The organism is Streptomyces zaehneri, from assembly GCF_032248645.1.
GTDB classification, from domain to species: Bacteria; Actinomycetota; Actinomycetes; order Streptomycetales; family Streptomycetaceae; genus Streptomyces; species Streptomyces coriariae.
In genome coordinates this window covers 112,500-167,373 of record NZ_JASTTJ010000009.1, presented here as the reverse complement: position 1 = coordinate 167,373, position 54,874 = coordinate 112,500, and the positions used below count along the sequence as shown (strand labels likewise).

Below are 54,874 nucleotides of genomic sequence, written 5' to 3'. Positions count from 1 at the left end.
GCTGTAGGTCAGCGGGAGTTCGGACGGTACGACCGCCCGGTCCGCGAGCAGTCGCCGGAACTGCCCGGCCAGCACATAGCCGAGTGCCACGCCGGGCACCAGGGCCACGCCCGCGACGACGGTGGACTGGGCGGCGGCCAGGCGGCGGATCTGCCTCGGGGTCGCGCCGACGGCCCGCATCAGCGCCAGGTCGCGGCGCTGTCCGGCGATCGACACGGCCAGCGCGCTCGCCATCACGAAGCCGGTGATCAGCAGGACGATCCCGGAGAGCGAACCGGCGAGGAGGACCAGCAGCGAGCGGGACGCGCCGGCGCCGGGTGCGGCCGTGTCGCCCCGGTCGGCTCCGGTGACGGTCAGCAGGCCGGTTCCCTTCAGCCTCGTCCGGACCTCGGCGGCGACGCGCTGTCCGGCGCCGGGCTCGGTGCGCAGGCCCACCAGGTCGACGCGGTCCGGGTGACCGGCCAGGCGGGCGGCCGTCGGGTCGGCGAAGAAGAGGCCCGCATCCGGCGCGTCGACGACCGCCGAGACGCGGTAGCCGGCGGCGGGCCGGCCGTCGACGACGACCCGCACGCTGTCGCCCGCCCCGATCCCCGCCGCGGCGGCGGTGGCGCTGTCGACGGCGACCTCGCCGGAACCGGTCGGCGGACGGCCGTCGAGGTGCGCGCCGGCCGTCGGCTGCGCCAGCTTGGTCGAGGACCATCCGTGCCCCGCCACCTGGGGGTCCCGGGCCGGTACGACCTGTCCGCTGGCGTCGAGGAGGGCCGCGGGGAAGCCGAGGTCGCCGACCGCCGCGGTGACACCGGGCAGCCCGGCCAGCTCGCCGACCAGGCGGGACGGGACCCTGCGCCGCTCCGGGAGCGCGAGCGGCAGCTCACCGGGCGGACGCAACTCCTGGTCGGCCGCGACCACGACGTCGGCGCCGGCGAGCCGGCCGGCGGGCAGATGGGAGCGGAGGCCGGACTCGGCCAGCACACCGGTGGCGGTGATCAGTGCCGCACCGCCGAGCACCGCGCAGGCCACGGCGATCAGCGCGGTGATCCGGTGTCCGACCATCCGTATCGCGAGACGGAACATGACTCAGACCTCTCCCAACGCGACGAGCCGGCTTGCCAGTTCGGGTGCGGTCGGCGCATCGAGGGCGTCGACCACCCGGCCGTCGGCCATCACCAGGACGTGGTGCGCGCGGGCCGCGGCGGCGGGATCGTGGGTGACCATCACCACCGTCTGGCCAAGGTCGGCGACCAGGTCGCGCAGCAGGTCGAGGACCTCGTGAGCGCTGCGCAGATCGAGCGCGCCGGTCGGCTCGTCGGCGAACACGACCGCCGGTCTGGCCACCAACGCCCGTACCACGGCCGCGCGTTGCTGCTGGCCGCCGGAGAGTTCGGCGGGGCGGTGGGTCAGCCGGTCGGCCAGTCCGACCCGTTCCACCAGCGTCCGCAGCCAGTCGTGGTCCGGACTGCGTCCGGCCAGCCGCAGCGGCAGCGTGATGTTGTCCTCGATGCTGAGCGAGGGGATCAGGTTGTACGCCTGGAACACGAAGCCGACGTGTTCCCGGCGCAGTTCGGTGCGCCGGGTCTCGTTCAGCCCGGCGATCTCGTGGCCGTCGATGCGGACGCTGCCCGAGGTCGGGGAGTCCAGCCCGGCGGCGCAGTGCATCAGCGTGCTCTTGCCGGAACCCGACGGCCCCATCACGGCGAGGAAGGTGCCGCGTTCCACGGTCAACGACACGTCGTCGAGGGCCCGTACGCCGCCCGGGTAGGCCTTGCTGACGCCGGTCAGGGCGATGGCGGGGGCGCCGACGGCGGTGCGGGTGGCGCTCATCGCCGGCCCCGCAGGTTCCGTACGACGAGGGTGCCCGCGCACAGCACGGTGACCGCGCCGCACGCCAGGTGCACCCAGGTGCCGGCACCGCCGAAGGAGGCCGCCATGTTGGTGACCGCGCTGATCACCACCACGGCCCAGAGCAGCGTGCGGGCGATGTCCCCGGAGCTGAGCCGGTCGGCGGGATCGGGGGTCGTCGTGTTCGGCACGGGGGCTGCTCCCTGGTCTCGTGGGGTGGTCCAGCGGTGGCCGTGTGCCGTTCCCGCTGTCGTCACCGACGCTATGGACCGGCACCGCTCGGGCCGATCCCGCAGTCCGCCCGGTTCGGGGTACAGCAGGCTGTACCCCCGCGTCCCGCGGCCACGGAGAACTGGCCTACGGCATAGAGTCGTTCGCATGACGGGAAGCACGAGCGAGACGGCGGCGCCAGGTGCGGTGGCGGTCCGACGCGAAGGCCTCGAGGACATCGCCCTGCGGACCCTGAGCGCCGCCGGTCGGGCGATCGCCCAGCTCGCCTCCGGTCTCGGCACGGCCCTGCTCGCCCTGGTCGTCCTGCTGTGGCTGGCCGTCACCGCCGTGACGAGCGTCGTGGGAGTCGGGCTGCTCATGGCGCCCGTGCTCCTGCGCGCCCTGCACGCCCTGGCCGGCCGGGAACGCGGCCGACTGGCCCGCCGGGGTCCCGAGGTCGCCGCCCCAAAGCCCCCGCCCACACGGCTGCGGGCCGCCCTCGTCGACCCCACGACCCGGCGCGAACTGGGCTGGCTGGTCCGGCATTCCACCGTGGGGGCGTTGCTCGGGCTGCTCGGTGTCCTGCTGCCTGTCCTCGCCGTGCGGGACACCGCTTTCCCGCTGTACTGGACGTTCATGCCCGAGGGCGCGACCGCCACCTCCGTGGGCATGGGCCACGCGCGGACCTGGCCGGACGCCCTCGCCGTGACGCTGCTGGGCGTGGGCTGGATCGCCATCGTCCTGGGACTGGGTCCCGGCATGGCCCGGCTCCAGTCGGGTCCCGGGCGACGGCTCCTGTCGGCCGGTCCCGATGCCGATCTCTCCCTGCGCGTCGCGGAGTTGACCGCCACCCGCGCCGCCGCCCTCGACGCCCACGCCACCGAACTGCGCCGCATCGAGCGCTCCCTGCACGACGGCGCCCAGAACCGGCTGGTCTCCGTCACCGTGCTGGTCGGGGCGGCGCGGCGCATGGTGTCCCGTGACCCGGCCGGCGCCGACGAGCTCCTGGAGCGCGCCCAGTCCGCGGCCGAGCAGGCGCTGGCCGAACTGCGTACCGTCGCGCGCGGCATCCTGCCGCCGGTGCTGGCCGACCGGGGGCTCGCGGGCGCCCTCTCCGGTCTCGCCGCGGACTGCGCGGTGCCCTGCCGGATCGACGTGGACGTGCCCGAACGCTGTGCCGCCTCCGTCGAGGCGAGCGCCTACTTCGTCGTCGCCGAGGCCCTGACCAACATCGCCAAGCACAGCGGCGCAGGACACGCCGTCGTCACGGCCCGCGGCCGGGGCGGCCGCCTCCTGCTCCGCGTCGAGGACGACGGCCGGGGCGGCGCCGAAGCGGACGGCGGGACCGGACTCACCGGCATCCGCCGCCGGGTCGCGGCGCACGACGGCAGCCTCTCGCTGGCCAGCCCGCCCGGCGGGCCGACCGTCCTGGAAGTGGACCTGCCCTGTGGATCGTGAGTTGTGGATCGTGAGCTGTGGAGCGTGAGATGCGGAGCGTCGAGTTGTGGAGCGTCGAGTTGTGGAGCGTGAGATGCGGATCGTGATCGCCGAGGACGACCCGTTGCTGCGCGAGGGGCTCGCCCTGCTGCTGCGCGCCGAGTCCCTCGACGTGGTGGCCACCGCCGGCACAGCCGACGAGGCGCTGGACGCCATCGACGTGCACGAGCCGGACGTCGCCATCCTCGACGTCCGGATGCCGCCGACCCACACCGACGAGGGGATCGTCGCGGCGGTCGAGGCCCGGCGCCGGCGGCCCGGCCTGGCCGTGCTCGTGCTGTCCGCGTACGTCGAGCAGAGCTTCGCCACCGAACTGCTCGGCGGCGGTGTGCAGGGGCTCGGCTATCTGCTCAAGGAGCGGGTCGGCCGGGTGGAGGAGTTCCTGGACGCGCTGCGGCGGGTCGCGGCGGGCGGCACCGCCATCGACCCCGAGGTCGTCGCCCAGCTGTTCACCCGCTCGCGCCAGGACACCCGGCTGGAGCGGCTCAGCCCCCGTGAGCGGGACGTGCTCGCCCTGATGGCCGAGGGGCTGGGCAACTCGGCCGTCGCCGAACGGCTCGTGGTCACGGACGGCGCCGTCCACAAGCACATCCGCAGCATCTTCGCCAAGCTCGACCTGGCCCCGACGGACCAGGTGGACCGGCGGGTCGCGGCCGTCCTGCGGTATCTGGAGGCGGTCGGCGCGAGAGGTCAGTCGGCCGGTGCGCCACGGGGACGGATCAACCCGCTCTCGTAGGCCAGGATGGTCGCCTGCACCCGGTCCCGTAGCCCCAGCTTGGTGAGCAGGGCGTTGACGTGGGTCTTGACCGTTCCGGTGGTGACGCCCAGGACGGCCGCGATCTCCGCGTTGGCCAGGCCCGAGGCGATGTGCAGCAGCACTTCCCGTTCGCGTGGGGTGAGCCCGCCGAGGGCGCCGGTGACGACGGGCGGCGGGGGCGCGCCCTGGGCGAAGGTGTCGATCAGGCGGCGGGTGACGGCCGGGGCGAGGATCCCGTCGCCGGACGCGACGACCCGCAGCGCGGTCAGGAGTTCCTCGGGCTGGGCGTCCTTGAGCAGGAAGCCCGAGGCGCCGGCGCGCAGCGCCTCGTACACGTAGGCGTCGAGGTCGAAGGTGGTGAGCACCAGGACGCGGGGGGCCGACTCCTGCGCGGTGATGAGACGGGTGGCGGTCAGGCCGTCCATGCCGGGCATCCGGATGTCCATCAGGACCACGTCGGGTGCCTCGCGGCCGGCGAGTTCCACGGCGCTCGCGCCGTCCCCGGCCTCGCCGACCACGGTCAGGTCGGGCTCGGCGTCGACGATGGCGGCGAAGCCGGCGCGGACCACTGCCTGGTCGTCGACGACCATCACGCGTGTGGCGACGGGGACACCTCCTGGACCGGGGCCGGACCGGGTCCGGCCGGCAGCGGCAGCAACGCCCTCACCGTACCGGCCTGTTCGAACGTGGCAGAACCTTCCCCGGCCGGGGCGCCGGGCCGGTCTCCACCCTGCGGTAGAGGCTCCGTTCCTCCGTTGCGCCGACGATCCGCCGGCCGGCCGGCGGAATGCTGAAGGCCATGGACATCACCTCGCTCACCGTCGTGCTCAGCGTGGTCGTGATCGTCGCGGCCTCGGTCCTCACCGCCTCCAACGAACCCCCGCTGTGGGTCTACCTGCTCACCGGCGCGGGCTCCCTGCCCCTGAGCCACGCCCTGCTCGGCACGCAGTACCTCAGCTCCACCGTCGGGGACGGCGGCGTCGCCCCGTGGGTCGTGCGGCTCGCCGTCGTCGCCACCCTCACGGCCGCGTTGAGCTTCCTCGTCGGCGGGGACGGCCGCGGGCGCGCCCAGGACGACGACCGCACCACCGGCGGCCACCCGTCCTCCCGCGCGGCGGCCTGAGCGGGATCGCGGGCCCGCGGAGGACCGGACCGGCGCGAGGGTCCTTGAGGTAGTCCTACAGGTAGTCCTCGAGGCGGGCGACCGTGAAGCCCTGTTCCTGGATGTGCCGCAGCAGGTTGGCGGTCATCTCGGTCATGGTCGTGCCCTTGAGCTCGGAGGGTCCGCGGAAGTGGGCCAGCACTATGTCGCCCGGGTGGAGCTTCTTGTCGCCGCGCTGGTACTGCATGTTCTTGATCTGCATGGACTCGCGCCACAGGACGATCGCCTCGACACCGCAGGACGCGGCGGCGGCCCGGGTGTCCTCGTTCCAGTTGCCGTAGGGCGGCCGGAACAGCCGCGGCAGGGTGCCGTATCGATCCTTCAGCTTGGTCTGCTGGCCGCAGATCTCCTGCTTCTGGGCGGCCGCGCCCAGGGTGCGGAGGTTCGGGTGGTTCAGCGTGTGGTTCTGGACGCCGTCGCCGAGGGCCTGGAGCTTGCCGAAATAGCCGTAGTCGGCGCGGATGGCGGAGTCCGTCAGGAACATCGTGAAGGGGATCTTCAGCTCCCGCATCATCGTCACGAACTCCGGGTCCTTCTCCGCCCCGTCGTCGAAGGTGAGGAAGACGATCTTCTCCTGGGTGGGTATCTCACTGATCACCGGCACCCGGCCGCCGTCGGCCGACAGCCCGACCGGCTTGGCGTCGGGCGGGGCGGGCGGTGCGGCCAGCGGCTCGATGCCCCACTTGGCGTACGCGGCCCCGACGCCGGCCCGCGCGCCCGCCTCGCCGCCGGGCGCCCGCGCGGGCGGTGCGGAGCGGGACGGCTCGGCGGAACGGCGGGACTCCGCCGGGGTCTCGGCCGCGCAGCCCGTCGCGACGCTCGTCGCGAGAAGGACGCAGGCCAGCGCCGCCCCTCTGATCCGCCTGTCCATCGTGTGCACCCCATGTCGTCCGTACGCCTCGCCCCGTCCACTGCTTGATGTCGAACGGACGTCCGAGGTTCCGCCCCCGAGCGGACCGGGTGCCGCGTCTCCCCGGCGCGGACGGGCACGGACGGGCGCGGGATGATGGCCGGCATGCGCATCCGCATCGACGCCGTCGACCTGCCCGGCCTCACCCGACCGGCCTCCGCCGACGGCAGGGTCCCCGCGTACGGAAACCTGCACGTCGCCGTGCAGCGTCGCGACCGTCCGGCCGAACTGTTCGAGCCGCAGCGCGGCGACGCGCCGTCCGCGACCTGGACCCTGGAGTGCACCACCAGCGCCTCGCCGACCGGCACCGAGGTCGCAGGGCCCTATGTCCAGGACCGGCTGGGCCGGCGGTTCGTCTACCTGTCGTGGGGCACGGTCGACGAGGCGGGCGTCTTCACGATGTTCCGCCGCGCCAAGCTCATGCTCGACGCCGTCCCCGCCGACGTGCTCGCCGCCGCCGCACAGGACGGACTGCTGGTCGGACGCCTCGGACTGACCGACGCGCAGGGCGGACCCCTCTGCGCGCGCGTCGAGCCCCCGCGCATCACCTGGACCGCCGAACGCGCCGAGTAGAGCGGCATCGCTACGCTTGGCGTTAAGCGCCTATTGCGGGGCAATGGCGGACAAATGTCCTAAGGAACCGAAGATGGGTCTCGGTGCCGGCCTCCGGGCCGTGAAGCGCAGGTCCCTCACCCGCGCGTCCGTGGCGGTCGCGGTCGCCGCCGGTCTGGCCCTGGTCGGGGCCTGCGGCGGAAGCGACGGAGACGGCGACGGCGGTCTCACCGTCGGGGTGCTGCTCCCAGGAGGGGGCGCCTCGCGCTTCGGACAGTTCGACAAGCCCCTGCTCGTGCAGCAGCTGAAGCGGCTCTGCCCGGACTGCCCGGCGCCGACCGTCGCCGCCACGTCCGACCCGGCCGTCCAGCGGCAGCAGATCGAGTCCATGATCACCCGCCAGGTCGACGTCCTGATCCTCGCCGCGGTCGACCCCGAGCTGCTGCGCCCCTCGGTCGAGGCCGCGCACCGGGCCGACATTCCGGTCGTCGCCTACGACCGGCTCGCCCAGGGCCCGATCTCCGGTTACGTCACCTTCGACGGCGCGACGGTCGGCAGGCTCCAGGGCGAGGCACTCCTGAAGGCCATGGACGCCCAAGCCCGCGGCGAACAGATCGTCATGATGAACGGCGCCACGACCGACCCCAACGCCGGCTGGTTCAAGCGGGGCGCGCTCTCCGTCCTCGAGGGCAAGGTCGAGATCGGCAAGTCGTACGACACCGTCGGCTGGCGCCCGGAGAACGCCTTCGTGAACATGACCAACGCCATCGCCGCCCTCGGCGCGGGCGAGATCGACGGCGTCCTGGCCGCCAACGACAGCCTCGCCGGCGCCGCGGTCGCCGCTCTCAACGCCGCCGAGGTCAGACCACTGCCCCCGATCACCGGCCAGGACGCCGACCTCGCGGGCGTGCGGCGGATCGTCCGGGGCGACCAGTACATGACGGTCTACAAACCGTTCCAGCCCGCGGCCGACGCCGCCGCGAGGATGGCCGTCGCCCTGGGGCGCGGCGAGCCGGTGGACGCCCTCGCCCCGGGCACCGTCGACAACGCCACCACCGAGGACATCCCGGCGGTCCTGCTTCCCTCGGTCCCGGTGACCGTCGGCAACATCAAGGACACTGTGGTCAAGGACGGTATGTACACCATCGACCAGATATGCACCCCGGAGCTCAGGTCCGCCTGCGACAAGGCCGGACTCACTTGACGCGTCGTCCCCGAAGCGGAAGGAGGTGACCCCGTGGCGGCTCAGCCCCTGCTGGCGTTGCGCGGTGTCTCCAAGCGGTTCGCCGCCGTCCAGGCGCTGGAGGACGTCGAGCTGGAGATCAGGGCCGGGGAGGTGGTCGCCCTGATGGGCGACAACGCCGCCGGCAAGTCCACCCTGGTCAAGGTGATCTCGGGAGTCGGCCCCGCGGACCGGGGCGTCATCGAGTGGCAGGGCAGTGCCGTCCAGATCAGGCGTCCCCAGGACGCCCAGGGGCTGGGGATCGCGACCGTCTACCAGGACCTCGCGATGTGCGGCAACCTCGATGTCGTCGCCAACCTCTTCCTCGGCCGGGAGATCCACCGGTTCGGCATCCTCGACGAGGTGGAGATGGAGCGCCGCACCCGTGAGCTGCTCAAGACCCTGTCCATCCGCATCCCCGACGTGCGCGTGCCGCTCGCCACGCTGTCCGGCGGCCAGCGGCAGGTCGTCGCGATCACCCGCTCGTTCCTCGGCGAGCCCCGGCTCGTCCTGCTCGACGAGCCCACCGCCTCTTTGGGCATCGAGCAGACCAGCCAGCTCCTCGACCTCATCGAGGAGCTGCGCGACCAGGGCCTCGGGGTGCTCCTCATCAGCCACAACATGGGGGACATCAAGGCCGTCGCCGACCGGGTCGCCGTCCTGCGCCTCGGCCGCAACAACGGCTTCTTCGACGTGACCACCACGTCCCAGGAACAGATCATCTCCTCCATCACCGGCGCGTCGGACAACGCCGTGGCGCACCGCACGACCCGCCCGGAGGAAGCATGGCCCTGAGGGGGAGGAGGAACCGGACCCGCACCACCGATGCCCCGCCCGCCGCCGATGCCACGCCCACCACCGACCGGGAGGACGACGGCCACCGGGAGGACGACAGCCACCGGGGGGACGACGGCCACCGGGGCCACGCCGGACGTCTCGGGGCGTACGCCGGACGTCTCGGAGCGTCTGCCGGACGTCTCGGTACCCCCACCGAAGCGGTGCGCCGCAGGCTGCGGGAAGGCGGGCCCGGGCCCGGCCCGGTCCTGCTCGCTCTCGCCGTGACCTGGATCGTCTTCCAGGCCCTCGACGAAAACTTCCTGTCGCCGCGCAACCTCTCCGTGCTCAGCGTGGACATCGTCGGGACCGGCATGATCGCCGTCGGCATCGTCTTCGTCCTGCTGATCGGCGAGATCGACCTGGCGGTGGGCTCGCTCGCCGGCCTGGCAGGCGCCGTGTTCGCGTCACTGAACGTGCACCTGGGGATGCCGGAGTGGCTCGCCGTGCTCGTCGCGGTGCTGTGCGGCACGGCCGCCGGGGCCGTCCACGGGTTCTCCTTCGCCAGGATCGGCGTACCCGCGTTCGTCGTGACCCTCGCCGGTCTGCTGGTCTGGAACGGCGTGATGCTCTACCTGCTGGGTCCCGACAGCTCCGTCAACTTCAGCGAGGACGGGCTGGTCGCCACCCTGACCAGCCGCTACTTCGACTCCGCCGTCGCCGGCTACGGTCTGGCGGCGCTCTGCACGGCCGCGTACCTCCTCGTCTCCCTCCACGACCACGGGCGCCGCGCCGCCGCCGGGATGCCGGGCCGGTCAACAGGCGAGATCTGGGCGCGTACGGCCCTGCTCGCGCTGGTCTCGTTCTCCGTCGTCCACGTACTGGGCCGGTTCGAGGGGCTGCCGCTGGCGCTGCTGATCTTCCTGGCGGTCATCGTCGCCTCGGACCTCCTGCTGCGCCGCACGCCCTACGGCCGGCAGGTCCTCGCGCTGGGCGGCGGGGTGGAGCCGGCCCGGCGGTCCGGTGTCGACGTGGCGCGCGTGCGGATCTCGGTGTTCATGGTGTCGGGGACCCTGGCCGCGGTCGGCGGCCTGTTCATCGCGTCGCGGCTCACCTCGGCGAGCCAGATCTCCGGCTCGGGCGTGCTGCTGATCAACGCCATCGCCGCGGCCGTCATCGGCGGCACCAGCCTGTTCGGCGGACGCGGCTCGACCTGGTCGGCGCTGCTGGGGGTGCTCATCATCCAGTCGATCGGCTCGGGCATGGCGCTGCTGGGGGTCCAGCCCCCGGTGCAGTTCATGATCACGGGTGGGGTGCTGTTCACCGCAGTGGTCCTCGACTCGCTGACACGGCGCTCCGCGGAGTCGCGCGGACGGGTCTGAGAGCCGTCCCGGGCGGTCCCGGTGAGCGCCACGCACCGGCGGTCAGGGGACCGTGGGCGACCGGCGGTCAGGGGGCCGTGGGCGACCGGCGGTCAGGGGGCCGTGGGGGACGTGGGCGTCGCGGTGGAGCGACGGCGGGGCCGGAGGTGTCCCCGTCGGCCTGCCGCGCGCAGGAACACCACCGTGGGGACGGCGCAGACGAGGATGGCGGCGATGCCGGCCTCCGGACCGAAGCTGCCCCCGGTGAGCGCGTCGGGGCCCGACAGCACGCCGTGGAGCAGGCCCGCCGGGCCGTCCTCGTTGCCGGAGACCGTGGTGCCGTAGATCCCGCTCTCGGCGAAGTTCCAGCCGAGGTGCAGACCGATCGGGAGCCAGAGGGAACGGGTGGCGGCGTAGGCCGCGCCGAGCATCAGGCCGCCCTCGACGGCGATGGCCAGCGCGCCCCACACGGTGGCGTCGGGGTTGACGAGGTGCAGGGCGCCGAACAGCACGGCCGAGATCGTCAACGCGCCCCGGGTGCCGGTGAGTTCCTCGAGCAGCCGGAAGACGACACCGCGGAAGAGGAGTTCCTCCGTGACGGCGACGCCCGCCATCGCCCCGAGGACGGTCACCGCCCCGCCGACGGACACCCCGCCCTCGGTGCCGTATCCGCCGAACAGGGCGACGATCGCGAGCGTCGCGGTGAAGAGGCCGAGGCCGACGAGGGTGCCGGTGCGCAGCCCGGAGGCAGCCTTCGTCGGGTCCAGTTCGGACACGGGACGCTGTTCCAGGGCCCGTACGGCCGCCGCGTAGCCCGCCAGCGCCAGCGCCACGACGGCCGCGCCGAACAGCAGGGACAGAAGCGGGTTGTCCCCCGCCGCGGACCTGGTCCCCGCCGCGAGCGCCGTCACCGCCACGAACAGCACGGCCATCGCCACCAGCCGCACCCCCGCCGGACGCACCCGGCGCGCGACGGCGAACGGCTCCTGTGCGAACAGCTCCCTGAGCGTGCTCTTCAGCGGGCGCGCGCTTATGAGCGGCATGACGTTCCTCCCCTGCCGGGCGGCGGTCCGGTCGCCGCCGCGTCGCCGGGAACGCTATGAGCGCGGGGCCCCCTTGATCGTCGCCCTGTGGTGGACAGTCGCTTGTAGCTCTCCCGGGGGACAACGGCCCGTTCATTCGTGGACGGTGACCAGTCCGACCCGGTGGGCGAGCACCACCGCCTGCACGCGGTCGCGCAGGTCGAGCTTGGTGAGGATGCGGGACACGTACGTCTTGACCGTCTCGCGGCTGAGGACCAGCCGGTCGGCGATCTCCGCGTTCGACAACCCCTCCGCGATGAGTTTCAGCACCTCGGTCTCGCGGGGTGCCAGCACCGACAGCGCCTGCGGGACACCGGCCCCGCGGGCGTGCGGACGGATCCGGTCGGCGAACCTGCCGACGAGCTGCCGGGTGACGGCCGGCGCCAGCAGGGACTCGCCCGCGGCGATCGTCCGGATCCCCTGCACGAGGTCGCGGGGCGGCGAGTCCTTGAGCAGGAATCCGCTCGCGCCGGCCCGCAGCGCCTCGTACACGTACTCGTCGAGGTTGAAGGTGGTGACCACCAGGATCCTGACCGGGTCGGCGACGCCGGGTCCGGCCAGCAGCCTGGTCGCCTCGATCCCGTCCAGAAGGGGCATCCGGATGTCCATCACCACCACGTCCGGGCGCAGCCGTCGCGCGGCCTCCACCGCCGCGCGGCCGTCGGCGGCCTCTCCCACGACCTCGAGGTCGGGCTGCGCGGCGAAGATGGTGACGTAGCCGGTGCGCACGAGTTCCTGGTCCTCGCAGACCAGGACGCGGATCGGCGTTCCGGCCCCGGCGCCGGTACGGCCGCCGGTCATCCGTGCCTCCCGGTGGGCGCGGGGGCGGGCGTGGGAGCGGCGACGGGGATGCGGGCGCGGACGCCGAAACCGCCGTCCGGCAGGGCGCCCGCGTGCAGTTCGCCGCCGAAGACGCTCACTCGCTCGCGCAGCCCGGCCAGTCCGTGACCGCCTCCGCCGCCGAGCGGCCGGGGCGCGGGAACGGCCGGCCCCGCGGACCCCGCGGGCGCTCCTTCGGTCGTCACGTCGACTTCGATCACGTCAAGACCGTGGTGGACCCGGACGGACGTCCCGTGGCCCGGGGCGTGCCCGAGCGCGTTGGTGAGCGCCTCCTGCACCACGCGGTACACGGCCAGTTCGAGGGCCGAGGGCAGCGGCCGTCGCTCTCCCCGCTCCGTCAGCTCGACCGGCTGGCCCGCCGCCCGGACCTGCTCCACCAGGTCGGTCAGGCCGCCCGGCCCCGGCCCCCGGTCCGCCTCGTACGACGCCTCGCCGGGCGCGGGGCCGCCTGATGCTGGGCCGTCGGATGCGGGGCCGCCGGGCCTGTCGCCGGAGGCCTTCAGCAGGCCCAGCAGGTGCTGGAGGTCGGTCAGGGCGTGCCGGCCGGAGTCGCTGATCGCACCGAGTCCGACGGCCACCCGGTCCGGCGCGTCGGCGAGCAGGAACCGCGCCGCGTCCGCCTGCACCACCATCGCGGTGACGTGGTGGGTCACCACGTCGTGCAGCTCGCGTGCGATACGGGCCCGTTCCCGCGCCGTCGCCATCTCCGCACCGATGCGCCGGCGTTCCTCCTCCCCGGCCCGCCGGGACCGCACCGATCTGCCCACGGCCCAGCACGCCACGAGCACGAGATGGATGAGGACGAAGTCGGACACCCGCTGCGGTGAGCCCCTGCCGTGCAGTCCGATCGCGAACAGCGCGAAAAGCCCGGTGGCGACGGCCGCCGGCACGGCGAGGCGCATGCCTCCCGCGCGGTCCGCGTGCGCGCCCGCGCTGTACAGGGCGACATACAGGCCCACGCTCGCGAACGTCTGCGGATAGCCAGCCAGTTCATGGACCGCGGACGCTCCCGCCACCAGCGCGAGGCACACCCCGGGCCACCGTCGTCGCAGCACCAGCGGCAGCCACAGGGCCGCCGTCACCAGCACACCCGGGACGTCGTACGGACGCTGTGTCAGATCGCCGAACTCCGCGCCGACGGGGGCGGTCACCGGCGCGAACACCACCGGCGCGAGGGCGACGGTGAGAACCCCGTCCCGCAGCACGACGCCCCGCGCGCTCCACCGCGTCACGACGGCCCGCGCACCGTCCACCAGTGATGACAGTGATGCCGTCGTCGCCTCGAACACAGGGGCGAGCCTAGCCTCCACCCGGCCTCCGACCGCTCCTCTTCCGGACATCGAGAGGGCCCGGAAAGATCGGCGCGACTTCGAAACATTCGGAGAATTCACCCGACGTCTCTTGATCTTGACTTTACCGATCTTGCCCCGGTGAATTGATGAATTCGAGCCAATACAGCGACTGAGCAGCGAATACGTCCCCCCGTCCACCGCTCCCCCGTTTCGAATGTTTCGAAGTGAAAACCGAAAGTATTGACAGTTGTCGTGCCCCGGCCAACACTGGCGCCGTCATCGGCCGCATGAGGACGAGGAGGAAGCACGCACATGAATACCGCACCCGCACAGCGACTCAGGCTGCTCATCAGCGGTGTCTGCACCATGCTGCTGGTCGCCGTGGCCGCGCTCACCCTGCCCGGCACCGCGCACGCCGACACGGTCGTCACCACGAACCAGACCGGCACCAACAACGGCTACTACTACTCGTTCTGGACCGACTCGCAGGGCACGGTCTCCATGAACCTGGGATCCGGCGGCAACTACAGCACGTCCTGGAGCAACACCGGCAACTTCGTCGCCGGCAAGGGCTGGAGCAACGGCGGACGCCGGAGCGTCACCTACTCGGGCACCTTCAACCCGTCCGGCAACGCCTACCTGGCCCTCTACGGATGGACGTCCAACCCGCTCGTGGAGTACTACATCGTCGACAACTGGGGCACCTTCCGGCCCACGGGCACGCACATGGGCACCGTGACCAGTGACGGCGGCACCTACGACATCTACAAGACGACGCGGTACAACGCCCCGTCCGTCGAGGGCACCAAGACCTTCGACCAGTACTGGAGCGTCCGGCAGTCGAAGCGGACGGGCGGCACCATCACCACCGGCAACCACTTCGACGCCTGGGCCCGCGCCGGAATGACCCTGGGCAGCTTCAACTACTACATGATCCTCGCCACCGAGGGATACCAGAGCAGCGGCAACTCCAACATCACGGTGGACGGCACCGGTTCGGGCGGCGGCACCGGCGGCGGCGGGAGCGGCGGCTGCAGCGCGACCCTGTCCGCGGGCCAGCAGTGGAGCGACCGGTACAACCTCAACGTCGCGGTCACCGGCTCCAGCAACTGGACCGTCACGATGAACGTGCCCTCCCCGGCGAAGGTCCTCTCCACCTGGAACACCAGCGCCAGTTACCCCAGCGCCCAGGTGCTGACCGCCAAACCCAACGGCAGCGGCAACAACTTCGGCGTCACCATCCAGCCCAACGGCAACTGGAACTGGCCGACGGTCTCCTGCACCGCGAGCTGACCCCCACACCCCGCACCCGCTGGAGGACCACTCCGTATGAGCACCCGACCACATCTCTCCTTACGCGCCCTGGTCACGAGGCTGGTCGTCGTCGCGACGGCCGCCGCGTGCACCCTCACCGTCCAGGCCGCCGCGGCCCCGGCGCAGGCCGCCACCTGCAACGGGTACGTCGGGCTCACCTTCGACGACGGCCCGGGCGGCACCACGACGGCCCTGCTCAACGCCCTCACCCAGAACGGGCTGCGGGCCACGATGTTCAACCAGGGCCAGTACGCCGCCGCCAACCCGTCCCTGGTCCGGGCCCAGGTGAACGCCGGCATGTGGGTCGGCAACCACAGCTACACCCACCCGCATCTGACCCAGCTCGGCCAGTCGCAGATCGACTCGGAGATCTCCCGGACCCAAGCGGCCGTATCCGCAGCGGGCGGCGGCACCCCGGTCCTGTTCCGCCCGCCCTACGGCGAGACCAACGCGACCGTGAAAGCGGTCGAGGCCAAGTACGGGCTGACCGAGATCATCTGGGACGTCGACTCGCAGGACTGGAACAACGCGAGCACCGACGCGATCGTGCAGGCCGCCGGCCGGCTCACCAACGGCCAGGTCATCCTCATGCACGACTGGCCCGCCAACACCCTCGCGGCGATCCCGCGCATCGCGCAGGGTCTGGCCGCGCGCGGCCTGTGCGCCGGCAGGATCTCCGCGCAGACCGGGCGGGCCGTGGCCCCCGACGACAGCGGCGGCGGTGGCGGTGGCGGCACCGGCGGCTGCACCGCGACCCTGTCCGCCGGACAGCAATGGAGCGACCGGTACAACCTCGACGTCGCGGTCACCGGCTCCGCCAACTGGACCGTCACGATGAACGTCCCCTCCCCCGAGAAGATCATCGCCACCTGGAACGTCAGCGCCACCTACCCCAGCACCCAGGTGCTCACCGCCAAGCCCAACGGCAGTGGCAACAACTGGGGCGTCACCATCCAGACCAACGGCTCCTGGACCTGGCCGACGGTCACCTGCACCGCGACCTGACCCCGACCGTCCCGTAACACCGCACCCGTGGCGCGGCGACCCCCGGCCGCCGCGCCACACAACGGCCCGGCGATGCCGGTGAGGCATTATCTGTCGTCGCAAAGTGAGAAATGGCCGGGACGCGCGATGAGTATTTCTCGGCCGACAGACGGAGCGTAATTATCGGTCACGCAACGTCGATCGCGGCATGCTACTGTCTTTATCAGTTGCAGTTGTGGTCTCCAGAAGGCTTGTTCCGACGGGGTGATCATCACGGCGACCGGGATCCGCACAGGGTGGATTCCGACACCGTTCCCGAAGGAGATTCAAAATGGCTGCTGGCACCGTGAAGTGGTTCAACGCTGAAAAGGGCTTCGGCTTCATCGAGCAGGACGGCGGCGGTCCCGACGTCTTCGCCCACTACTCGAACATCGCCGCCCAGGGCTTCCGCGAGCTCCAGGAGGGCCAGAAGGTGACGTTCGACATCGCCCAGGGCCAGAAAGGCCCGACGGCCGAGAACATCGTCCCCGCCTGACCCAGGCTGACGCGGACACAATAATTTCGCAGCTGGGGCCCGCACCTTGGGGTGCGGGCCCCAGCTCGCTGCTTTCACGCGGATAAATCCCGCGGCGCATTTTTAGCCGTCGACCCGATTCGACGCCATCGCCTTTGGCCCGTTCTCGCGATTCTCAGCGCCGCACCAGTGCCGCGGGAATTCCTTGATACGCGCCGACGCATCAAGGAAGGTCCCATGAACTACGCACGCACGCACACCCGCAGGAACGACCGCTTCTCCGATCACCGCTCCCGGCCCGACCGCTCCGGCGCTCCCCGCCGTGGCAACGACGGCGGACGCCGACGGATCTCGCCCCAGGGCGAGTTCGCGCCGCCGAAGACGATCACTCCGGCGCTGCCCGCCGTCGAGTCGTTCGCCGAGCTGGCCATGCCGGAGACTCTGCTGGCCGCGCTGGGTCACGAGGGCGTGGCCATACCGTTCCCGATCCAGGCCGCGACCCTGCCGAACTCGCTCGCGGGCCGCGACGTACTCGGCCGCGGCCGCACCGGCTCGGGCAAGACCCTCGCCTTCGGTCTCGCGGTGCTCGCCCGCACGGCGGGCCGACGCGCCGAACCGCGACAGCCGCTCGCGCTGGTCCTCGTACCGACCCGCGAACTCGCCCAGCAGGTCACCGACGCGCTCTCGCCGTACGCCCGGTCCGTGGGGCTGCGACTGGCCACCGTGGTCGGCGGGATGTCGATCGGCCGGCAGGCCGGCGCGCTGCGCAACGGCGCGGAGGTCGTCGTGGCCACGCCGGGCCGGCTCAAGGACCTGATCGACCGGGGCGCCTGCCGACTGGACGCCGTCGACATCACGGTCCTCGACGAGGCCGACCAGATGGCCGACATGGGCTTCATGCCCCAGGTCACCGCACTGCTCGACCAGGTGCGGGCCGACGGCCAGCGGATGCTCTTCTCGGCCACCCTGGACCGCAACGTGGACCTGCTGGTCCGCCGCTACCTGGTCGACCCGGTGGTCCACTCCGTCGACCCGGTCGCGGGCGCCGTCACCACGATGGAACACCACGTCCTCCACGTGCACGGCACGGACAAGCAGCAGGCCACCACCGAGATCGCGGCACGGGACGGCCGGGTGATCATGTTCCTGGACACCAAGCACGCGGTCGACCAGCTGACCAAGCACCTGCTGCACAACGGCGTCCGCGCCGCGGCCCTGCACGGCGGCCGGTCCCAGCCGCAGCGCACCCGGACCCTGGCCCAGTTCAAGGACGGCCACGTCACGGTGCTGGTGGCGACCAACGTCGCGGCCCGGGGCATCCACGTCGACAACCTCGACCTGGTCGTCAACGTGGATCCGCCGAGCGACCCCAAGGACTACCTGCACCGCGGCGGCCGTACGGCACGGGCCGGCGAGTCCGGCAGCGTCGTCACCCTGGTCACCCCCGACCAGCGCCGCGGCATGAGCCGGCTGATGGTCTCGGCCGGCATCACCCCGCAGATCACCCAGGTGCGCTCGGGCGAGGCGGAGCTCAACCGCGTCACCGGTGCCCGGACGCCCTCCGGTGTCCCGGTCGTCATCACCGCGCCGGCCGCTGCCACGCCTCGCCGCCGCACGCCGTCGTCCTCGTCGCCCTCGTCCTCGTCCTCGTCCTCCTCGTCCCGGTCCTCCTCGTCCCGGGGCCGCCGCGGGCGGCCGAGCCGGAACCGGCCCGCCGTCAACCCGGCGGCCTGATGCCGGACCCGGTTCACCCGGCCGGAAGGCTCCCCCATCTCCGCAGGAGGCACCAGTGACATCGGTCCAGACGCACCCGGTACGGACACGGCGGCATCACGACGATTCCGGACCGCGGGTCCGTGACGACATGACCGTCGAGGTGGCCCTGTCCGTCATGGCCGGTGCCCAGGTCGATCATCTGATCCTCTGCGACGGCGACGACCAGTGCACGGGCTCGGTCACCCGCGCCCAGCTGGCCGTTCTGCGCGCCGGGGCGACGTACACGGACCGGCTCCGCCTGCGGGACGTGCTCGACCTCGACACTCCGGTCCGGCTCTCCTCGAGGCCCTGCTCCTTCTCTCTGTGAGGCAACATGCGCTGTGTCATCGCCCGGTACCCGTTCGACCTCACCAAGGACGGCGTCATGGACTCGATGAAGGGCATCCCGGCCGAACCCGTCACGGGTGAGTCCGTGACCATCGGCCGCCGCCGCTACCCCGTCAAGCAGGTGGGGGAGATCATCACCCGCCAGGACCGCCGTGACTTCACCAGCGGCGAGGTCGTCCGGGCCATGGTCCGCCTCGGCTTCACCTGCCACGACCACCCCGCCGAACCCGTACAGGTCCTGACGCCGCTCCAGAGCGCCTCGGCCCTGCTCGGCGCGCCCGGGACATGGCAGGACTGACGGTCCGAAAACCCGAAGGCACCACGGAAGCACGCGGAAGCACCCCGGAAGCACAGTGAGGGCCCTGCCGACACACGTCGGCAGGGCCCTCGCGGCGTTGCGGGAGCGCCAGCGGTATCTGCACCCCCGGAGATCTGAAATCTATTCTCGCCAGAGTAGACATTGACATGCCGCTTGGGTAGCGTTTCTTGCGTACGCACGACCAGGAACTGGTCGGTTCAGAGGAAGGACGGAAACGCATACGCCATCAGGATCGCCCGGCCCGAGGAAGCTTCCGGGTCCGGGTACCGCAAGACCATGGATTGGAAGGTGGTCCCCGGTCACGCAGCCGCGATCCACGCGCCCCCGCCCGTACGACGGGCCCGGGTAGCGAAAACAGAAGGTCGGCACAGCAGTACAGCCGGCCGATGGTGTTGAATTTCCCTCGGGGCCCTGGTGCCGTACGGCACCAGGGCCCCTCGACGCGTTGCTCAACGAGGTGAAATGACAGCAGATACCCCGCTCGGTGGTCGTCTGGAAGACGACGACTATCCCGCGTACACGATGGGTCGGGCCGCAGAGATGCTCGGCACCACTCCGGGCTTCCTCCGCGCCATCGGCGAGGCCCGGCTGATCACCCCCCTCCGCTCGGAGGGCGGACACCGCCGCTACTCCCGCTACCAGCTCCGGGTCGCCGCCCGCGCCCGCGAGCTCGTCGACAAGGGCACCCCTATCGAGGCCGCGTGCCGCATCGTCATCCTCGAGGACCAGCTCGAGGAGGCTCAGCGCATCAACGCCGAGTACCGCCGCGCCGCGAACGACACGTCCGGCAGCTCCGGCTCCAGCTGAGCGCAGGGCGTCGGGTCCGGGCGCTCGCCGCGGCGCAGAGCGCGGGCGCGCCAGCCGATGACCGTGGCGTTGACCAGCGCGCCGAACACCACGGCGACGACGGACATCGCGATGCCGTCCGGCAGCACGACGAACACGAAGCAGGCCGGAGCGGTGGCGAGCAGGGGGATGACACCTGCCATGGACTCGCCCGAGCTGTCGACGGCGCTCACCACGATCGCCCACACCAGCAGGCCCGCGCAGAGCGCCAGGTAGACCGGGGCGAAGACGTCGCCGAGGGCCTGGCCCACCCGGTGGAACAGCCGGTGAGGCGGACGTCGCGGGAAGGTTCGGCCGGATCCGGTACCGGTCACGGGATGGACTCCTGGGTTGCGGTGATCGTCGCGGTGGTCGGGGGGGGCGTAGAACGGACGGGACAGCGTTCGGACGAGGGCGTCAAGGCCCGGTGGACTGCCGTCAGAGATGGGTGCCGGACGGGTGCGGCGCAGGGCGAGCGCGGCCGTCACCGGACCTGCCACCAGAGCCGCCACGAGCAGGGCGGACGCGGGCGGCACGGCCCCGCGCACCAGCTCCGCGCCCGGCCGCACGGCGGCCTGGGCGCAGATCAGCAGGACCGGGAGCAGCCGGTCGTCGGTTCGGTCCATGGCCGGTCCAGGCCAGGCCGCGGGCGAGCGGGCCCCCTCCGGCTGAAGGCGGATTTCGTTCTCTTACCCGGGCTGCGGTTCCGCTGCCCGGGTTGCGGTTCCGCTGCCCGCGCTCGGCGCCTGCGACCGCCGAGGACGGGGGCACGGCGTTCTCGTGTCCCGCGCCGCCGTCCTCGATGTCACCGGCTGCTCGCGTGGGCGGCTCAGCCGGCCTGGGACGGCGTCTGCTTGATGCCGTCGACGATGGCCCGGTGCAGGATGGCACTGGTGTAGGTGACCGTGCCGGGCGTGATCAGGGCGTCCGTCCCGCTGAGCCGCTTCACCTGGACGGCGCGCTCACCGAGGAAGACATGGGTCTTCGTGTCGAAGATCCACTCCTCGCGCCGGCCGCTGGTCTCGTCCAGCCGCGCCACCGCCACCCCGTGCCGGCCGACCGCGTCCACCGCGTCGTTCACGACCACGACACCGGGGATCTTCGCGGCGGCCTTGAACAGTGCCGAGTACAGCTCCGCCGGCGGGTAGCTCTGGGTGAGCAGGTCGCCGATGGTGGTGAAGGCCTGCTGGTCCGGGGTGTTCCCCTGGCCCCCGGTCTCCTTGTAGATCTTGGCGAGCAGCTCGTCGGGGTCGGTGGTCAGCTTGGTCAGGTAGTCGTACGACGGGGCGCCCAGGTGCGCCTTCGGGGTGTTGCCCTGCTCGTCGGGGAGGCTCAGGGTCTCGCCCTCGGGGCTGTCGTTGACGGCGGGGTCGATCAGCCAGCCCTTGGTGCCGTCCGGGGATTCCCACAGCTGACGGGTGTGCAGCTGGTGACTGGCCAGGGTGGTCTTGTCGTCGACGGTCTTCAGGAAGGTGTCGGCCGACTTGGACTCGATGTAGATGTACTGACCGGGCTTGACCACCGGGTGGTCGTCCTCGGCGGCGGCCAGCGAGATCTGGTCGAGCAGTTGGGGCAGGCCCTTGGTGGTGGCGACGCCGACGGTCGTGGTGAGGGCCGGTCCGGTGGCGACACCGCCGTCCCTGACCCCCTCACCCTCGGTCCTCGCCAACCCGACGACGACCACCCCGGCGAGCGCGGCGGCCAGCAAGGGCAACGTGATCGCCGGGCGCGGCAGCCGCAGCCGCCGGACGCCGCCCGGGGCTGCCGCCGCCGGACGCTCTTCCCGTCGCTCTTCCTGTCGCGCTTCGTGGATCTGGGCCATCAGACGCTCCTTGTGGAACTGGTGACGGCCCGGCGGCAGGTCACGCGCCGTCCGGGTGAAGAGCTGTGCGCTCTCCTCCCCCTCGGCCGGACTCTGCCGGGACGTGTTCGCGTTCATCGGTTTCCTCCCTGCGCGGGCCGGACCACGTTGGTGTGATCGCCTCTTGTCTGTCGACCGGTGCGACCGCCTTCCCGATTTCCGCGGACTTTCTCGGAAGTCCGGTCGGAAGTCCGGTCGGAAGTCCGGTCGGGCGCCGGGTGACGGGCCGGGCGGCGGGCCGGTTCGTCCGCGGTGAGCGCCCGCAGTTTCTTGCGGGCCCGGGAGAGACGGGAGGCGACGGTGCCGACCGGGATTCCCAGGGCTTCGGCCGCGGCCTCGTAGTCCAGCCCCTCCCCCAGACAGAGCGCCACGACCTCGCGCTCCGGTCTGCGCAGACCGGCCAGGGCGGTGAGGGCCGTCGCTAGCCGCCGCCGGTCGTCGATCCGGTCGGCGACCTCGTCGGCGTGGTCGGGCACGGACAGTTCGGCGGCCGCGGCGGCGCCGGCCGCCGCCCGGTACCGCCGGTTGCTGCGGTACTGGTTGCGGGCGGTGTTGGTGGCGATGCCCAGCAGCCAGGGCCGCAGGGAGCCGCCCTCGGGATCGACCCGGTCGCGCAGCCGCCACGCCTCCATGAAGGTCGCGGCCATCACGTCCTCGGCGGTCGACCAGTCGGCGGTCAGCCGGAAGGCATGGTTGTAGACGGCGCGGGAGTAGTCGTCGAACAACTCCGCGAACGCGCTCGACTCCCCGGCCCGTACCCGGGTACGCATTTGAGTGCTCACGTCACTGAGCTGTCCGGCACACGACACCGACTTCCCGTGACCTGCGCCACACTCGCCCCACCGGCCCGCACCGGACCCGGCGTCGAGGGTCGCACGCGGGCGCCGTCACTTCCGGCGGTGCTCGGCGGTGGTCCTCAGGTCGTGGAGCCAGGCTTCGAGACCCGCGCCGAGTGCCGCGGTCGCGGTGGGGACGTCGGCCTCGACCTGGGCGCCGGTCCAGGTCTCCTCGGTGTGGACGCGGACGCCGCCCTCGACCTCGGTGAAGGTCCACAGGTGAACGCCCTCGTCGATACGCAGGCCCTGGCCGATCGCGGGTCCGCTCCACAGGACGCAGGCCCCGCGCTGGAGTTGCCTTGCTCTGAAGGCCTGGTGGGCCGGATGGCGGGTCGGCCGGATGGCGGGTGAGCCGGATGGCAGGTGGGCCGGATGGCGGGTCGGCCGGTGGGTCGGTTGACCGGTGGATCGGTTGGCATGGGGCGCTTGGGGCGTGGGGCGCTTGGGGCGTGGGGCTTGTGCTGAGAAGCACGGGGTGCGGGTGCGGGTGCGGGTGCGGGTGCGAGCGCCCCGTTCACGGGTGGAGGACGACCTTGCCCGCGACCGTTCCGGACTCGGCCAGACGGAGCGCGTCGGCGACGTCGGCGAGCGGGAGCCGGGCCGCGATCCGGGGTGTCACGTCACCGCGCTGGAGGGCAGCGAACACCTCGGTGAGGTCGGTCCGCAGCCGGGCCCGGAAGCGGTTCCTGGCCAGGGCGCGGCCGGCCCAGACGTTGAAGAAGTAGGCGCGGCGGCGGTTGGGCAGCGCGTTCCACAGCCACAGCCGGCCGAACAGCTTCAGCACGGGCCACTGCTTGGACCCCTCGTCGTCCCGGGTGGAGGCGGTGCCGTACGAGACGAGCGTGCCGCCGGGGGCGAGGAGGCGCCAGGAGTCGACGATGCCCCGGCCGCCGACGTGGTCGAAGACGGCGTCCACGCCACCGGGGGCGAGTTCACGGATCCGCGCGGCCAGGTGGGCGGTGCGGTAGTCGACGGGCGTGATTCCCTGCTGCCGCAGGGCGTCGTGGTGGCGGGTGGACGCCGTGCCGATCACCCGCACGCCGGCGGCCCGGGCCAGCTGGACCAGGACCGAGCCGACGCCACCGTTGGCGCCGTGCACGACGATGGTGCCGCCCGCGCGGACCCGCGCCTTGCGGTGCAGCATCTGCCAGGCGGTGATGCCGTTGACCACCAGGGTCTCCGCCTCCGCCGCGTCGATCCCGGCGGGCACCGGCACCACGTCGGCGGCGTCGACGAGGACATGACTGGCCCAGCCGCCGACCTTGAGCAGGGCGGCCACCCGGGTGCCGGCCAGGTCGGGCTCGACGCCGTCGCCGGTCGTCAGCACCGTGCCGACCAGGTCGTAGCCGGGGACGAAGGGGAACGGCGGCTGGTCGTAGTAGCGGCCGCGGCGCATCTGCTGCTCGGCGAAGGAGACCCCGGTCGCCTCCATCCGGATCAGTACCTGTCCGGCGCCCGGAGTGGGGACGGCTCCGTGCCGGATCCGCAGCCCTTCCGGCTCGACCTTGCCCGGCAGGACGACCTCGACGAGTCCCTCGGCGCTCATGACAACCTCCAGTGAGTGTTACCTCTGCTTGCGTTCGTTAGAAGTTGTAACGCAGGTTGAAGGGGGGTGTCAATAACGTTCGTGATAGCCTCTAACTGAATCTTGAAGCTGTAGTAGCGAGTGCGTGCGATCCGGAGACCGCAAGGCCTCAAGCCCGCGAGCCCTCGAGACCCGGAGACCGCAGGACCCAGAGACCTTGAGAGCGGAGAGGTGGCCGCAGGCCATGGCGGAGACGGGTACGACGACCCCGCGCGAGCGCTATCGCGCCCAGGTACGGGCGGAGATCAAGGAGCGCGCGTGGGAACAGATCGCCACGGCGGGAGCGTCCGCGCTCTCCCTCAACGCGATCGCCAGGCAGATGGGGATGAGCGGACCCGCGCTGTACCGGTACTTCGCCGGCCGCGACGAGCTGATCACCGAGCTCGTCCGCGACGCGTACCGAAGCCTCGCCGACGCCTTCCGCGCCGCCTCGGCCGCGGGCAGCGGCCTGACCGGACTGGCACACACGCTGCGCGACTGGGCCCTGGACGACCCCCAGCGGTACTTCCTCGTCTACGGCACGCCCGTCCCGGGCTACCACGCGCCGGACGACGTCACCACGATCGCGTCCGAGATCATGACGGCCCTGCTCGACGCCTGCGCCGACCTGCCCGCCGACGGCCCGCCGACCCGGCTCGCCGCCCACCTCGAAGGCCTCGGCGACCAGTGGACGAACGGCCACGCCGCCCCGCCCGCCGCCCTCCACCGGGCCCTGACCTGCTGGACCCGCCTGCACGGCGTGCTGTCCCTCGAACTGGCGGGCCACTTCAACGGAATGGGCTTCGACCCCACCCTGCTCTTCGCAGCCGAACTCGACTCCCTGACCGGCCCGTCGGCGAACTGAGGGGCGCCCGCGAGGCCGAACGCCTCGAAGCCCCGCCTCGACGACCCGTGGCCGGGGATCGTCTACATATGGCGGGGATCGGTGGCGAGGAGGGCGGGATCCTCCGAGCGCAGCCGGAACTTGGCGTGCACGCCCAGGCTGTCGCGGGCGGCTACGTAGAACTCGTCGCGCTTCTCCTGGAACTCACGGAACGCCTTCATCCAGTCGTCCGGTGTGCCGGGGCGCATGTCGCGGACGAACTGTTCCAGGACCCAGGCGTGGCGCTGAAGCGCTCTGGCCGCCGAGATGGTCTCCGCGTCGCCCATGAGGAGGACGGCCTCGAAGGCGTAGCCACGCTCCAGTTCGGCTTCCGCCATCAGCTCCAGACCGGCTTCCTCGGCGAGCGGCTGAGGAAGATGGAAAAGGCCCTTCCCCGCCGCCAGCCGACCCGCCAGCGAAGTGAACCGCTTCACCGCGTCGGCATAGCGGAGATAGCACTCCAGACGGTGTTCGTCCCACCTCGTGGTGAGCTGGCGCCGCCATCGGGCCCGCTCCATCAGGGCCCCACCGACGTACGAGGCCGCCGCCCCGACCAGCACACCGATCAAGGTGAAAAACTGTCCCGACATACCCGCCCCCGCAGATCACTTGACCTCACCCGGGACCCTACTTGCGGTGCCTCACCCACGTACGCGGAAGGTGCGCCCGCCCCGTCGGCATCGAATGGGGTGCCAGTTCTTCACGGCGACCACTGTGTGCGCGGTCCAGACTCAATCCCCTACACCTCGGCGCGGACGACCAATGTGCCGATGTGCCCGGGCTTCGGCGCGTCGATGATGCGGGCCTCCGCGGTCGCGAACCCGGAACGGGTGAGCAGTCGCTCCCAGACGGCGGGGCGGTAGGAGTACCGGTAGGTGAACATGGCCTTCCCCGCGAAGCCGCCCTTGTACATGCCCTGCGGGCCGTATGCGCCGGGGATCGCGGGCGGCTGCGAGAACACGAACACCCCCCCGGGGCTGAGCCGGTCCCTCACCAGGGGGAAGAGGCGCCCGGGGTCGGCGAACCAGGCCGCGCCGAAGATCGAGTAGACGGCATCGAAGGTGTCGTCGCGGGCGGCCAGCCACTCCAGAACCTCGCCGCACTCGAACGTGGCGCCGGTGTCGGCCCAGCGTTCGCTGGTCTTCTTCACCATGACCGCGGAAAGGTCGACACCGTGGGCCTCGATCCCCTGCTGCGCCAGATGTGCAAGGGCGCGGCCGGTTCCGCAGCCGATCTCCAGGACCCTGGTCGGCCTGCCCAGCAGCTCCGGCCCCGGGCCGTGTCCGGCGTACTGGGTCCAGCAGAACGCGGGCTCGGCGTCGTCCTTGAAGGCGGATTCGGCGTAGACGTCCCACAATTCGGTCTCGGCTGCGATGTCATGCGGTACGGGCACAGCTGTTCCTCCGGTCGTGGGAATGCGGGAGCCCCCGCCCTCGGGGAGCCGTAAGGGCGGGGGCACTGTAGCGAGCTCAGTGACTGTCGGGGACTTTGTCGTCACACGGCGAGCAATCAGTGCCGTCGATGGCCCACAGCTCCTCGTCGACCGGCCAGCCCCGGCTCTTGAGGAAGTCCCCGGTACGCAGACAGAGGCCGTCGCGGCGGCGCTCGACGAACGGCGCGTGGTGCTTGAACCGCCCGCCGTTGTAGGCGCGGCAGATGCCCCACCATACGGGTGTGTCGAGGATGAGCTGGTGAACGCCGATGTCGACCATCTTGCCGACGCCGAGGTGCTGATCAGGGTTCTCGATGCTCCCCATGACATACATGATGGCGTTCCCGAGGATCCGCTCGGCCATGTCGCGCACCATGGTGTGGTCCCGGAGCAGGAGCGCGACCTCGCGCTCCCACAGGCTGAGGCCGGAGTCGAAGACGTTGACGGTCAGCTCCGTGATGTGGGGAGCGACGGCGTTGAGGAGTTCCTTCGGCTCCCGCGTGCGCGTGCTCGCGGGCTGGTCGAGGGTAACGGTCATTGGCCTTCCCTTCTGGGATGTTGTGCCGTGCTGAGGAGGCCGTCCCGGGCTCAACCTGTCGATGGCCGCGGCCGGGGCGGATGTATTGCGGGTCCTTCCCGCCGTGTCTGATGGAGCACGGCAGAGAGAGGTGATCCAGGTGCGACCCCGATCCGGGGGTCGCCATGGGGGTGCGTCGGTACGGTGTTCCGCGCGAGCGCCAAGGAGGAGAACCGGGGCGGTCACGGCCGCCACTTACACGAAAGGGCGCTGGTGGCCCTCACGTCGGGTTTCCAGGCGGCTGCCGGTGGCACGAGCAGCGGCATCGGCGCGCGAGTAGGAGGTCTGTGGAGTGTGGGAGGGGGATGTCCCTGAGCTGGCGGCACCGGGTGTGCAGGTCCGCGTAGCCGGGCTGTCGCGCCAACGTGCACTCGGCGGACAGATCCTCGGTGTTGATGACCGCCGCCGTCACGAGCGACCACCGATTTTCTCGTAGTGGTCGCACAAGGCGTTGAGGACCCGGGCCAGACGCTGGGCGTATCCGAGCGTTCCACCAGTCCCATGGCCGGGCTCGGCCCGGAGCTTCCCGCGCGCTTCCCCGACACAGGCAAGGGCGCAGTAGCGGGGGACGCTGTGCTCGGCCGGCTTTCCGGCCGCCTGCTCGACCTCCGGGATGAGGATCTCCATGTGGCCGCGCGCCGCCTGGGTCAGGGTGTCCAGTTCACCGGCCGCCGGGGGCAGCGCCAGGAGGTCCGGGTCCAGCAGGATCTGCGCCGTCTCCCGCATCGCAGGGATGTCGGGCGGATCGGCCGGGGCACGCTCTGCCACAGCTGGCGCTGTGGCTGTACGGTGCGTCAAGTCGACTCCTAACCAGTCGGCCACACCCCGGGGCCCTGCCAGGCCGCCGGGGTCTTCGCGTAGTAGCTCACCCACCTTTGCGAGTTGTGCGGTGCGTTCCTACTTCGTACCGCGGTCGTTAGGCACGGAGTTGCCTTACGCTTCCAAAGCGTCCCAAACGTCCTTGGGGGTACTCGTGAACGAAGCGCTGCGCCGCGCAATGGCTCAGGCACGTTTGACCGACCGCGAACTGGCCGAACGGTGCGGTGTCGACATCAAGACGATCGGCCGGTGGATCACTCAGACAGGGCGCGTGCCCCACGCACGTCACCGGTGGATCATCTGCGAGGTGCTTGGGGAGGACGAGGCGGTGTTGTGGCCAGCAGCAGCGAAGAAGGCGATCAAAGTCGGCCCGGACCGGGAGATAGTTTCCGTGTATCCGTACCGGTCCGGCTGTCCGGCCTCCCTGTGGCGGTCGCTGATCACGAAGGCCGAGCGGGAACTGACCTTTGCCGGTTACACGAACTACTTCCTGTGGCTCGAACAGGCGCGCTTCGGCACGGCCTTGCGCCGCAAGGGAGTCCAAGGGTGCCGTGTGCGCTTCCTGGTAGGTGACCCGGACAGCGAGCTCACGCGGTCACGGGAACAGGAAGAGGGCGTCGCGCTCACACTGTCGACGCGCATCCGCGTGACGCTCGCCGAGTTGGAGAAGATCCAGAGCCAGCCGGGCATCGACGCACGGTACAGCAGCGGACATGCCCATCTCTCGGTGTTCCGCTTTGATGACGACATGATCGTCACGCCCCTGCTGACGCACAGCGTCGGACACGATGCGCCCACTCTTCATTTGCGCCGCCGCCAGGATGACGGCATGTTCGACCGCTTCGCGGCGCACGTCGAGGAACTGTGGAGGCGCGGCACACCGATATGGGAAAGGGAGATCGATGGGCAGGCGTGACTACGAGGACGACCCGAGCGCACCCAAGGCGAACAGCCTCGTACCTGCGGCCTCTGTCGTCGTCACCGACGGAGCGGGGCGCATCCTGCTCCAGTGCCGGACCGACAACGGTATGTGGGCGCTTCCCGGTGGTGCCATGAACATCGGTGAGTCCCTGCCCGACTGTGCAGTCCGGGAGACCCGCGAGGAGACGGGACTGGACGTCGAGATCGTCGGAATCGTCGGCACGTACTCCGACCCGCGGCATGTCTTCGCCTACGACGACGGCGAGGTGCGGCAGGAGTTCTCGATCTGCTTCCTGGCGCGGCCGTCGGCAGGACGGCTCGCCGTGTCCGACGAATCCACGGACGTGCGTTGGTTCGAGCCCGCGGAAGTCGACGCGCTGCCCATGGTCTCCAGCATCCGCAAGCGCGTGAACGACTGGCGGAGCGGCCGCATGCCCGCCCTTGGGTAGCCACGGCTGGTACGCCGCTCTTCGCAGTGCCGAGCTGCGGCCGGGCAGGATCGTCGGCCTGCACTGCTTGGGGTGGGGGCATCTCTCCCCGCTGTATCGAAATACCTGTGGCTCCACGGGAGTTGATCACGGCATGACTCAAGGGTCCGCACCTCGCACGCTGTCCGACGAAGCACTCTCCGAGCTGCTCGGGCGACAGCGGTTCGGCACGCTCGCCACCGTCCGGCGCACCGGGCACCCGCACCTGACCACGATGGTCTACAGCTGGGACGCGGACGCCCGGATCGTGCGGTTCTCGACGACGGCCGACCGCATCAAGGTCCAGCACCTGCGCCGCGACCCGCATGCCGCCCTGCACGTACCGGGCGACGACGTGTGGTCGTTCGCGGTCGCCGAGGGCGAGGCCGAGGTCTCCGGGGTCACGGCCGTCCCCGGTGACGCGGTCGGACGGGAGCTGCTCGGAGTGATCCCTGCTGACGCGCGGCCCGAGGACGAGGACGGGTTCCTGGAACAACAGGTCGCCGAGCGCCGGGTGGTCATCCGCCTGAAGGTGGACCGGCTGTACGGGACGGCGCTCGACATCGACGGCTAGGCACGGCCGGACATGGCCGGGCACGACAGGCACGGCCGGGCACGGACAGGCACGGCCGGAGGCAGCTGGACAACACCGTGTACGGGTGCGAGGGGAGGCCCCCGCACCCGTACCGGCCGCTTGGCTAGAGCGTCACCTTGGTGCCGCCCAGCGTCACCACCAGCTGGCCGTTCGAGGCGAAGGACCAGGCGAGGGCGCCGCCGTAGGAGGAAGCGCACCGGGATCCGTTGGCGCCGGTCCAGAACTGGTTGGTGCTGTCGGCGTCACCGACCGTCTTGTCGTTGGAGCCGCTGACGTTGTACCGGCAGGACGTGTTGGTGCGGAACACCGAGGTCCCCGCGTCCCACGAGTAGTTGCGCTCGGCGTTGTCGATGCTCAGGTTGTTCGACACGGCCATGGTGCCCGGGTTGCTGTTGTACGTGAACCCGTGATGGCCGTTGCGGTAGGCGATGCTGCGCCGGACGACGTGGTTGACGGCGATGTCGTCGCCGCCGAGCTTGTAGCCGTTGCGGTCGCCGTTGGTGTTCACGGTGCCGTCGGAGAGGGTGCCGTTGTCGTAGGAGAGGGAGTCCTCGACGGTCACCGGGCCGATGGCTCCGGTGTCGGTCTTGGTGTAGAGGTCCCAGCCGTCGTCGATGTTGTTGTGGGAGACCGCGTACCGGAAGACGTTGCCGGTTCCGGTGGTGAGCTTCGCGGCGAAGCCGTCGGCGTCCTCGCCGTCGGAGTCGGCGTTGTCGTGCGACTCGGCGGAGAGGATCAGGTTGTCGGACGGCCACTGCGCGGCGGGCGTGCTGGAGGCGATCCGGCCGAGCTGGAGCCCGGTGTCGTGGTTGTAGCGGGTGACGGTGCGCTCGATGACGTTGTGGCTGCCGCCGACGTAGATCCCGTTGTCACCGGCGTGTTCGACCACGACCCCGTGGACATGCCAGTACGAGCCGAACAGCTGGAGCCCGCGGTTCGTCGAACTCTCGCTCTGTGCAGAGAAGTTGAGGACCGGTGTCTCACCCGGGTAGGCGGACAGCGTGGTCAGCGCGCTCGCGGTGCCACTGCTGGTCGCCGGGACGGTGACCGTCGACGCCTGGGCGTACGTCCCGCCGCGCAGGTAGATCGTGCCGCCCGCGGTGACCCGGCTGATCGCCGAGGTGAGGGTGGTCGGGGCCGACTGGGTGCCGGCCGCGCTGTCCGTGCCGCTCGGTGAGACGTAGAGCGCGCCGCCGGCCGGGGGTGTGGTGCTGTCGGCGGTCGTCGCCTCCAGGTAGTCGACGTTGGGCAGGCCGGCCGCGGTGGTCGGGGTGAGCCGGACGGTGTTGCTGCCCGCGTTGAGGGACACCGTGAGCGTCTTGGTGACCCAGGTCGACCAGGCGGCGGTCGCCTCGAAGGACGGCGTCTGCACGGTCGTGCCGTTGACGACCAGGGAGGCCGGGCGGGCCGTGCCGGCGCCGTTGGCGAAGCGGACGTTCAGCGTCGCCGTGCCGGCCGCGGCCGCGTTCACGGTGAACTGGGCGTAGCCACTGGTCGCGTTGGTGCCGTTGCAGAATCCGCTGCCGGAGTAGCCGGTCCAGTCGGAGTCGATGGTGCCGGCGCAGACCGCCGGAGAGGTCTCCGCCTCGTAGCGGGTGGTGGTGGCCGCCTGGGCCGTGGTGCCGGACAGCGCTACGAGCGCTCCTGCCACCAGGCTGACGCAGGCCATGACGGATCTCAGCTGCATGATTCATCTCCAGGAACGGAACGAGTGCGGGTCGGCCGGACCAGAAAGCGCTTTCTCCCGGAAGTTAGGGGCGTGGCGTGAGCGCGTCAAGAGACGCGTACCTGTTCTCTGTTCACATCTATGGACGGAGGTGTGGTGTGTGCTCGCGTGCGCCCGATCTCCTCAAGGGATCCGTGCAGGAGCGTCACACAGACTGCACACGGTCTTTCGAACGACTCGTTAGCGTTGCCGGCCATCGGACCCCCGCGTAGGAAGACCGCAGATGGACTACTGCTCCACGTGTCGCCGGCATCTCAACGGCGCCCTGGTGTGCCCTGGATGCGGCGCCTACGCCCCGGACATCGCACCGGTCACGGTCGGCCGCGGCATCGCCCCGGCCCGGGTCGCGATGACGACACGGATATCGGCCCCGTTGCCGGATCCGACGCCTGCGGGACTCACGCCTGCGTCGACGCCGTACGCGGACACCACGTCGTACACGGACACCGCACCGTCGGCCGCCCCGTCACCCGACTCCGAGAGCGTGCCGTCCGTGCCGTCCGTGCCGTCCGTGCCGTCCGTGCCGCACGCGCCGCAAGGGCGGGCGGCCCGTCGGCGGCAGCTGGCCCGCTGGAAGAAGAACCAGCGCCGTGCCGTGGTCGCGACGGCCGTCGCCCTCGTCGGAGGCGGTCTGACCTTCGCCGCGCTGGACCGCCAGACCGGCGACCAGGCACAGGCGGCCACGGTGCCGGAGACCCCGACCACGGCGGGCGGCGAGGAACCGACCCTGGAACACAGCCTCCCGACGGTGAGCCGCTCCGGCGCGCACCGTGCCTCGCCCTCACCCGGCACCCCGTCGTCGACGAACGCCCATCCGGACGCGCCGGCCTCCGCCCCCGCCACGGTGCCGTCGATCCCCCGGCAGCGGACCGGTTCCTCGGCCGGCGGCGGAACGGCCAACGCTCCCGTCGGCACGACCGGCACCACGAACACGGCCGCCGGCACGACCGGCGCGAGTGGCGTGAGCGGACAGCAGTCATCCGGCTCCACCTCGACCGACGGCACGGAGTCGTCGACCTCGAACTCCGCCTCGGATTCGTCGACTTCGTCGTCGTCCTCTTCGTCCTCTTCGTCCTCTTCGTCGTCGTCCTCTTCGTCCTCTTCGTCGTCGAACTCCTCGTCCTCCTCCTCGACGAGCACCACCCCCGCGGGGACCTCGCCTTCGGACGTCTGTCTGCTGGGCCTGATCTGCCTCAGCTGACCGGGCCGGGCGCGACCAGGCCCGACCACGACCGGCACCGCGTCATGCACCGCACCACACCGCGCGGCGACCGGCCCCGGGGCGGGCGCGGGGGACTGAGGAGACTGGAGGGGCTGAGGAGACCCAGGAGACCCAGGAGACCCAGGAGGCCCAGGAGGCCCAGGGAACTTATCGGGGCTGCCGTTAGTTTCTACGTTGCTGTAGATCTTGTGCAGTCACTTACTCCGCCCCGACCTTCTGGAGTTCTCATGGCCCTGTGGGACCGCATCAAGGAGTCCGCGTCGACGATGCAGACCCAACTCGTGTCGAAGAAGAACGACCTCAAGAGCGGCGCCTTCCGCGACGCGAGCATGGCGATGTGTGCCCTGGTCGCGGCGGCGGACGGCACCATCGACCCCGCGGAGCGGCGCCGGGTGGCGCAGCTGATCGCCTCCAACGAGGTGCTGCAGAACTTCGACGCCACGGATCTCCAGCGGCGCTTCGACGACAACCTCAACAAGCTGACCACCGACTTCGACTTCGGCAAGGTCAGCGTTCTCCAGGAGATCGCCAAGGCGAAGAAGAAGCCGGCCGAGGCACGGGCCGTCATCCAGATCGGCATCGTGATCGGCGGCGCCGACGGCGACTTCGACAAGACCGAGCAGGCCGTCGTACGGGAGGCGTGCTTCACCCTCGACCTGCCGCCGCACGAGTTCGACCTCTGAGCTCAGCACGCTCTCGCCCCCGTCGGCGTCGCCGCGCTCGGCGAGGTGCGGCTGCGCCGCCCGGCCGGCCGGGCCGCCGGAGGGTGGTGCGGGAGAACCGTAGGGTTCTCGCGCACCACCCTCCTACCGCCGGGCCGTCAGCGACGCCGGGCCGTCAGCGCAGACGCCCGGCAGCTGAAGCCCGTCGGCCGGCGCTCCGTCAGCCGATGTCCGTCAGGCCGGTCGCCAGGCCGTTCTCGTCCCAGCCGACCTCCAGGACGCGGGTCACCGCGTCCCGGTCGATCGGCCCGAACACGTGCGGGAACAGGGTGCCTTCGGCGACTCCGGGCGGCGGACCGGGCGCGGCCGCCTCCCATGCGCAGGTCGCGGTGAGCCGGCTCTCGTCGAGCACGAGCGCCAGCAGCGGCCGGGGGCCGGTCCGGTAGAACGCGTTGACGACGGCGAGCGTGGTCGCCTCGTCGGGCGAGCAGTGGACGAATCCGTCCTCCGCGAGCGAGGCGGGCGCGTAGGGCCGCTCGGGGGCGGTGCTCCAGTCGTCGAGCGGTACGACGTGATAAATCATCATCCCGTTATACAACGGGCGTTCACCCGCCCTCGGGGAGCGCGATGATCTCGCCCTTCTCGTCGAGGGTGTGGGTGCTCCAGTAGGTGTCCCACTTGTCGCCGACCTTCTCGGGGACCTTGCCCTCCGGATAGCGGGCCCAGCCCTGCGCCGGCTCCTCGCCGTCCGGCACGCAGTCACCGCCGCTGCTGTTCACCGCCAGCACCGGGTACTCGCCGCCGCCGCAGATCGCCTCCTCGATGTCGAAGGAGCAGCCGGTCAGCGTCGTTACGGCCATGGCGGCCGCCACGGCCGCACCGGCCAGGGCGCGGCCCACTCCCACTCGGCTCCCGGTCCTGGTCCTGGTCCTGGTCCTGGCCATGATCCTGGTCCTGGCCATGGTCATGGTCCTGCGCACGGTCGGCTCCTCTGCACGGCTGGACGGCCGGCCGTCTCGACGGCCGCACCGGGTGTGCGATCAGCCTGCCGAGCTGGGGGAGTGTTCCTCTTGAGTACGGGTACTCATATGCCTGGGCCGACGTCCTCAACACGTCCCGGTGGTGCTCTCCCGCTCCCCGGCCCCGCATCCGGACCTGTGCTACCGTGATAAAAGTGGCAGTTTCGGTTACCAGAGGCTTTTGAGTGCTCTTCGACCTTCCGTCGACGGGCACTCTTTTTGTTTTTGGGGCGTTCCCGATCCTGCCGCACCCGGGTCCGCAAGGTGCGGAGTCCGGGCATTGCCCCATAGGGAGATTCAACATGGCATCTGGCACCGTGAAGTGGTTCAACTCGGAAAAGGGCTTCGGCTTCATCGAGCAGGACGGTGGCGGCGCTGACGTGTTCGCCCACTACTCGAACATCGCCACGTCCGGCTTCCGTGAGCTTCAGGAAGGCCAGAAGGTTACCTTCGACGTCACTCAGGGCCAGAAGGGCCCGCAGGCGGAGAACATCCAGCCCGCCTGAACCGCCTGACGCCGCCTGACGCTGACGCTGACGCGATCGGCTGCGCATCACGCGGACTACGTGGCCGGGGCCCGCACTCCTGAGTGCGGGCCCCGGCCCATGGCATTTTCCCCTTTCGAGGAAGGTATCGGATGAACCGCAACAGCTCCGTCCGCTCCCGTACGGACCGGCGCCAGGGCGCCCCCTCCCGTTCGGCCAAGCCCGGGCGGAGTGGACGCGGGAGTCGTCCCGCCGCGTCCGGCGGTGAATTCGCGCTGCCCGTCACCCTCACCCCGGGACTGCCGGCCGTCGAGTCGTTCGCCGAACTCGACATGCCCGAGCGGCTGCTGACCGCCCTCGGTGCCGAGGGCGTGACCACCCCGTTCCCGATCCAGGCCGCGACGCTGCCGAACTCGCTGGCCGGCCGGGACGTCCTGGGCCGTGGCCGCACCGGTTCCGGCAAGACCCTCGCCTTCGGGCTCGCGCTGCTGGCCCGTACGGCCGGACAGCGGGCCGAGCCCCGCCAGCCGCTGGCCCTGGTCCTCGTCCCCACCCGGGAACTGGCCCAGCAGGTCACCGACGCCCTCACCCCCTACGCCCGCGCGCTGCGGCTGCGGCTCGCCACGGTGGTCGGCGGTCTGTCGATCGGCCGGCAGGCAAGCGCCCTGCGCGGCGGCGCCGAGGTCGTCGTCGCCACGCCCGGCCGCCTCAAGGACCTCATCGACCGGGGCGACTGCCGGCTCGACCGGGTCGCCATCACCGTCCTCGACGAGGCCGACCAGATGGCCGACATGGGCTTCATGCCGCAGGTGACGCAGCTGCTCGACCAGGTGCTTCCCGACGGCCAGCGGATGCTCTTCTCCGCCACCCTGGACCGCAACGTCGACCGGCTGGTGCGCAACTACCTGCACGACCCCGTCGTCCACTCGGTCGACCCGTCGGCGGGCGCCGTCACCACGATGGAGCACCACGTGCTGCACGTGGAGGACGAGGACAAGCACGCCACGACGACGGAGATCGCCGCCCGCGACGGACGCGTGATCATGTTCCTGGACACCAAGCACGCGGCGGACCGGCTGGCGAAGAAGCTGCTCGCGGTCGGGGTGCGCGCCGCGTCCCTGCACGGCGGCAAGTCCCAGAACCAGCGGACCCGGACCCTGGCCCAGTTCAAGGACGGCCACGTCACGGTGCTGGTGGCGACCAACGTCGCGGCCCGCGGCATCCACGTCGACAACCTCGACCTGGTCGTCAACGTCGATCCGCCCGCCGACCACAAGGACTACCTGCACCGCGGCGGCCGTACGGCACGCGCCGGCGAGTCCGGCACCGTCGTCACGCTGGTCCTGCCCCATCAGCGCCGGGAGATGACGCGGCTGATGGCCGACGCCGGCATCACCCCGCAGACCACCCGGGTCCGCTCGGGCGAGACCGAGCTGAGCCGTATCACCGGCGCGCAGGCGCCCTCCGGCGTGCCCGTCGTCCTCGCTCCGGCGGTCACCGAGGAGCGTCCCGCGCGCTCGGCTTCCACCGCGCGCTCGCGCCGTGGCCGTCCCGCGGCCCAGGGCAACGGCCGTCCCACCGCCCAGGGCGGACGACCCACCGCCCAGGGCCGTCGCCGCTCCCCCGCCAAGGGCAACGGCAACACCGCGAACGGCCGCTGAGGCCGGGCCGGGGGCCGGCGGGGGCTCACACGCCGGCGTCCTCCGCCAGCGTGTGCGCGACCAGCGCGTTGGCGTGCCCGTGCCCCAGCCCGTGCTCGGTCTTCAGCCAGGCGACGAGCTCCATGTGCCGGGTGAGCGGCGAGGCCCGGATCAGGGTCTTCCACTCGGCGATCGGACGTCCGTACTTCTTCTCGATCGACGGGAAGTAACTCGCGGGGCCCTTCACAGCTTCAGTCATGTCCGTATGACCGGCGCCGAAGGGAGAAGTGATCGGCGCGGGGAAGTGATCCGCGTCACCTGCCTCCGGCCGTCTCGTGGCCGGCCCGCGCTCACCCGCCGCCGGCGGCGTACACGGCGTAGGGCAGCAGGATCGCGGGGAGGGTCAGCAGCCGGGGCTTGAGCGGGCGGCCCTTCGACAGGGGGCGCAGACCGTCGAAGAGGACGAGCAGCAGCGCGACGAACACCGCGAACAGGACGAGCGTGATCCGCACGAAACCGCCGTCCTCGATCTGGTCGTACGTGCAGTGGTCCAGGTCGCGGCGGCCGAGGTCCTCGTACGCGCAGTGCCCGTGGCTGAGGTACCAGCGCACGCACAGCAGGACGACGGCCGTCGGAAGGCCGATCAGCAGGTGTACCAGAAGCGGCGGCAGCCAGCCGCGCAGTACGGAGAGTGCGGTACGCATCCGGTCACCCCACCAGGGCGGGGCGGCGCGGGCTGTGGCGGAGGCCACTCCTGCGGTCACAGGCCTGTCACAGCGGTCTCGGCGCGCCGGGAACCGGGCGCTGACTGCCGGTTCGAGCGTTGACCCGGGGGCGTCGGGCGGTCAGACGGGGGCGCCGCCGAAGCCGATCTCGTTGCCGTCCGGGTCGTGGAAGGTGACCTTGCGTACGCCGTTGGCGTAGGTCTCCCGGCGGGTCGGGGTCAGACCGCGGCCGGTGATGGCGGCGACCCGGGTGTCGAGGTCGTCGACGAAGAGGGTGTTCAGGGCGTGGCCCTCGTGCCCCGGACGGTGCTCGATGTACAGGTAGCGGTGTTCGGCGAGCTCCCAGACGGCCTCAGCGTCGTTCGGGAAGAACGCCGGCGGGTCGCCGAGCAGCCGCTCGTACCAGGCGAGGGCCGCTGCGTAGTCGTTGACGGGGATGCCTGCGAAGAGGTCGACGGCCATGACCTCATCGTAGGTCGGGCGGCCCGTGGCGACCCGGCGCCGCGCAGCCGCCTCAGTCGTCCAGCACACCCCGCAACTCTCCCCGGCGCCGAATGCCCAACTTCCGGTAGGCGCTGGTCAGGTGGGTCTCCACGGTGCGGCGGGCCACGTGCAGGAGGTCCGCTATCTCGGTGTTGGTGCGGCCGTCCGCCGCGAGTTCCGCGATGCGGCGCTCGCTGCCGGTGAGGGATCCGGAGCCGGTGTGCGCGGGCGTGGTGCGGCGGCCGCCGGCGGTGCGGAGGGCCTGCTCGGCGTAGGTCAGCAGGCGGACGCTGCCCAGCCGTTCGGCCCGTTCGGCGCCCTCCCGCAGATGGTCGCGGCCCCGCCCGCGTTCACCGGCGGCGGTCAGCTGCCGGCCGTGGGCGAGGAGCGAGGCCACGAGTTCCGCCTCGGCCGGGGAGTCCCGCAGGACGGCCACCGCCTCCGCGCCCAGCTCCAGGCCCCGCCGGCCCCGGGTCGCCCGGCCCAGGACCCGCAACGCCCGTCCCGTCGTGCGCGGTGTGTTCCACACCCGGGCCAGTCGCAGTTCCTCCGCCGCCAGGGCCAGCGCCTCCTGGGGGTTGCCCAGCACCAGCCGGCACTCCGCGGCCGCCGTCCGCCACGGCGTGACGACCGGACTGTGAACGGCACGGGCGGACTGCCGCCGACCGCACTCCAGGAAGTCGTGCAGGGCGCCCGCGACATCCCCCTCCGTGAACCGCAGCACGCCCCGCGCGTACAGGAACCGGTTCAGCTCCCAGGAGTCCGGGGTGTCGCGGAGGTCGAAGGTGTCGGCCAGCCGGCGGGCCTGCGGCGTACGGCCCGTCTCGACCAGCGCGAGCAGGGTGTGCGCGTCGGCGTTGACCGGGCTGCCGCCGATGCGCCGGGCGCGGCCCGCCTCCGGGAGCGCGGCGAGCAGCGTGCCGTACGCGCCCCGCGCCGCCGCGATGTCCCACCTGGTGTCCAGCAGGGCCTGTTCCATCGGGTGCAGGAGGCTCGGATGCTGGCCGGCCAGGCCGCGTTCCACCAGGCGTTCGGCCTCGTCGAGTTCGTCGGCCCACTGGGCCACCGCCGCGGCCGTGCCGAGCAGGAACGGCTCGGCGAGGGGATCGGCGGGTTCCGTCAGGAGGGTGCGCAGCCGTCGCATCGCCTCCTGCGCCGGGAGGTCGCCCGCGGTCGCCGCGTACCGCACGAGCAGGGCCTGCCCGGACGCGCCGACGAGTTCCGGGGAGCGCTCGGCGGTTTCGGTGAGCCAGCGGTAGGCCTCCCGGCGGACCGCCTGGTCCTGGTCCGAGAGCAGCGCGGACGCGGTCTGCAGGGCCCGCGCCAGGTCGGGGTGACCGGCCAGCCTGCCCTCCAGCCGGCGCAGCACCTCCACCGCCGTACGGACCTCCCCCCGGCCCACGAGCGCGGTGCCCAGCGCGATGGCCGTACGGACCTGGTCACGGGGTTCGGCGGGCAGGTCGAGCGCCTCGGCCAGTCGTGGGATGCCCGCCGGGTTGTCCGCGGAGGCGTACTCCAGGGAGCCGAGTTCGGTGAGCAGCCGCTGCCGCAGGTCGTCGGGCAACGGCTCCTGGAGGGCACGGCGCAGGTAGCGGACGGCGTCGCCGGGGCGGGCGTCGCGCGCGGCCACGGTGGCGGCGTCGCGCAGCACGCGCAGCGCCCAGGTCAGGCCGGCAGGCGCGCTGCCCAGCAACTGCCGTGCCACGGCGTCGAGGTGGTCGCCCCGGCGCAGCATCGCCTGGGCGACCGCCCGGTGCGCGTCCTGACGGCGGGCGGTGGACCAGCCGCCGAGGACGGCGTCCCGCAGGAGCGGGTGCGCGTAGCGGGGGCGGCCGGCCCGGTCCGGTCGCAGCACGCCGAGCCGCGTCATCGCGGTGAACCACCCGGAGACACGGGCGGGGTCGGCGCCGGAGGCGTCGGCGACGAGCGCGGCGAGGGCGTCGGTGGCGGCTTCGGCGGCGGGCAGGGCTTCCTGGGCGGCTTCGGTGACGGTGTCCGTGCAGCTGTCGCTCTCGGGATCGGGGACGGGGTCGGGGAGGGGGAAGGAGAAGGAGAAGGGAACGGGGACGGTGTCGCGGGCGACGAAGCCCTCCGCCCGCTCGGCGCTCTCCGCCCGCTCGGCGCTCTCCGCCCGCTCGGCGTTCTCCACCTGCTCGGCGCTCGCCCTCCGCGCGGCCCGTACATCGCTCGCCGCCCGTTCCTCCCGTACGGCCCGTTCCGTCTGTTCCGTGCGTTCCGCCTGTTCCAGGGCCGCGAGGGTGCGGGCCACCTCCGCCGTCGCCGGGCCCGCGCTGTCCAGCCACCAGGAGACGGCAGCCGGGTAGGAACCCGGGTACAGCGCGGCGCACGTCCTCGGGACGGCCGTCGGCGGCGGGGCGCCGTCGAGGTCGTCGAGGAGGGCGTGCAGCAGCAGCGGGCTGCCCGCGCCGGCCCGCACACAGTCCGCCGTCCACCGCTCGGAGGCCGTCGGGAAGGCGGCCCGGACCAGGTCGGCCGAGGCGTTGTCGGTGAGCGGAGCGAGGGTGTGGGTGCGGACCACGGACGGGGACAGGGCGTGGGTGAGACCGGCCGGCCGCGGTTCGATGTCGTACTGACTGCGCTCGGTGGCCACCAGGAGTACCGGTAATCGGTCGATACGGCGGGCCGCCTCCACGAACCAGCGGCGCGAGGCCTCGTCGGCGAGGTGGACGTCGTCCACGGCCACCATGAGCGGCGACTCGTCGGCGTACGAACGCAGCAGCCGCCACAGCCGCGCCGCGCTCCCCCGGTCGCCGTCGCCCGGCCCGACGTCCGCGAACTCGGGTACGGAGCCGAGGAGATGGAGCACCGAGGAGAACGGCAGCGCGATGTCGTCGGGCGAGCAGCGGGCGCGCAGCACCCGCAGGCCCAGGTGGGTGGCGTGCGCGGCGGCGGCCTCCAGGACGGCGGACCGGCCGGTGCCCGTGGCCCCGCGCAGCAGAACGAGACGGCCCGCGCCGGCTCGGGCCCGCTCCGCCTCCGCCGCGAGCAGCGCGTGCGCGTCCTCGCGTTCCCGCAACGGTCCGGTCATCCCTGCCTCCTGCTGTCGGGCACATCGGACATGTCCATGTACACGTAGAGGTCGTGCGGTTCGGCACGGGTCCGCGCGGCCGTTGTGGCGAGGCTCACGGTGACCCGGCGTGCGACGACCGAAAGGACTCTGACCTGCGACGATGTGGGTGAATCGTGGTGCTGGGGGGCTTGCTCTCGTGGTCCGCCTCGTGGTGCTCCACGATTGCGCGCGCCCCGGAGGTCACAGAAGTCTGGTCCGTACCCACCCGTCACCGAGCCCCATCGGTCGGCGGGCCCGTGAACTTGGGGGAAACGGTTGCTCAGCTCACCACGGACACCAGAGACCGGCACCGCGGGTATCGGCGCGATGGGCGCCGCCGTTCCAGGCGTCGCCATCGGCACCCGGCGGCGGATTCCCGTGGCCGTCCAGGCACCCGATCCGATCTCCCGCGAGGGCGCCGTCAGCCAGTTGCGCGGACGCCCCGAGGTCGAGGTCCGCGAAGAGGTCTCGGCCGCCGCCGGCACGGTGGCGCTGCTGATCGAGGACACCCTCGACGAGGGGGCGCTGGGCCGGCTGCGGCGGATCGTGCGCAGCGAGGGGGCGCGGGCGGTGCTCGTCGTGGGCACGATCCGCGAGACGGAACTCCTGGACGTCATCGAGTGCGGGGTCGGGGCCATCGTCTGGCGCCGCGAGGCCACCGCGCACCGGCTGGTGCAGGCGGTGCTGGCCGCCCACCGCGGCGACGGCGACCTGCCCGCCGACCTGCTCGGCAGGCTCATCAGCCAGGTGGGCACGCTGCACCGCGGTGCGGCGGGCCGGCCCGGCGCCCCCTCCCTGGGGCTCGCGCCACGGGAGGTGGACGTCCTGCGGCTGGTCGCCGAGGGCCTGGACACCGGAGAGATCGCCAGCAAGCTGTCCTACTCCGAACGAACTGTCAAGAACGTCATGCACGGACTCACGACGCGGTTGCATCTGCGCAACCGGGCGCACGCGGTGGCATATGCCCTGCGGGAAGGCTACATCTGACCGAACGGGCAATCGAAGGCGGACACGCGGGCAGCATGCCCTGCCCGGCCGCCGACCCCGTGGCGCCTGCGGATCCGGGGCCGTCCGGGGCACGATCGTCGGACAGTGGGTGTGGCACGGCAAGTTGAGGAGCACGACGGTGATCCACGAGGTGGACGAGGTCCTCAAAGAGCTGCTCTCGGGCGGCGCACTCGCGGGCTCCGGCATCGACGTCTCCTTCGAGGCCCCGACCCGGGACTGGGCGGCCCGGCGCAACGCACCTGTGATCAACACCTACTTGTACGACATCCGTGAGGACGTGACCCGCCGGCAGCGCGGCCAGATGGCGGTGCGGGACGAGCGGGACGTCGTCGTGAAGCGCCGTCAACCGCCGCGCTGGTTCAGGCTGTCGTACCTGGTGACCGCCTGGACGCGGACGCCGCAGGACGAACACCGGCTGCTGTCGGCCGTGTTGGCGACACTGCTGCCGCGCGAGATGCTGCCGGCCGACGAGCTCCCCGGCTCCCTGCGCGCGTTGGGGCTCGCGATGCCGGTGACGGTGGCCGGCATCCAGACCGAGTCGCGTTCCCTCGCCGAGATCTGGTCCGCCCTGGGCGGTGAGCTGAAGCCGTCGCTGGACCTGGTGGTCACGGCCCCCTTCCCGGCCTACCCGGAGTACGACGCCGGACCGCCGGTCACGGAGGGCGCGGCGGTCCGCCTGCGCGGGATCGACGGCGACCCCCCGGAGTCCGCCGAACGCGCCCACCGCCCCCACCAGGTGGCCGCGGCCCGCGCCGCCCGCGAGGCCGGCGCCCACCGCCCGGACCAGCGGTGAACGACGCGTACACCGGGGCAGCCGACGTCGACGCACCGGCGCCCGACACCGACCCTGCCGTGGCCCGCCCCGCGGGGCACGGGAGGCACCGGGGCTCCGGGGCACCGGCAGCCGGCACCGGCCCAGCCGCCGACGAGGCGACCAGGCGCGGCCCCGCGGGGCACGCGACGCACCGGGGCTCCGGGGCACCGGCAGCCGACACCGAGGCGCCCGAACCCGCCACCGACGCATTCGCGGCCGACGCCGACGCCGACGCGTTCACGGCCGACGTCTTCACGGCCGACGGCGACGTCTTCACGGCCGAGACCCGGGGTGACGGGGCCGACGCGCTGCTCGTGCGGGTCGGTGTTCTGCGGGATCGGGTCGGTGCTCTGGTCGACCGGCGGGCCGCCGTCGACCCGACGGCGGCCGATCCGCTGCGCGGCCTGTACCTCTCCGAGGAGGCGGTACGGCACCTGCTCGCCGGTGGCCAGGCCGCCGCCGGTCCCGTCGCGGCCCCGCCCGGGGAAGCGGACCCGATCGACTCGCTCAGCGCCCTCACCGCCCGGCTCCGGCTCACCGAGCTGGACGCCGCGATCCTCCTCATCGCCCTCGCGCCCGACCTGGACCGCGACTTCGAGCCGCTCTACGGCTACCTCAACGACGATGTGAGCAGGCGGCGGGCCACCGTGGGGCTCGCCCTCGAACTGTGCGGGGTGCCCGCCCACCTGGCCGCGGCCCGCGCCCGTTTCCACTCCGGGGCGCCGCTGCGCGCGTACGGGCTGCTGGACGTCGAGGAGCCCGAACGGCCTTTCCTGACACGCTCGTTGCGCGTACCGGACCGGCTGCTCGCCCATCTGCTGGGCGATGACACCCCGGACGCCGCCCTGCACGGACACCTGCACCCGCTGCCCGCGCCGCTGCCCGCCGACGACGAGGACTTCGTCCGGCTGCTCGCGCGCCGGATGCGGGAGGGCGGCCCGCTCACCGCCTATCTGCGCGAACACCGCGAGGGCGACGGCCTCGCCGCGATCACCTCCGCGCTGCGCGCCGCCGGAGTCGACGCCCTCCGCTTCACCGGGCCCGAGGACCGGGTGCCCGGCCTGCTGCGCGAGGCACGGCTCGGCGGCCGGGCGGTCGTGCTGTCCGGGCTGCCGGAGCAGCCGGGGCCGCTGATCGGCGCGCTGGCCGACGCGCGGGACGTCACCGTCCTGCTCACGGACCCGCGCCCCTACGACCCGCACTGGTCCACCCACGATCCGCTGGTCCTGGAGGCGCCGCGCCGCCGGGCCGGCGGGACGGCCGCCTGGGCGGCCGCGCTGGACTCCGCCGGCCCCCTCGACACCGCCCCCGGCTTCGACCTCGCCGCCACCGTCGCCCCCTACCGCCTCGGCGGCGAGCGGGTCGCCCGTGCCGCGCGGGCCGCCTCCGTCCTCGCCGCCTTCGAGGGCGGGCCGCTCACCGCCGACCATGTGCGGCTGGCCGCGCGACAGCAGTCGGCGTCCGGCCTCGAACGGCACGCGCGGCGGATCCGGCCGGACGTCGGCTGGCAGGACCTCGTGCTGCCCGAACGGCCGTTGACCCAGCTGCGCGAACTCGCCCTGCGGGCCCGGCACCGCGACCGGGTGCTCGGCGACTGGCGGCTCAGCGCCGGCGGCGGACGCGGCCGAGGGGTGCTCGGACTGTTCGCGGGCGAGTCCGGCACCGGCAAGACGCTCTCCGCCGAGGTCGTCGCCGCCGAACTCGGCCTCGATCTCTACGTCGTCCAGCTCTCCTCGATCGTCGACAAGTACGTCGGCGAGACCGAGAAGAACCTGGAGCGCATCTTCTCCGAGGCCGACCGCACCGACGCCGTGCTGCTCTTCGACGAGGCCGACGCCGTCTTCGGGAAGCGGTCGGAGGTCAAGGACGCGCACGACAAGTACGCCAACATGGAGAGCGCCTACCTGCTCCAGCGGCTGGAGTCCTTCGACGGCATCGCGCTGCTCACCACCAACCTGCGCGCCAACATCGACGAGGCGTTCACCCGGCGCCTGGACCTGGTCGTCGACTTCCCGTTCCCCGACGCCGGGCAACGGCTCGCGCTGTGGCGGCACGGGCTGTGTCACGTGCCGTGCGCCGCCGACGTCGATCCCGGGCAGCTGGCCAAGGACTTCGAACTGGCCGGCGGTTCGATCCGCAGCGCCGTCGTCACCGCCGCCTACCTCGCCGCCGGACGCGACGAACCGGTGGGCGACGGCGACCTGCTGGAGGGGGCCCGCCGCGAGTACCGCAAGGCGGGCCGCCTGGTGCCGGGCGAAGCCAACTGGTAAGTCGGCTCAGCCCGTTGGCTCCGCCTGTCGGCTGCTGCTCCGCTACTGCGCGCGCCACTTCTGGTTGGGCGTCCCCGAGCACGTCCACAGCTGGAGCCTGGTGCCGTTGCCGGTGCCGTTGTCCTTGGCGTCGATGCACTTGTCGGCCTGCGGGTTGACCAGGTCGCCGGCCTGGCTCAGCACCCACTGCTGGGCCGGGTTTCCGGAGCAGTTGGCCACCTGGATGACCGCGCCGTCGTCCTTCGAACCCCAGGCGACGTCCATGCACAGACCGAGCGCGCGCACGGTGCCGTCGCTCTGGAACACCCACTTCTGGCCGGCCGACCCGGCACAGTCCCACAGCTGGAGCGGGGTGCCGTCCTTGCCCTTGCCGTTCTGGGCGCCGGTGATGTCGATGCACCGGTCCGAGGCCTGGCCGATGATCACGGCGCCGGGCACCGGGGCCGTCGTGGTCGTGCCGCCGGAACCGCCGGAACCGCTGCCGCTGCCCGACCCCGAGGAACCACCGGACGTGGAACCACCGCTGCCGTCCTCCTCCTTCGCCGGGGCGGAGGGCGTCTGCTGCTCGGGCAGCGGTGCGGCGGAGGCGTCCACCTTCGGCGCCGACGGCGCGGAGACGGACGGACTGGGCAGCGCGGTGCTGCCGGCCTCCGCGAGCTTCTCGCCGGCGCTGCTGTTGACCTGCGGCTTGTACGCCAGCCAGATCATCACGAACGCGATCGCCAGGGCCATCGTCAGACTGAGCGCCGTCGCCAGCCAGCGCGGCAGGAACCCGCGCTGCACGAACGTGCCGTCCACCGAGAGCGGCACCGCCCCCGACCGCTGCACGCTCAGCGCGTACGGCCGCTGCTCCTTCGAGCCGAACCAGATGATCTGGCGCGGGCGCAGCGTCGTGTCGACGAACACCGCCCGGCCCGGCTCGATCTGCACACTGCCCGGCCGGAACTCGTATCCGAGGTGGTCACCCATGTCGGTGCCCGTGACGGACGCCGTCAGCCGGGTGTTGCCGATGTTGTCGATGGCGAGGCGCGGCCGGCCGCGGAACCGCCCCTTGACCGTCGGCGGCACCAGTTCCGCCCGCACCTCGGTGAACGGCGTGATCGTCAGGTTGCCCTCGGGGACGGTCACCGCCTCCGGATGCTCGGTCGGCGTGATGCGCACCGCGTACGGATTGGGGCCGGCCGTCGCGTCCGGCGTGCGCGGCGGGGCGAAGGTCAGCTCGACCGTGCCCGTCGTCCCCGGATACAACCGCAGCGTCTGCGGCTCCACCGCCGTCCAGGGTGCCACCGCGCCCACCGGCTCGAAGCGGTACTCGTCGACGACGTCACCGGTGTTGCGCACCCGCAGCCGGACGGTCGTCCGGCCGCCGGGGTCGACGGTCGCCGCGGCCGGTTCCAGAGAAGTCCACAGAGTCACCTGTCGACGCTATGCCGCGGGGCGAGGGCCCGTCAGGAGGCCGGTGGGCACGACCGCTGCCCGAAAGGGCCGAGCGGCCGTGCCCGTTCACCCGGTTTCGGACCGGGTGCCGCCGCGTGTCAGACGGTGAAGCGGACGGCTTCCAGCTGGAGCTTCTGTTCCATGGGGCTGCCGCCGTAGATCCAGTCACCGGCCTTGGTGCAGCCGTTCCCCAGCCAGCCCCGGTCCTTGATGTGCGCGTTCTGGCAGACGGACCCCTCGATCGTCTTGATCGTGTAGCCCTCCATCGCCGCGACCGCCGGCTTGCTGGAGCCCATCCACATGTTGACGCCGTCGCCGGCCTTCGACCACTTGTCGCCGGTCAGCCAGCCCCCGACCACGTGGGCGGCGTTGCCCGCGACGCCGCCGGTCCTCGCCGTGGCGATGTTGAGGGCCTTGATGGGCAGGTTCTTGCCGGTCGTACCGGCGATCGCGCCGTCACAGACCGGGTCCTGCCAGCCCTTGTCCGCCACGTAGGCGCGGTAGCAGATGTGCCGCCCGTCGCTGCGTGCCGCGAGCTTGTTCACGGCGTCGGCCGCCGTCTCCTGCTTGGGCTTCACGGGGGCCTTCGACTCGGTCCCGCCGCCCCCGCCGCTGCCTCCGCTGCCGCTGTCGGCCGGGGCCTGGCTGCTGGCGGGCGCCTCGACCACGACGGGGGCCGTCGGGGTGGGCACCAGGGCCGGGGCGCTGGGCGTGGCCGAGGGGCTGGGCGCGAGGGTGCTGACGCCGGCCTCCGCGAGCTTCTCGTTGGCGCTGCTGTTGACCTGGGGCTTGTACGCCAGCCAGATCATCACGAACGCGATCGCCAGGGCCATCGTCAGACTGAGCGCCGTCGCCAGCCAGCGCGGCAGGAACCCGCGCTGCACGAAGGTGCCCTCCACCTCAAGCGCCTGCGCACCCGACCGGCGCACCGCCAGGTTGTAGCGCTGCTCCTCCTTCGAGCCGAACCAGATGATCTGGCGCGGGCGCAGCGTCGTGTTCACGAACACCGCCCGGCCCGGCTCGATCTGCACATTGGCCGGCTGGAGCTCGTACGCCAGCCGGTCGCCGTGGTCGCTGCCGCTCAGCGAGGCGGTGAGCTTGGTGTTGCCGATGTTGTCGATGGCGAGGCGCGGCCGGCCGCGGAACCGCCCCTTGACCGTCGGCGGCACCAGTTCCGCCCGCACCTCGGTGAACGGCGTGATCGTCAGGTTGCCCTCGGGGACGGTCACCGCCTCCGGATGCTCGGTCGGCGTGATGCGCACCGCGTACGGATTGGGGCCGGCCGTCGCGTCCGGCGTGCGCGGCGGGGCGAAGGTCAGCTCGACCGTGCCCGTCGTCCCCGGAAACAACCGCAGCGTCTGCGGCTCCACCGTCGTCCAGGGTGCGGTCGGGCCGACCGGCTCGAAGCGGTACTCGTCGACGACGTCACCGGTGTTGCGCACCCGCAGCCGGACGGTCGCCCGGCTGCCGGGGTCGACGGTGACGGAGGCGGGTTCGAGGGATGTCCACAGGCTCACGTGCCGACGCTACGGGGAGAGCGGCGGGCGGGGTCAGAGGCGACGGGGCAGGGTGCGTGCCCTGCCGGACCGCGGCCGGCTGCCCGCGGGGACCCGACGGCCCGCCACCGCCCCCGGAGCCGCCCCCGTGCTCCCGCCGGGAACCCCGTCGCACCGGCGGCGGCGACGGCCGCGCGGGCGGGTCCCCGCGGCCCGCGCTGCCCGCGAGGGCAACAGCCGTGCCCCGGACCATGCACCGGAAGCCGTTTCGGCGGACGCGCTTCGCGCGTGACGGTGAAAGACGTCCTGACGCGTACCCCGAGGAGAGCACAGCATGCCGTCCTACCTGTCGCCCGGCGTATACGTCGAGGAGGTGGCCAGCGGCTCCCGCCCGATCGAAGGGGTGGGCACCTCGGTGGCGGCCTTCGTCGGGCTCGCCCCGACCGGCCCCCTCAACGAGCCGACCCTGGTGACCAACTGGACCCAGTACGTGGCCGCGTTCGGTGACTTCACCGACGGCTACTACCTGGCGCACTCCGTCTACGGGTTCTTCAACAACGGCGGCTCGGCGGCGTACGTCGTCCGCGTCGGCGGTACCTCGGCGGGTGCCGCCGGAGACGCCAAGTCGCCCGCCGCGGTGTCCGGTTCCGGCTCCGCGCCGGCCGCCCTCCCGGCCGGTGAGCCCAAGCAGCTCGGCACGTTCACGGTGACGGCCGTGGCGCCGGGCGAGACCGGCGGCCCGCTGAGCGTCGAGGTCGCGGACGCGGAGGGCGAAGGCCCCGCCGAGCGCTTCAAGCTGATCGTCAAGGACGGCGACAAGGCCGTCGAGACGTTCGACGTCTCGGCGAAGAAGGGCAACCGCTCCTACGTCGTCACCCAGGTCAAGGAACGCTCCAAGCTCATCACCGTGGCCGAGGCGGCGCCCGCCGCGCAGCTGGCCCGCCCGGACAACCAGACGGTCGCGCTGGCCGCGCCGCCCGCCGGCGCGCCGGCCGGTGCGGTCGAGACCGCGCAGCCCGTCGGCCCGGCGCAGTACCTGGGCGACAGCTCCGACCGCACCGGCTTCGGTGGCCTGGAGGCCGTCGACGAGGTGTCCATGGTCGCGGTGCCCGACCTGATGGCCGCCTACCAGCGCGGCGCGATCGACCTGGAGTCGGTCAAGGCCGTCCAGCTGGGGCTGATCGCCCACTGCGAGCTGATGGGCGACCGCGTCGCCATCATCGACCCGCCGCCCGGCCTGAACGCCCGTCAGATCCGGGTGTGGCGCCAGGAGACGGCCGGTTACGACTCCAAGTACGCGGCCCTGTACTACCCGTGGATCAAGTCCTTCGACCCGTCCGCGGGCAAGGCCCGGCTGATCCCGCCGAGCGGCCACGTGGCCGGCGTGTGGGCCCGCAACGACTCCGAGCGCGGCGTCCACAAGGCCCCCGCGAACGAGGTCGTGCGCGGCGCGGTGGACCTGGAGATCCAGATCACCCGTGGCGAGCAGGACCTGCTGAACCCGATCGGCGTGAACTGCATCCGGGCGTTCCCGGGCCGCGGCATCCGCATCTGGGGCGCCCGCACCCTCTCCTCCGACCCGGCCTGGCGCTACCTGAACGTCCGCCGGTACTTCAACTACCTGGAGGAGTCGATCCTGATCGGCACCCAGTGGGTGGTGTTCGAGCCGAACGACCACGCCCTGTGGGCCCGGATCCGGCGCAACGTCTCGGCGTTCCTCGTGAACGAGTGGCGCGGGGGCGCGCTGTTCGGCGCCCGCCCGGAAGAGGCGTTCTACGTCAAGTGTGACGAGGAGTCCAACCCGCCGGAGTCGGTCGACCTCGGCCGCGTGATCTGCGAGATCGGCATCGCGCCGGTCAAGCCCGCCGAGTTCGTGATCTTCCGGCTGGCCCAGTTCTCCAGCGGCAACGGAGAGCTGGAGGAGTAGGCCCGGAGCAGGCCCTCCGCCGTCGTACCGCCCTCTTCACCACACGTAGAAGGAAAGCCAGATGAGTCTCCAGCCGGGTGACGCCCTTACTTCACACAATTTCGGCCTCCAGATCGACGGCGTGATGGTCGAGTACCTCGCCGAGGTCAGCGGCCTCAGCCTCGAACAGGACGTCATCGAGTACCAGCAGGTCTCCGCGCAGGGCAAGCCCGTCACCAAGAAGCTGCCCGGCGTGAAGAAGGCGGGCACCTGCACGGTCGTGCGCGGTATGACCCAGTCCGCGGCGTTCAACCAGTGGATCACCGAGTCGATCAACGGCGTGATGGGCACCGCCCGCAAGAACGCCACGATCATGGTGATGGACTACCAGAACAACCCGGTCAAGCGGTACAACATGCGCAACGCCTGGTGCAGCAAGATCGACACCAGCTCGGTGAAGGCCGGCGAGGCCTCCGCGCTGACCGAGACCGTGACGATCACGTTCGAAGAACTGGTCATCGAGTAATGCGGCGCACGGCTGTCCGGGCGGCGGCGGCGAGCGGGGAGCCGCAGGAGGCGCTCCCGGCCACCGCCGTGCCCGAGTCCGAATCCCTGTCCGGCTCCGCGTCCGCGTTCTCCGCGCCGGGCGCGGCCGCCGCCCCGGCCCCCGCGCCGTACCGGCTCCAGACGGAGTTCCCCTTCGAGCTGCCGCGCGGGTACGTCGACGAGGCGGGCACGGTCCACCGCGACGGCGTGATGCGGCTGGCGACGGCGCGGGACGAACTGGTCCCGCTCCGCGACATCCGCGTCCAGGAGAACCCGGCGTACCTGTCGGTGGTGCTGCTGGGCCGGGTCATCACCCGCCTCGGCAGCCTCCCGCTGGTCCACGACGGCGTCGTGGAGAACATGTTCGCCTCCGACCTGGCGTTCCTCCAGGACTTCTACCGTCAGGTCAACGCCGAGGGGCACACCCGCGCCTCGGTGCAGTGCCCCCACTGCTCGGAGCCCTTCGAGGTGGAACTCGGCGGGAGCCGCCTGGGGGAATCGTGACGTACGCGACCGACCGGCTGCACGAGGAGATCGCGTACGTCGCCTACCACTTCCACTGGGGCCAGGACGAGATCCTGGACCTGGAACACCACGACCGGCGCCGCTACGCCGACCAGATCGCGTCCCTGGTGACCCGGGGCGGGGCGGAGGGCTGAGGCATGGGGTTCCTGGAACGGTTCCGGAGTGGCCGCGGGGGCGGGCGCGGGGACGGCTCGGGCCCGTCGCCGGCCGCCGACACCGCCGCGCCGGCCACGACCGGCGGCGGCAGCGCCCCGGCGCACGACGCCGGTGCGACGCCACGCGTCGTCGCGGCCGCCTGGCCGACGCTCCCGCCCATCCAGCGCGCGGCGGCCGGGAGCACGTCGGGAGTCGCCGACGCCGGGTTCGGCGGCCGGCTGGCCACCTGGCAGAACCCCTCCTTCACCGGCACCGGCTTCCAGGCGGTGCTCGACGCGGCGCCGGGCGGCCTGATGAGCAGCCTGCGGACGGCTCCACCGGTCGCCGAACCCGAGCGGGTGGCGGCACCGCCCCGGCCGACCCCCCTTCAGCGTGCCGTTCCCGCGTCCTCGCCGGTCGTTCCGCGCCCGGCCTCGGCCGGTCCGGGCTCCACGGCCGGTCCGGGCTCCACGGCCGGTCCGGGTGGGGCGAGTGCTTCGAGTGCTTCGGGTGCTCCGGGTGCTTCAAGTGGGACGAGAGCTACCGGGGTTGCGGCTTCGGGTGCGGCCCCGCGCCCGTCCGGGTCGGCGGCTCCGGCTGCCTCCACGGTGCCCGTGGTGCCGTCCCGGCCGACGGAGCCGTCCGCTCCCGCCGCCTCCCCGGCGCGGGGCATCCGGGTGTCCCCGGCGAGCCCGGTCCCCTCGACGGGTCCGGCCCCGCTGACGAGGTCCGTGTCGGCGCCGGTACAGCGGCGCAGCCTGCCCGCGCGACCGTCGTCCCCGTCCGCCTCCCCGGCACCGACCCAGGCCCCTGCCCCTGCCCCTGCCCCGGCCCCGGCCCCGGCTTCGTCCGGCGGCAGCGGATCGGCTCAGGCGTCCGGCCGGGGTGCGGAGACCGACGGCGCCGACGCGGCGAGCGGCAAGGAGCCCGCTCCGGGTCCGCGAGGAGCCGCCACCGCGAGTTCACCGGCGGCGGGAGGCAACTCCGGTGCGGGGGAGTCCCGTACGGCTGCTCGCCCGCCCGTCGGGCTCCAGCGGGCGGTACCCCGTACCGCGGGCTCGGCGCCCAGCGGCGCCCCGGTGCGGGTACAGCGCGCGGTGCCGGGCGCGGGTGGCGCGGGTGCGGCTGTCCCCGGTCCGTCGGCGGTGGGCGGCGACACGCCCATCGCGCGGGCCGGTTCGGCTCTGCCGCCGCCGGCGAAGCCGCCGGCCGCGTCGGCCGGTTCGGGGCCCGCGGGCGCACCGGGTCCCGCAGGAGCGTCGAGGCCCTCGGCCCCTCCGTCGGGCGGTTCCGCCGGGTCCCCTTCGGCGAGCGCCGGTCACAGCGTGCAGCGTGCCGTTCCGGCGCGTACGACGCCGTCCTCCTCCCCCGGTGGGGCACCCGGGGGCGCCGGCATGCGCTCCCCGGGCAGCGGCGCCGCCGCACCTCGGCCGGGCGGAACGGAACGTGGCCCGTCGCCGACGTCCACACCAGGTCCACCCCCGGCGACGCCTCCACGCTCCGCCCCGACAGCCCCGCCCTCGTCGTCATCCCCGCCCTCCTCGCCCTCCTCGCCCTCCGGCACGGTCGCGCCGGTCACCGTGAGCAGACGTGCTGCCACCGACGCGAGCTCCACGCCCACCGCCGACGCCCCCACCGGGTCGTCGGCCGCCCGCAGTTCGGGTGCCGGGTCCGGTCCCGGTCCTGGGTCCGGGTCCGGTTCCGCGGCCGGACGCATGCCCGGCTCCGGTTCCGTGTCATCCCCCGGCCAGGCCGCCACCCCCGCTTCGGGCTCCGCTTCCACCTCCGCCTCGACCTCCGGTGCCGCCTCCGGTCCTGTGCGAGGATCCGGGCCCGCTTCGGGATCCGGGCCGAGCATCGGCTCCGGTTCGCCCGTGCGTCCCGGCTCGGCCTCCGGTGGCGGTGGTCGTACGTCGGCCCCCGACGTGCAGCGGGCGGCGACTCAGGGCTCGGCCTCGGGCCCCACCGCGACCTCGCGTGACGGTGGCCGCACAGCGACGCCCGCCGTGCAACGCGCCGCGACGGCTCCGGCCTCGAACTCCGGCACCGGTCCCGGCCCCGGCCCCGGGTCAGGTGCAGCCTCCGGTGCGGGCCCTGCCCCCGCGCCTGGCCCCGTCGCGACCTCGCACGACGGTGGCCGGACGCCCGCCCCGAGCGTGCAACGCGCCCCGACGGCATCCCCCTCGCCTCTCGGCCCCGGCTCGGGCCCCGCCTCGGCGCCCGGTCCCACCACGGGTTCCGGCGACGCCGGCCGCGCGTCGACCCCCACCGTGCAACGCGCCGCGACGACACCGGCCTCGACGCCGTCCCGGCCGACGACCACACCCGCGCCCACACCCGCGCCCACCGGCCCTCGTACGGCAGCCACCGACGTGCAACGCTCCGTGTCGGCCCCCGTTCCGGTCACCCCGCCCGCGCGACCCGCCACGCCCGGTCCGGGCGTCGTGCGCGGCTCGGTGCCGGTACCGGTACCGGTGCACGGCGGCCCGGCGCTTCCGGCGCGCTCCGCCGCCAACTCCCCCGCTCCTGAAGCGGGTTTTGCGACCACGCCCGCACCCGGGTCCGTGTCCGCGCCCTCCGCGCCCGCCTTCCCTTCCGCGACGAGCGTCCAGCGGGCCGCCTCCGGTGCGCCCGCCCCCCGGCGTCGCGCGGGTCTCGGCGCCCCCACGAGCCTTCCCTCGGGCCGACCGGGCCCGGCGACGCCGCTCGGCCCGCCCGCGGCCTCGCCGACGCCTCCCGCGGCTCCGGCCCCCGTCGGCACGCCCTCCGCAGCCTCGTCCGCCCACGGCACCGGCGCCCCGGGTGCGGGCACCGAACCACTGCCCCCGCTGCGACGCTCCACCCCTCTCGGCGCCCCCGTACAGCGTGCCGCCGTACCGGTCACCGCCGCCGCGCAGCCCACGCAGCCCACGCAGCCCACGGCATCGCGACCCGCGCTGGGCGCCCCCCTCTCCACCCGGCCCGCCGACGCCGCACCGCTGAACGCACCCAGCGGCATCCCGATCGGACCCCAGGGCGACGCCCCCCGTGCGGCGACCGGTCCCGGCGGCGTCTCCTCGGCGCTGCCGCCGTTCACGCCCCCCGTCGTACAGCGCAGCGCCGCGCTGCCCGGCGCCCCCGAACTCCCGCTGCCCACGGCATCGTCCGCCCGCGGCACCGGCACGCCGACGCATCGTCCGGCCGCGCCGCCCCAGGACACCGCCACCGGCCCCACGGGCCCCGTGCCCCGTACGGTCCGTCCCACGACGACGACCGGACAGCACCACCCGGCACACACCGCACACCCCGTGGCCCTCACCGGCAGGCCCCCGGTGGCCCCGGTGTCCCCGGTGTCCCCGGTCCCCGTGCAGCGGCACGTGGCCAAGGCGCCCGTACCGTTGCGCCGCACCACGCCCGGCGCGACCGCGGGCGGGCCCGTGGCGCGTCCGTACCCCACCCCCGCCCCCGGCCTCACGCCTGGGCTCGCACCGGCGACGGCACCCGCGACCCTGCCCGCCCCGCCGGCTCCGGTCCTTCAGCGTCGGGCACTGCCCGCTCCGGGAGCGGCGGCCGGCGCCCCCGTACGTCCCGCCGCGCCACCGTCACCCCTCGCACCACCGGCCCAGGCGGCGCCCATCCCGGTGCCGGTCTCCCTGCCGGTGCCGCCCCCCGCCCCACGGCCGCTGCCCGCGGCTCCCACGGCTCCCGCACCGGTGGTCCAGCGGCGCCACGCCACACTGCCTCCCACACTGCCGAAGCCGCCCCGCGGCGCCGGTGGGCCCCCGTCCGGCGCCGACCAGGGTGCGGCGGATCCGGCGCACGCGCACGCGCAGGCGCATCCCGGTTTCGATCCGCGCGCGCTCACCGACTTCCAGCTCGACGAGCTGACGCACCGCCTGACCGGTCGCATCACCCGTCTGCTCCGCACCGAGCTGCGGCTCGACCGCGAACGGATCGGCAGACTCCGCGACCCCCGCCACTGACCGCGCCACCGGCCCCGAAACCCCCGCCGCTCCCGACGCCCCCTCTCCCAGAAAGGCCAGGCCCCGATGCCCTCCGATCTCGACCCGGGCTCCACCATCTTCTTCACCCTGACCATCGACGGCGAGAGCCTCGGCTTCTTCAACGGGTGTGAGGGGCTCTCGTCCCAGGTGGAGATCGAGCACCGCCAGGAGGGCGGCAACAACGGCTTCGTCTGGCAGCTGCCCTCCCGG

57 protein-coding genes and 1 pseudogene (2 of these 58 only partly in view) are annotated in these 54,874 nt (G+C 72.6%); 31 read left to right on the top strand and 27 right to left on the bottom strand.

Annotated features, from left to right (window positions below):
* The 3 genes in view from QQM72_RS17425 to QQM72_RS17415 are tightly spaced (at most 3 nt apart) and all read right to left on the bottom strand, a layout consistent with a single transcriptional unit that may run on beyond the window.
* Positions 1-1,074: the start of an ABC transporter permease gene (locus QQM72_RS17425; protein ID WP_314221789.1), read on the bottom strand. It extends 1,461 nt beyond the left edge of the window; the window shows 1,074 of its 2,535 coding nt (coding positions 1-1,074); its start codon is at positions 1,072-1,074; its stop codon lies beyond the left edge, outside the window.
* A 3-nt stretch (positions 1,075-1,077) separates the two neighbouring features.
* On the bottom strand, positions 1,078-1,821 hold the full coding sequence (locus QQM72_RS17420) for an ABC transporter ATP-binding protein (protein ID WP_314221788.1): 744 nt from the start codon (positions 1,819-1,821) through the stop codon (positions 1,078-1,080).
* On the bottom strand, positions 1,818-2,030 hold the full coding sequence (locus tag QQM72_RS17415; RefSeq protein ID WP_314221787.1) for a hypothetical protein: 213 nt from the start codon (positions 2,028-2,030) through the stop codon (positions 1,818-1,820). Before QQM72_RS17415 ends, QQM72_RS17420 begins: the two co-directional genes overlap by 4 nt.
* A 187-nt stretch (positions 2,031-2,217) precedes the next feature.
* Between QQM72_RS17415 and QQM72_RS17410 the strand changes: the two genes are divergently transcribed.
* Positions 2,218-3,507, top strand: a complete 1,290-nt coding sequence (locus QQM72_RS17410; RefSeq protein WP_314221786.1) for a sensor histidine kinase — start codon at positions 2,218-2,220, stop codon at positions 3,505-3,507.
* Between the two features lie 73 nt (positions 3,508-3,580).
* A complete protein-coding gene (locus tag QQM72_RS17405; protein WP_314221913.1) occupies positions 3,581-4,282 on the top strand; it encodes a response regulator transcription factor in 702 nt (233 codons plus the stop codon).
* Here QQM72_RS17405 and QQM72_RS17400 read toward each other — a convergent pair.
* Positions 4,237-4,893 carry a response regulator transcription factor gene (locus tag QQM72_RS17400; RefSeq protein ID WP_314221785.1) on the bottom strand — a complete coding sequence of 219 codons (657 nt, stop codon included), beginning with the start codon at positions 4,891-4,893 and terminating at the stop codon, positions 4,237-4,239. The two genes, QQM72_RS17405 and QQM72_RS17400, sit on opposite strands and share 46 nt — an antisense overlap.
* A 209-nt stretch (positions 4,894-5,102) precedes the next feature.
* Here QQM72_RS17400 and QQM72_RS17395 point away from each other — a divergent pair, with 209 nt between their 5' ends.
* Entirely contained in the window at positions 5,103-5,426 is a 324-nt protein-coding gene (locus tag QQM72_RS17395) for a hypothetical protein (RefSeq protein WP_314221784.1), read from the top strand.
* A gap of 55 nt (positions 5,427-5,481) precedes the next feature.
* On the opposite strand, the gene QQM72_RS17390 is transcribed toward QQM72_RS17395, so the two are convergent.
* On the bottom strand, positions 5,482-6,336 hold the full coding sequence (locus QQM72_RS17390; protein WP_314221783.1) for a polysaccharide deacetylase family protein: 855 nt from the start codon (positions 6,334-6,336) through the stop codon (positions 5,482-5,484).
* A 144-nt stretch (positions 6,337-6,480) separates the two neighbouring features.
* Here QQM72_RS17390 and QQM72_RS17385 point away from each other — a divergent pair, with 144 nt between their 5' ends.
* From QQM72_RS17385 to QQM72_RS17370, 4 genes are all read left to right on the top strand, one after another.
* Positions 6,481-6,948, top strand: a complete 468-nt coding sequence (locus QQM72_RS17385; protein ID WP_314221782.1) for a DUF5990 family protein — start codon at positions 6,481-6,483, stop codon at positions 6,946-6,948.
* Between the two features lie 73 nt (positions 6,949-7,021).
* Positions 7,022-8,131: a sugar ABC transporter substrate-binding protein gene (locus QQM72_RS17380; protein WP_314221781.1), complete on the top strand. Its 1,110-nt coding sequence runs from the start codon at positions 7,022-7,024 to the stop codon at positions 8,129-8,131.
* A gap of 33 nt (positions 8,132-8,164) precedes the next feature.
* On the top strand, positions 8,165-8,944 hold the full coding sequence (locus QQM72_RS17375) for an ATP-binding cassette domain-containing protein (RefSeq protein ID WP_314221780.1): 780 nt from the start codon (positions 8,165-8,167) through the stop codon (positions 8,942-8,944).
* The gene (locus QQM72_RS17370; protein ID WP_314221779.1) at positions 8,935-10,305 is read left to right on the top strand and encodes a sugar ABC transporter permease; all 1,371 of its coding nucleotides are present in this window, start codon (positions 8,935-8,937) and stop codon (positions 10,303-10,305) included. The genes QQM72_RS17375 and QQM72_RS17370 overlap by 10 nt, the downstream gene beginning before the upstream one ends.
* A gap of 92 nt (positions 10,306-10,397) precedes the next feature.
* On the opposite strand, the gene QQM72_RS17365 is transcribed toward QQM72_RS17370, so the two are convergent.
* From QQM72_RS17365 to QQM72_RS17355, 3 genes are all read right to left on the bottom strand, one after another.
* Positions 10,398-11,327, bottom strand: coding sequence for a CPBP family intramembrane glutamic endopeptidase (locus QQM72_RS17365; RefSeq protein WP_314221778.1), 930 nt, complete (start codon positions 11,325-11,327; stop codon positions 10,398-10,400).
* A 132-nt stretch (positions 11,328-11,459) separates the two neighbouring features.
* A complete protein-coding gene (locus tag QQM72_RS17360) occupies positions 11,460-12,167 on the bottom strand; it encodes a response regulator transcription factor (RefSeq protein WP_314221777.1) in 708 nt (235 codons plus the stop codon).
* Complete coding sequence (locus tag QQM72_RS17355) at positions 12,164-13,495, bottom strand: sensor histidine kinase (RefSeq protein WP_314221776.1); 1,332 nt, start codon at positions 13,493-13,495, stop codon at positions 12,164-12,166. The genes QQM72_RS17360 and QQM72_RS17355 overlap by 4 nt, the downstream gene beginning before the upstream one ends.
* A 315-nt stretch (positions 13,496-13,810) precedes the next feature.
* Between QQM72_RS17355 and QQM72_RS17350 the strand changes: the two genes are divergently transcribed.
* The 7 genes from QQM72_RS17350 to QQM72_RS17320 all read left to right on the top strand — a co-directional run bounded on the left by QQM72_RS17350 (position 13,811) and on the right by QQM72_RS17320 (position 19,539).
* Positions 13,811-14,791, top strand: coding sequence for a glycoside hydrolase family 11 protein (locus QQM72_RS17350; RefSeq protein WP_399077555.1), 981 nt, complete (start codon positions 13,811-13,813; stop codon positions 14,789-14,791).
* A 36-nt stretch (positions 14,792-14,827) separates the two neighbouring features.
* Positions 14,828-15,817, top strand: a complete 990-nt coding sequence (locus tag QQM72_RS17345) for a polysaccharide deacetylase family protein (protein WP_314221775.1) — start codon at positions 14,828-14,830, stop codon at positions 15,815-15,817.
* A gap of 310 nt (positions 15,818-16,127) precedes the next feature.
* The gene (locus QQM72_RS17340; RefSeq protein ID WP_020133169.1) at positions 16,128-16,331 is read left to right on the top strand and encodes a cold-shock protein; all 204 of its coding nucleotides are present in this window, start codon (positions 16,128-16,130) and stop codon (positions 16,329-16,331) included.
* Positions 16,332-16,547: 216 nt separating this feature from the next.
* The gene (locus tag QQM72_RS17335) at positions 16,548-18,044 is read left to right on the top strand and encodes a DEAD/DEAH box helicase (protein ID WP_314221774.1); all 1,497 of its coding nucleotides are present in this window, start codon (positions 16,548-16,550) and stop codon (positions 18,042-18,044) included.
* Positions 18,045-18,174: 130 nt separating this feature from the next.
* On the top strand, positions 18,175-18,393 hold the full coding sequence (locus tag QQM72_RS17330) for a CBS domain-containing protein (protein WP_314221773.1): 219 nt from the start codon (positions 18,175-18,177) through the stop codon (positions 18,391-18,393).
* A 6-nt stretch (positions 18,394-18,399) separates the two neighbouring features.
* Positions 18,400-18,711 (top strand): SCO5918 family protein, encoded by a 312-nt coding sequence (locus QQM72_RS17325; RefSeq protein ID WP_054241958.1) that lies wholly within the window; start codon positions 18,400-18,402, stop codon positions 18,709-18,711.
* Positions 18,712-19,194: 483 nt separating this feature from the next.
* Positions 19,195-19,539 (top strand): helix-turn-helix domain-containing protein, encoded by a 345-nt coding sequence (locus QQM72_RS17320; protein ID WP_314221772.1) that lies wholly within the window; start codon positions 19,195-19,197, stop codon positions 19,537-19,539.
* On the opposite strand, the gene QQM72_RS17315 is transcribed toward QQM72_RS17320, so the two are convergent.
* The 5 genes and pseudogenes from QQM72_RS17315 to QQM72_RS17295 all read right to left on the bottom strand — a co-directional run bounded on the left by QQM72_RS17315 (position 19,473) and on the right by QQM72_RS17295 (position 23,800).
* The gene (locus QQM72_RS17315) at positions 19,473-20,183 is read right to left on the bottom strand and encodes an SCO4225 family membrane protein (RefSeq protein ID WP_314221771.1); all 711 of its coding nucleotides are present in this window, start codon (positions 20,181-20,183) and stop codon (positions 19,473-19,475) included. The two genes, QQM72_RS17320 and QQM72_RS17315, sit on opposite strands and share 67 nt — an antisense overlap.
* Before the next feature lie 203 nt (positions 20,184-20,386).
* Positions 20,387-21,496, bottom strand: a complete 1,110-nt coding sequence (locus QQM72_RS17310) for a CU044_5270 family protein (protein WP_314221770.1) — start codon at positions 21,494-21,496, stop codon at positions 20,387-20,389.
* The gene (locus QQM72_RS17305; protein WP_314221911.1) at positions 21,493-22,188 is read right to left on the bottom strand and encodes an RNA polymerase sigma factor; all 696 of its coding nucleotides are present in this window, start codon (positions 22,186-22,188) and stop codon (positions 21,493-21,495) included. Before QQM72_RS17305 ends, QQM72_RS17310 begins: the two co-directional genes overlap by 4 nt.
* A gap of 117 nt (positions 22,189-22,305) precedes the next feature.
* A pseudogene (locus QQM72_RS17300) lies at positions 22,306-22,551 on the bottom strand (SRPBCC family protein); the annotation flags it as partial.
* Positions 22,552-22,768: 217 nt separating this feature from the next.
* Positions 22,769-23,800: a medium chain dehydrogenase/reductase family protein gene (locus tag QQM72_RS17295; RefSeq protein WP_314221769.1), complete on the bottom strand. Its 1,032-nt coding sequence runs from the start codon at positions 23,798-23,800 to the stop codon at positions 22,769-22,771.
* A 223-nt stretch (positions 23,801-24,023) separates the two neighbouring features.
* Between QQM72_RS17295 and QQM72_RS17290 the strand changes: the two genes are divergently transcribed.
* Positions 24,024-24,683, top strand: a complete 660-nt coding sequence (locus tag QQM72_RS17290) for a TetR/AcrR family transcriptional regulator (RefSeq protein ID WP_314221768.1) — start codon at positions 24,024-24,026, stop codon at positions 24,681-24,683.
* A gap of 62 nt (positions 24,684-24,745) precedes the next feature.
* Here the strand turns inward: QQM72_RS17290 and QQM72_RS17285 are convergent, their stop codons facing one another.
* From QQM72_RS17285 to QQM72_RS17270, 4 genes are all read right to left on the bottom strand, one after another.
* A complete protein-coding gene (locus tag QQM72_RS17285) occupies positions 24,746-25,291 on the bottom strand; it encodes a hypothetical protein (RefSeq protein WP_314221767.1) in 546 nt (181 codons plus the stop codon).
* Positions 25,292-25,440: 149 nt separating this feature from the next.
* A complete protein-coding gene (locus tag QQM72_RS17280; RefSeq protein WP_314221766.1) occupies positions 25,441-26,094 on the bottom strand; it encodes a class I SAM-dependent methyltransferase in 654 nt (217 codons plus the stop codon).
* A gap of 76 nt (positions 26,095-26,170) precedes the next feature.
* Positions 26,171-26,671, bottom strand: coding sequence for a glycine-rich domain-containing protein (locus QQM72_RS17275; protein ID WP_314221765.1), 501 nt, complete (start codon positions 26,669-26,671; stop codon positions 26,171-26,173).
* A 447-nt stretch (positions 26,672-27,118) separates the two neighbouring features.
* A complete protein-coding gene (locus QQM72_RS17270) occupies positions 27,119-27,478 on the bottom strand; it encodes a DUF6415 family natural product biosynthesis protein (RefSeq protein ID WP_314221764.1) in 360 nt (119 codons plus the stop codon).
* Between the two features lie 205 nt (positions 27,479-27,683).
* Here QQM72_RS17270 and QQM72_RS17265 point away from each other — a divergent pair, with 205 nt between their 5' ends.
* From QQM72_RS17265 to QQM72_RS17255, 3 genes are all read left to right on the top strand, one after another.
* Entirely contained in the window at positions 27,684-28,445 is a 762-nt protein-coding gene (locus QQM72_RS17265) for a DUF5919 domain-containing protein (RefSeq protein WP_314221763.1), read from the top strand.
* On the top strand, positions 28,432-28,899 hold the full coding sequence (locus QQM72_RS17260) for an NUDIX domain-containing protein (protein ID WP_314221762.1): 468 nt from the start codon (positions 28,432-28,434) through the stop codon (positions 28,897-28,899). Before QQM72_RS17265 ends, QQM72_RS17260 begins: the two co-directional genes overlap by 14 nt.
* Before the next feature lie 133 nt (positions 28,900-29,032).
* On the top strand, positions 29,033-29,491 hold the full coding sequence (locus tag QQM72_RS17255; RefSeq protein WP_314221761.1) for a pyridoxamine 5'-phosphate oxidase family protein: 459 nt from the start codon (positions 29,033-29,035) through the stop codon (positions 29,489-29,491).
* Positions 29,492-29,615: 124 nt separating this feature from the next.
* Here the strand turns inward: QQM72_RS17255 and QQM72_RS17250 are convergent, their stop codons facing one another.
* Positions 29,616-31,199 carry a carbohydrate-binding protein gene (locus QQM72_RS17250; protein ID WP_314221760.1) on the bottom strand — a complete coding sequence of 528 codons (1,584 nt, stop codon included), beginning with the start codon at positions 31,197-31,199 and terminating at the stop codon, positions 29,616-29,618.
* Between the two features lie 262 nt (positions 31,200-31,461).
* Between QQM72_RS17250 and QQM72_RS41035 the strand changes: the two genes are divergently transcribed.
* On the top strand, positions 31,462-32,439 hold the full coding sequence (locus tag QQM72_RS41035) for an SCO2400 family protein (RefSeq protein WP_449657431.1): 978 nt from the start codon (positions 31,462-31,464) through the stop codon (positions 32,437-32,439).
* Between the two features lie 248 nt (positions 32,440-32,687).
* On the top strand, positions 32,688-33,143 hold the full coding sequence (locus QQM72_RS17240) for a tellurite resistance TerB family protein (RefSeq protein WP_020133267.1): 456 nt from the start codon (positions 32,688-32,690) through the stop codon (positions 33,141-33,143).
* A 199-nt stretch (positions 33,144-33,342) separates the two neighbouring features.
* On the opposite strand, the gene QQM72_RS17235 is transcribed toward QQM72_RS17240, so the two are convergent.
* Together QQM72_RS17235 and QQM72_RS17230 are read right to left on the bottom strand one after the other, a co-directional pair.
* On the bottom strand, positions 33,343-33,705 hold the full coding sequence (locus QQM72_RS17235; RefSeq protein ID WP_314221910.1) for a DUF952 domain-containing protein: 363 nt from the start codon (positions 33,703-33,705) through the stop codon (positions 33,343-33,345).
* A gap of 22 nt (positions 33,706-33,727) precedes the next feature.
* Positions 33,728-34,066 carry an SCO0607 family lipoprotein gene (locus tag QQM72_RS17230; RefSeq protein ID WP_399077648.1) on the bottom strand — a complete coding sequence of 113 codons (339 nt, stop codon included), beginning with the start codon at positions 34,064-34,066 and terminating at the stop codon, positions 33,728-33,730.
* A 377-nt stretch (positions 34,067-34,443) separates the two neighbouring features.
* Here QQM72_RS17230 and QQM72_RS17225 point away from each other — a divergent pair, with 377 nt between their 5' ends.
* Together QQM72_RS17225 and QQM72_RS17220 are read left to right on the top strand one after the other, a co-directional pair.
* Positions 34,444-34,647 (top strand): cold-shock protein, encoded by a 204-nt coding sequence (locus QQM72_RS17225; RefSeq protein WP_020133270.1) that lies wholly within the window; start codon positions 34,444-34,446, stop codon positions 34,645-34,647.
* Between the two features lie 131 nt (positions 34,648-34,778).
* The gene (locus QQM72_RS17220) at positions 34,779-36,287 is read left to right on the top strand and encodes a DEAD/DEAH box helicase (protein ID WP_314221758.1); all 1,509 of its coding nucleotides are present in this window, start codon (positions 34,779-34,781) and stop codon (positions 36,285-36,287) included.
* A gap of 25 nt (positions 36,288-36,312) precedes the next feature.
* Here the strand turns inward: QQM72_RS17220 and QQM72_RS17215 are convergent, their stop codons facing one another.
* The 4 genes from QQM72_RS17215 to QQM72_RS17200 all read right to left on the bottom strand — a co-directional run bounded on the left by QQM72_RS17215 (position 36,313) and on the right by QQM72_RS17200 (position 40,523).
* Complete coding sequence (locus QQM72_RS17215) at positions 36,313-36,525, bottom strand: DUF4287 domain-containing protein (RefSeq protein ID WP_314221757.1); 213 nt, start codon at positions 36,523-36,525, stop codon at positions 36,313-36,315.
* A gap of 91 nt (positions 36,526-36,616) precedes the next feature.
* Positions 36,617-36,970: a hypothetical protein gene (locus QQM72_RS17210; protein ID WP_314221756.1), complete on the bottom strand. Its 354-nt coding sequence runs from the start codon at positions 36,968-36,970 to the stop codon at positions 36,617-36,619.
* Positions 36,971-37,111: 141 nt separating this feature from the next.
* Positions 37,112-37,453 (bottom strand): VOC family protein, encoded by a 342-nt coding sequence (locus QQM72_RS17205; protein WP_314221755.1) that lies wholly within the window; start codon positions 37,451-37,453, stop codon positions 37,112-37,114.
* A 52-nt stretch (positions 37,454-37,505) separates the two neighbouring features.
* Positions 37,506-40,523 (bottom strand): helix-turn-helix transcriptional regulator, encoded by a 3,018-nt coding sequence (locus QQM72_RS17200; protein ID WP_314221754.1) that lies wholly within the window; start codon positions 40,521-40,523, stop codon positions 37,506-37,508.
* A 297-nt stretch (positions 40,524-40,820) separates the two neighbouring features.
* Between QQM72_RS17200 and QQM72_RS17195 the strand changes: the two genes are divergently transcribed.
* The 3 genes from QQM72_RS17195 (at position 40,821) to QQM72_RS17185 (ending at position 44,636) form a co-directional block, all read left to right on the top strand.
* Positions 40,821-41,531, top strand: a complete 711-nt coding sequence (locus tag QQM72_RS17195) for a helix-turn-helix transcriptional regulator (RefSeq protein WP_399077539.1) — start codon at positions 40,821-40,823, stop codon at positions 41,529-41,531.
* Between the two features lie 139 nt (positions 41,532-41,670).
* Positions 41,671-42,345 (top strand): DUF4255 domain-containing protein, encoded by a 675-nt coding sequence (locus tag QQM72_RS17190; RefSeq protein ID WP_314221753.1) that lies wholly within the window; start codon positions 41,671-41,673, stop codon positions 42,343-42,345.
* A gap of 335 nt (positions 42,346-42,680) precedes the next feature.
* A complete protein-coding gene (locus QQM72_RS17185) occupies positions 42,681-44,636 on the top strand; it encodes an ATP-binding protein (protein WP_314221907.1) in 1,956 nt (651 codons plus the stop codon).
* 42 nt (positions 44,637-44,678) lie between these two features.
* Here QQM72_RS17185 and QQM72_RS17180 read toward each other — a convergent pair whose 3' ends face one another.
* Both QQM72_RS17180 and QQM72_RS17175 read right to left on the bottom strand, forming a co-directional pair.
* A complete protein-coding gene (locus tag QQM72_RS17180; protein WP_314221752.1) occupies positions 44,679-46,052 on the bottom strand; it encodes a ricin-type beta-trefoil lectin domain protein in 1,374 nt (457 codons plus the stop codon).
* A 119-nt stretch (positions 46,053-46,171) separates the two neighbouring features.
* Positions 46,172-47,590, bottom strand: a complete 1,419-nt coding sequence (locus QQM72_RS17175; protein ID WP_314221751.1) for a hydrolase — start codon at positions 47,588-47,590, stop codon at positions 46,172-46,174.
* 313 nt (positions 47,591-47,903) lie between these two features.
* Between QQM72_RS17175 and QQM72_RS17170 the strand changes: the two genes are divergently transcribed.
* The 4 genes from QQM72_RS17170 (at position 47,904) to QQM72_RS17155 (ending at position 50,680) form a co-directional block, all read left to right on the top strand.
* The gene (locus QQM72_RS17170; protein ID WP_314221750.1) at positions 47,904-49,496 is read left to right on the top strand and encodes a phage tail sheath family protein; all 1,593 of its coding nucleotides are present in this window, start codon (positions 47,904-47,906) and stop codon (positions 49,494-49,496) included.
* Between the two features lie 61 nt (positions 49,497-49,557).
* Positions 49,558-50,001 carry a phage tail protein gene (locus QQM72_RS17165; RefSeq protein WP_020132887.1) on the top strand — a complete coding sequence of 148 codons (444 nt, stop codon included), beginning with the start codon at positions 49,558-49,560 and terminating at the stop codon, positions 49,999-50,001.
* Positions 50,001-50,525, top strand: a complete 525-nt coding sequence (locus QQM72_RS17160; protein WP_314221749.1) for a hypothetical protein — start codon at positions 50,001-50,003, stop codon at positions 50,523-50,525. The genes QQM72_RS17165 and QQM72_RS17160 overlap by 1 nt, the downstream gene beginning before the upstream one ends.
* Positions 50,522-50,680, top strand: a complete 159-nt coding sequence (locus QQM72_RS17155; RefSeq protein ID WP_020132885.1) for a DUF6760 family protein — start codon at positions 50,522-50,524, stop codon at positions 50,678-50,680. The genes QQM72_RS17160 and QQM72_RS17155 overlap by 4 nt, the downstream gene beginning before the upstream one ends.
* Before the next feature lie 1,319 nt (positions 50,681-51,999).
* Here the strand turns inward: QQM72_RS17155 and QQM72_RS17150 are convergent.
* On the bottom strand, positions 52,000-52,398 hold the full coding sequence (locus QQM72_RS17150; protein WP_314221748.1) for a hypothetical protein: 399 nt from the start codon (positions 52,396-52,398) through the stop codon (positions 52,000-52,002).
* An 847-nt stretch (positions 52,399-53,245) separates the two neighbouring features.
* Here QQM72_RS17150 and QQM72_RS17145 point away from each other — a divergent pair.
* Together QQM72_RS17145 and QQM72_RS17140 are read left to right on the top strand one after the other, a co-directional pair.
* Complete coding sequence (locus QQM72_RS17145) at positions 53,246-54,643, top strand: hypothetical protein (protein WP_314221747.1); 1,398 nt, start codon at positions 53,246-53,248, stop codon at positions 54,641-54,643.
* Between the two features lie 66 nt (positions 54,644-54,709).
* Positions 54,710-54,874 carry the start of a phage tail protein gene (locus QQM72_RS17140; protein ID WP_020132884.1) on the top strand. Its footprint extends 261 nt past the window's final position, so 165 of the gene's 426 nt are visible here — the first part of the coding sequence; it begins with the start codon at positions 54,710-54,712; the stop codon falls past the right edge of the window.

Coding starts and splice junctions, on each gene's coding strand:
- QQM72_RS17230 (WP_399077648.1), bottom strand. CDS start 34,066: ATGGCCAGGACCAGGACCAGGACCAGGACCGGGAGCCGAGTGGGAGTG.
- QQM72_RS17205 (WP_314221755.1), bottom strand. CDS start 37,453: ATGGCCGTCGACCTCTTCGCAGGCATCCCCGTCAACGACTACGCAGCG.
- QQM72_RS17405 (WP_314221913.1), top strand. CDS start 3,581: ATGCGGATCGTGATCGCCGAGGACGACCCGTTGCTGCGCGAGGGGCTC.
- QQM72_RS17420 (WP_314221788.1), bottom strand. CDS start 1,821: ATGAGCGCCACCCGCACCGCCGTCGGCGCCCCCGCCATCGCCCTGACC.
- QQM72_RS17365 (WP_314221778.1), bottom strand. CDS start 11,327: ATGCCGCTCATAAGCGCGCGCCCGCTGAAGAGCACGCTCAGGGAGCTG.
- QQM72_RS17325 (WP_054241958.1), top strand. CDS start 18,400: ATGCGCTGTGTCATCGCCCGGTACCCGTTCGACCTCACCAAGGACGGC.
- QQM72_RS17235 (WP_314221910.1), bottom strand. CDS start 33,705: ATGATTTATCACGTCGTACCGCTCGACGACTGGAGCACCGCCCCCGAG.
- QQM72_RS17345 (WP_314221775.1), top strand. CDS start 14,828: ATGAGCACCCGACCACATCTCTCCTTACGCGCCCTGGTCACGAGGCTG.
- QQM72_RS17350 (WP_399077555.1), top strand. CDS start 13,811: ATGAATACCGCACCCGCACAGCGACTCAGGCTGCTCATCAGCGGTGTC.
- QQM72_RS17295 (WP_314221769.1), bottom strand. CDS start 23,800: ATGAGCGCCGAGGGACTCGTCGAGGTCGTCCTGCCGGGCAAGGTCGAG.
- QQM72_RS17215 (WP_314221757.1), bottom strand. CDS start 36,525: ATGACTGAAGCTGTGAAGGGCCCCGCGAGTTACTTCCCGTCGATCGAG.
- QQM72_RS17170 (WP_314221750.1), top strand. CDS start 47,904: ATGCCGTCCTACCTGTCGCCCGGCGTATACGTCGAGGAGGTGGCCAGC.
- QQM72_RS17395 (WP_314221784.1), top strand. CDS start 5,103: ATGGACATCACCTCGCTCACCGTCGTGCTCAGCGTGGTCGTGATCGTC.
- QQM72_RS17240 (WP_020133267.1), top strand. CDS start 32,688: ATGGCCCTGTGGGACCGCATCAAGGAGTCCGCGTCGACGATGCAGACC.
- QQM72_RS17255 (WP_314221761.1), top strand. CDS start 29,033: ATGACTCAAGGGTCCGCACCTCGCACGCTGTCCGACGAAGCACTCTCC.
- QQM72_RS17150 (WP_314221748.1), bottom strand. CDS start 52,398: ATGCGTCCGGCCGCGGAACCGGACCCGGACCCAGGACCGGGACCGGAC.
- QQM72_RS17385 (WP_314221782.1), top strand. CDS start 6,481: ATGCGCATCCGCATCGACGCCGTCGACCTGCCCGGCCTCACCCGACCG.
- QQM72_RS17310 (WP_314221770.1), bottom strand. CDS start 21,496: ATGAACGCGAACACGTCCCGGCAGAGTCCGGCCGAGGGGGAGGAGAGC.
- QQM72_RS17225 (WP_020133270.1), top strand. CDS start 34,444: ATGGCATCTGGCACCGTGAAGTGGTTCAACTCGGAAAAGGGCTTCGGC.
- QQM72_RS17390 (WP_314221783.1), bottom strand. CDS start 6,336: ATGGACAGGCGGATCAGAGGGGCGGCGCTGGCCTGCGTCCTTCTCGCG.
- QQM72_RS17210 (WP_314221756.1), bottom strand. CDS start 36,970: ATGCGTACCGCACTCTCCGTACTGCGCGGCTGGCTGCCGCCGCTTCTG.
- QQM72_RS17360 (WP_314221777.1), bottom strand. CDS start 12,167: ATGACCGGCGGCCGTACCGGCGCCGGGGCCGGAACGCCGATCCGCGTC.
- QQM72_RS17290 (WP_314221768.1), top strand. CDS start 24,024: ATGGCGGAGACGGGTACGACGACCCCGCGCGAGCGCTATCGCGCCCAG.
- QQM72_RS17320 (WP_314221772.1), top strand. CDS start 19,195: ATGACAGCAGATACCCCGCTCGGTGGTCGTCTGGAAGACGACGACTAT.
- QQM72_RS17370 (WP_314221779.1), top strand. CDS start 8,935: ATGGCCCTGAGGGGGAGGAGGAACCGGACCCGCACCACCGATGCCCCG.
- QQM72_RS17160 (WP_314221749.1), top strand. CDS start 50,001: ATGCGGCGCACGGCTGTCCGGGCGGCGGCGGCGAGCGGGGAGCCGCAG.
- QQM72_RS17275 (WP_314221765.1), bottom strand. CDS start 26,671: ATGACCGTTACCCTCGACCAGCCCGCGAGCACGCGCACGCGGGAGCCG.
- QQM72_RS17285 (WP_314221767.1), bottom strand. CDS start 25,291: ATGTCGGGACAGTTTTTCACCTTGATCGGTGTGCTGGTCGGGGCGGCG.
- QQM72_RS17250 (WP_314221760.1), bottom strand. CDS start 31,199: ATGCAGCTGAGATCCGTCATGGCCTGCGTCAGCCTGGTGGCAGGAGCG.
- QQM72_RS17260 (WP_314221762.1), top strand. CDS start 28,432: ATGGGCAGGCGTGACTACGAGGACGACCCGAGCGCACCCAAGGCGAAC.
- QQM72_RS17380 (WP_314221781.1), top strand. CDS start 7,022: ATGGGTCTCGGTGCCGGCCTCCGGGCCGTGAAGCGCAGGTCCCTCACC.
- QQM72_RS17165 (WP_020132887.1), top strand. CDS start 49,558: ATGAGTCTCCAGCCGGGTGACGCCCTTACTTCACACAATTTCGGCCTC.
- QQM72_RS17410 (WP_314221786.1), top strand. CDS start 2,218: ATGACGGGAAGCACGAGCGAGACGGCGGCGCCAGGTGCGGTGGCGGTC.
- QQM72_RS17220 (WP_314221758.1), top strand. CDS start 34,779: ATGAACCGCAACAGCTCCGTCCGCTCCCGTACGGACCGGCGCCAGGGC.
- QQM72_RS17200 (WP_314221754.1), bottom strand. CDS start 40,523: ATGACCGGACCGTTGCGGGAACGCGAGGACGCGCACGCGCTGCTCGCG.
- QQM72_RS17400 (WP_314221785.1), bottom strand. CDS start 4,893: ATGGTCGTCGACGACCAGGCAGTGGTCCGCGCCGGCTTCGCCGCCATC.
- QQM72_RS17330 (WP_314221773.1), top strand. CDS start 18,175: ATGACCGTCGAGGTGGCCCTGTCCGTCATGGCCGGTGCCCAGGTCGAT.
- QQM72_RS17340 (WP_020133169.1), top strand. CDS start 16,128: ATGGCTGCTGGCACCGTGAAGTGGTTCAACGCTGAAAAGGGCTTCGGC.
- QQM72_RS41035 (WP_449657431.1), top strand. CDS start 31,462: ATGGACTACTGCTCCACGTGTCGCCGGCATCTCAACGGCGCCCTGGTG.
- QQM72_RS17305 (WP_314221911.1), bottom strand. CDS start 22,188: ATGCGTACCCGGGTACGGGCCGGGGAGTCGAGCGCGTTCGCGGAGTTG.
- QQM72_RS17335 (WP_314221774.1), top strand. CDS start 16,548: ATGAACTACGCACGCACGCACACCCGCAGGAACGACCGCTTCTCCGAT.
- QQM72_RS17315 (WP_314221771.1), bottom strand. CDS start 20,183: ATGGACCGAACCGACGACCGGCTGCTCCCGGTCCTGCTGATCTGCGCC.